Source organism: Gaetbulibacter jejuensis, from assembly GCF_039524015.1.
Classification (GTDB): domain Bacteria; phylum Bacteroidota; class Bacteroidia; order Flavobacteriales; family Flavobacteriaceae; genus Gaetbulibacter_B; species Gaetbulibacter_B jejuensis.
Genome location: NZ_BAAAGF010000001.1, coordinates 865,071 through 908,742, shown reverse-complemented (window position 1 = coordinate 908,742; position 43,672 = coordinate 865,071). Strand labels below are relative to the sequence as shown.

Annotated in this window: 44 protein-coding genes and 1 pseudogene (1 of these 45 running past the window's edge); 17 read left to right on the top strand and 28 right to left on the bottom strand. The window is 31.1% G+C overall.

The window, feature by feature from the left end; all coding sequences use genetic code 11:
- On the bottom strand, window positions 1-1,379 hold a 1,379-nt coding region (locus ABD011_RS04025), incomplete at its 3' end, for an autotransporter outer membrane beta-barrel domain-containing protein (RefSeq protein WP_486323395.1).
- A 380-nt stretch (window positions 1,380-1,759) separates the two neighbouring features.
- Window positions 1,760-2,554, bottom strand: coding sequence for a hypothetical protein (locus ABD011_RS04020; RefSeq protein ID WP_343795981.1), 795 nt, complete (start codon window positions 2,552-2,554; stop codon window positions 1,760-1,762).
- Window positions 2,555-3,070: 516 nt separating this feature from the next.
- Here ABD011_RS04020 and ABD011_RS15745 point away from each other — a divergent pair.
- Window positions 3,071-3,151: pseudogene (locus ABD011_RS15745) on the top strand (hypothetical protein); the annotation flags it as partial.
- Window positions 3,152-3,754: 603 nt separating this feature from the next.
- On the opposite strand, the gene ABD011_RS04015 reads toward ABD011_RS15745, so the two are convergent.
- From ABD011_RS04015 to ABD011_RS03990, 6 genes are all read right to left on the bottom strand, one after another.
- Window positions 3,755-4,165, bottom strand: a complete 411-nt coding sequence (locus tag ABD011_RS04015) for a hypothetical protein (protein WP_343795979.1) — start codon at window positions 4,163-4,165, stop codon at window positions 3,755-3,757.
- A gap of 15 nt (window positions 4,166-4,180) precedes the next feature.
- A complete protein-coding gene (locus tag ABD011_RS04010; RefSeq protein WP_343795977.1) occupies window positions 4,181-4,393 on the bottom strand; it encodes a hypothetical protein in 213 nt (70 codons plus the stop codon).
- A 342-nt stretch (window positions 4,394-4,735) separates the two neighbouring features.
- Window positions 4,736-5,011 (bottom strand): hypothetical protein, encoded by a 276-nt coding sequence (locus tag ABD011_RS04005; RefSeq protein ID WP_343795975.1) that lies wholly within the window; start codon window positions 5,009-5,011, stop codon window positions 4,736-4,738.
- A gap of 89 nt (window positions 5,012-5,100) precedes the next feature.
- Window positions 5,101-5,244, bottom strand: coding sequence for a hypothetical protein (locus ABD011_RS04000; RefSeq protein WP_343795973.1), 144 nt, complete (start codon window positions 5,242-5,244; stop codon window positions 5,101-5,103).
- Between the two features lie 243 nt (window positions 5,245-5,487).
- Window positions 5,488-6,252 (bottom strand): LytR/AlgR family response regulator transcription factor, encoded by a 765-nt coding sequence (locus ABD011_RS03995; RefSeq protein WP_343795971.1) that lies wholly within the window; start codon window positions 6,250-6,252, stop codon window positions 5,488-5,490.
- On the bottom strand, window positions 6,239-9,379 hold the full coding sequence (locus ABD011_RS03990; protein WP_343795969.1) for a sensor histidine kinase: 3,141 nt from the start codon (window positions 9,377-9,379) through the stop codon (window positions 6,239-6,241). The genes ABD011_RS03995 and ABD011_RS03990 overlap by 14 nt, the downstream gene beginning before the upstream one ends.
- 704 nt (window positions 9,380-10,083) lie before the next feature.
- On the opposite strand from ABD011_RS03990, the gene ABD011_RS03985 reads away from it, so the two are divergent.
- The 13 genes from ABD011_RS03985 (at window position 10,084) to ABD011_RS03925 (ending at window position 20,795) form a co-directional block, all read left to right on the top strand.
- Window positions 10,084-10,593, top strand: a complete 510-nt coding sequence (locus tag ABD011_RS03985; RefSeq protein WP_343795967.1) for a MepB family protein — start codon at window positions 10,084-10,086, stop codon at window positions 10,591-10,593.
- 1,378 nt (window positions 10,594-11,971) lie between these two features.
- Complete coding sequence (locus tag ABD011_RS03980; protein WP_343795965.1) at window positions 11,972-12,166, top strand: hypothetical protein; 195 nt, start codon at window positions 11,972-11,974, stop codon at window positions 12,164-12,166.
- Between the two features lie 60 nt (window positions 12,167-12,226).
- The gene (locus tag ABD011_RS03975) at window positions 12,227-12,433 is read left to right on the top strand and encodes a hypothetical protein (RefSeq protein WP_343795963.1); all 207 of its coding nucleotides are present in this window, start codon (window positions 12,227-12,229) and stop codon (window positions 12,431-12,433) included.
- 380 nt (window positions 12,434-12,813) lie between these two features.
- On the top strand, window positions 12,814-13,125 hold the full coding sequence (locus tag ABD011_RS03970) for a hypothetical protein (protein ID WP_343795961.1): 312 nt from the start codon (window positions 12,814-12,816) through the stop codon (window positions 13,123-13,125).
- A gap of 1,045 nt (window positions 13,126-14,170) precedes the next feature.
- The gene (locus ABD011_RS03965) at window positions 14,171-14,914 is read left to right on the top strand and encodes an ABC transporter ATP-binding protein (protein WP_343795959.1); all 744 of its coding nucleotides are present in this window, start codon (window positions 14,171-14,173) and stop codon (window positions 14,912-14,914) included.
- 2 nt (window positions 14,915-14,916) lie between these two features.
- Entirely contained in the window at window positions 14,917-15,243 is a 327-nt protein-coding gene (locus tag ABD011_RS03960; protein ID WP_343795957.1) for a hypothetical protein, read from the top strand.
- Window positions 15,240-15,464: a hypothetical protein gene (locus ABD011_RS03955; RefSeq protein WP_343795955.1), complete on the top strand. Its 225-nt coding sequence runs from the start codon at window positions 15,240-15,242 to the stop codon at window positions 15,462-15,464. The genes ABD011_RS03960 and ABD011_RS03955 overlap by 4 nt, the downstream gene beginning before the upstream one ends.
- Before the next feature lie 717 nt (window positions 15,465-16,181).
- Window positions 16,182-16,391 (top strand): hypothetical protein, encoded by a 210-nt coding sequence (locus ABD011_RS03950; protein WP_343795953.1) that lies wholly within the window; start codon window positions 16,182-16,184, stop codon window positions 16,389-16,391.
- 29 nt (window positions 16,392-16,420) lie between these two features.
- Window positions 16,421-16,648, top strand: coding sequence for a hypothetical protein (locus ABD011_RS03945; RefSeq protein ID WP_343795951.1), 228 nt, complete (start codon window positions 16,421-16,423; stop codon window positions 16,646-16,648).
- Window positions 16,649-16,874: 226 nt separating this feature from the next.
- The gene (locus ABD011_RS03940; protein WP_343795949.1) at window positions 16,875-17,501 is read left to right on the top strand and encodes a hypothetical protein; all 627 of its coding nucleotides are present in this window, start codon (window positions 16,875-16,877) and stop codon (window positions 17,499-17,501) included.
- Window positions 17,502-17,646: 145 nt separating this feature from the next.
- Window positions 17,647-18,075, top strand: a complete 429-nt coding sequence (locus ABD011_RS03935; protein WP_343795947.1) for a hypothetical protein — start codon at window positions 17,647-17,649, stop codon at window positions 18,073-18,075.
- Complete coding sequence (locus ABD011_RS03930; protein ID WP_343795945.1) at window positions 18,072-18,590, top strand: peroxiredoxin family protein; 519 nt, start codon at window positions 18,072-18,074, stop codon at window positions 18,588-18,590. The genes ABD011_RS03935 and ABD011_RS03930 overlap by 4 nt, the downstream gene beginning before the upstream one ends.
- Window positions 18,591-18,626: 36 nt before the next feature.
- Window positions 18,627-20,795: a peptidase domain-containing ABC transporter gene (locus ABD011_RS03925; protein WP_343795943.1), complete on the top strand. Its 2,169-nt coding sequence runs from the start codon at window positions 18,627-18,629 to the stop codon at window positions 20,793-20,795.
- Between the two features lie 70 nt (window positions 20,796-20,865).
- Here the strand turns inward: ABD011_RS03925 and ABD011_RS03920 are convergent, their stop codons facing one another.
- Together ABD011_RS03920 and ABD011_RS03915 are read right to left on the bottom strand one after the other, a co-directional pair.
- Window positions 20,866-21,405, bottom strand: coding sequence for a hypothetical protein (locus tag ABD011_RS03920; protein ID WP_343795941.1), 540 nt, complete (start codon window positions 21,403-21,405; stop codon window positions 20,866-20,868).
- 426 nt (window positions 21,406-21,831) lie between these two features.
- Entirely contained in the window at window positions 21,832-22,434 is a 603-nt protein-coding gene (locus tag ABD011_RS03915) for a peroxiredoxin-like family protein (protein WP_131506068.1), read from the bottom strand.
- A 192-nt stretch (window positions 22,435-22,626) separates the two neighbouring features.
- On the opposite strand from ABD011_RS03915, the gene ABD011_RS03910 reads away from it, so the two are divergent.
- The gene (locus ABD011_RS03910; RefSeq protein ID WP_129759353.1) at window positions 22,627-23,439 is read left to right on the top strand and encodes a purine-nucleoside phosphorylase; all 813 of its coding nucleotides are present in this window, start codon (window positions 22,627-22,629) and stop codon (window positions 23,437-23,439) included.
- Window positions 23,440-23,441: 2 nt separating this feature from the next.
- Here ABD011_RS03910 and ABD011_RS03905 read toward each other — a convergent pair whose 3' ends face one another.
- The 14 genes from ABD011_RS03905 to ABD011_RS03840 all read right to left on the bottom strand — a co-directional run bounded on the left by ABD011_RS03905 (window position 23,442) and on the right by ABD011_RS03840 (window position 35,893).
- Complete coding sequence (locus tag ABD011_RS03905; protein WP_129759354.1) at window positions 23,442-24,221, bottom strand: RMD1 family protein; 780 nt, start codon at window positions 24,219-24,221, stop codon at window positions 23,442-23,444.
- A complete protein-coding gene (locus tag ABD011_RS03900) occupies window positions 24,221-24,634 on the bottom strand; it encodes a VOC family protein (RefSeq protein ID WP_129759355.1) in 414 nt (137 codons plus the stop codon). Before ABD011_RS03900 ends, ABD011_RS03905 begins: the two co-directional genes overlap by 1 nt.
- 194 nt (window positions 24,635-24,828) lie before the next feature.
- Window positions 24,829-25,149 (bottom strand): hypothetical protein, encoded by a 321-nt coding sequence (locus tag ABD011_RS03895; protein WP_129759356.1) that lies wholly within the window; start codon window positions 25,147-25,149, stop codon window positions 24,829-24,831.
- A 2-nt stretch (window positions 25,150-25,151) separates the two neighbouring features.
- Window positions 25,152-26,126, bottom strand: coding sequence for a deoxyhypusine synthase family protein (locus ABD011_RS03890; protein WP_129759357.1), 975 nt, complete (start codon window positions 26,124-26,126; stop codon window positions 25,152-25,154).
- Window positions 26,116-27,057, bottom strand: coding sequence for an agmatinase (gene speB / locus ABD011_RS03885; RefSeq protein WP_129759358.1), 942 nt, complete (start codon window positions 27,055-27,057; stop codon window positions 26,116-26,118). Before speB ends, ABD011_RS03890 begins: the two co-directional genes overlap by 11 nt.
- Window positions 27,047-28,447 (bottom strand): arginine decarboxylase, encoded by a 1,401-nt coding sequence (locus tag ABD011_RS03880; RefSeq protein ID WP_129759359.1) that lies wholly within the window; start codon window positions 28,445-28,447, stop codon window positions 27,047-27,049. Before ABD011_RS03880 ends, speB begins: the two co-directional genes overlap by 11 nt.
- 396 nt (window positions 28,448-28,843) lie before the next feature.
- Window positions 28,844-29,713 (bottom strand): pseudouridine synthase, encoded by an 870-nt coding sequence (locus tag ABD011_RS03875; protein WP_131506071.1) that lies wholly within the window; start codon window positions 29,711-29,713, stop codon window positions 28,844-28,846.
- Window positions 29,714-29,788: 75 nt separating this feature from the next.
- Entirely contained in the window at window positions 29,789-30,703 is a 915-nt protein-coding gene (locus ABD011_RS03870) for a geranylgeranylglycerol-phosphate geranylgeranyltransferase (RefSeq protein WP_129759361.1), read from the bottom strand.
- Window positions 30,704-30,761: 58 nt separating this feature from the next.
- On the bottom strand, window positions 30,762-31,691 hold the full coding sequence (locus tag ABD011_RS03865) for a mevalonate kinase family protein (RefSeq protein WP_134198582.1): 930 nt from the start codon (window positions 31,689-31,691) through the stop codon (window positions 30,762-30,764).
- Window positions 31,692-31,729: 38 nt separating this feature from the next.
- Complete coding sequence (locus ABD011_RS03860; protein WP_343795930.1) at window positions 31,730-32,812, bottom strand: diphosphomevalonate decarboxylase; 1,083 nt, start codon at window positions 32,810-32,812, stop codon at window positions 31,730-31,732.
- A 9-nt stretch (window positions 32,813-32,821) separates the two neighbouring features.
- The gene (locus ABD011_RS03855; protein ID WP_343795928.1) at window positions 32,822-33,346 is read right to left on the bottom strand and encodes a DUF1697 domain-containing protein; all 525 of its coding nucleotides are present in this window, start codon (window positions 33,344-33,346) and stop codon (window positions 32,822-32,824) included.
- Between the two features lie 14 nt (window positions 33,347-33,360).
- A complete protein-coding gene (locus ABD011_RS03850; protein ID WP_343795926.1) occupies window positions 33,361-33,756 on the bottom strand; it encodes an endonuclease domain-containing protein in 396 nt (131 codons plus the stop codon).
- A gap of 41 nt (window positions 33,757-33,797) precedes the next feature.
- A complete protein-coding gene (locus tag ABD011_RS03845) occupies window positions 33,798-35,027 on the bottom strand; it encodes a BaiN/RdsA family NAD(P)/FAD-dependent oxidoreductase (RefSeq protein ID WP_343795924.1) in 1,230 nt (409 codons plus the stop codon).
- Window positions 35,027-35,893 carry an acyl-CoA thioesterase gene (locus ABD011_RS03840; protein WP_343795922.1) on the bottom strand — a complete coding sequence of 289 codons (867 nt, stop codon included), beginning with the start codon at window positions 35,891-35,893 and terminating at the stop codon, window positions 35,027-35,029. Before ABD011_RS03840 ends, ABD011_RS03845 begins: the two co-directional genes overlap by 1 nt.
- Before the next feature lie 119 nt (window positions 35,894-36,012).
- Between ABD011_RS03840 and ABD011_RS03835 the strand changes: the two genes are divergently transcribed.
- Window positions 36,013-36,831: a hypothetical protein gene (locus ABD011_RS03835; protein WP_238155758.1), complete on the top strand. Its 819-nt coding sequence runs from the start codon at window positions 36,013-36,015 to the stop codon at window positions 36,829-36,831.
- Here ABD011_RS03835 and ABD011_RS03830 read toward each other — a convergent pair.
- The 4 genes from ABD011_RS03830 to msrB are packed head-to-tail and all read right to left on the bottom strand — an operon-like array spanning window position 36,828 to window position 43,111.
- Window positions 36,828-40,535, bottom strand: a complete 3,708-nt coding sequence (locus ABD011_RS03830; protein ID WP_343795919.1) for a metallophosphoesterase — start codon at window positions 40,533-40,535, stop codon at window positions 36,828-36,830. The genes ABD011_RS03835 and ABD011_RS03830 overlap by 4 nt on opposite strands.
- Window positions 40,536-40,563: 28 nt before the next feature.
- Window positions 40,564-42,120: a protein adenylyltransferase SelO gene (locus ABD011_RS03825; protein ID WP_343796780.1), complete on the bottom strand. Its 1,557-nt coding sequence runs from the start codon at window positions 42,118-42,120 to the stop codon at window positions 40,564-40,566.
- Complete coding sequence (gene msrA, locus ABD011_RS03820; protein ID WP_134198577.1) at window positions 42,120-42,656, bottom strand: peptide-methionine (S)-S-oxide reductase MsrA; 537 nt, start codon at window positions 42,654-42,656, stop codon at window positions 42,120-42,122. The genes ABD011_RS03825 and msrA overlap by 1 nt, the downstream gene beginning before the upstream one ends.
- A 5-nt stretch (window positions 42,657-42,661) precedes the next feature.
- On the bottom strand, window positions 42,662-43,111 hold the full coding sequence (gene msrB / locus ABD011_RS03815; protein WP_343795917.1) for a peptide-methionine (R)-S-oxide reductase MsrB: 450 nt from the start codon (window positions 43,109-43,111) through the stop codon (window positions 42,662-42,664).
- A 153-nt stretch (window positions 43,112-43,264) separates the two neighbouring features.
- On the opposite strand from msrB, the gene ABD011_RS03810 reads away from it, so the two are divergent.
- Window positions 43,265-43,672, top strand: the beginning of a protein-coding gene (locus ABD011_RS03810) for a Pycsar system effector family protein (protein WP_134198575.1). 876 nt of this gene lie beyond the right edge of the window; the window shows 408 of its 1,284 coding nt (coding positions 1-408); its start codon is at window positions 43,265-43,267; its stop codon lies beyond the right edge, outside the window.

The window sequence follows — 43,672 nt, the reverse complement described above, 5'->3', positions numbered from 1 at the left end:
TCTACTAATGTAGTTAATGTTTCTTGGGCATCAATTATTGATGCTACGTCTATTGTTTGCGCTGTACCATCCTCGTTTGTGTACGTAACTGTACCATCGCCATTGTCTACCAAGTTGGTAACCGTTTCGTTAGCTCCTATGATAGTAGCCATGTTGATTACTGTTGCTACACCGTCTTCATCGGTATACGTGATAGTACCATCACCGTTATCTACTAATGTAGTTAAGGTCTCATTTTGTGCTATTAACGCTGCAATATCCAACACTGTAGATACTCCATCCTCATCTACATATGTAATAGTACCTGCTGTAACATCTTGTGAGATACTTGTTAAGGTCTCAAAATTAGAGATCATTGCGGATAAATCCATATTGGTAGCAACGCCATCCTCGTCGTTGTACGTTAAGATACCCGTAGCTGGATCAAAACTAGCCGATGTTAATGTCTCATTAGCAGTTATCATTGCTGCTATATTTACCGTTTGTGCGGTTCCGTCTTCATTAGTGTACGTAATGGTACCGTCTCCATTGTCTACCAAGTTGGTAACCGTTTCGTTAGCTCCTATGATAGTAGCCATGTTGATTACTGTTGCTACACCGTCTTCATCAGTATACGTGATAGTACCATCTCCATTATCTACCAAAGTAGTCAAGGTCTCATTTTGTGCAATCAGCGCTGCAATATCCAACACTGTAGATACTCCATCCTCATCTACATATGTAATAGTACCTGCTGCAACATCTTGTGAGATACTTGTTAAGGTCTCAAAATTAGAGATCATTGCGGATAAATCCATATTGGTAGCAACGCCATCCTCGTCGTTGTACGTTAAGATACCCGTAGCTGGATCAAAACTAGCCGATGTTAATGTCTCATTAGCAGTTACCATTGCTGCTATATTTACCGTTTGTGCGGTTCCATCCTCATTAGTATAAGTAATAGTACCGTCTCCATTGTCTACCAAGTTGGTAACCGTTTCGTTGTTTTCAATATCAATTACTGTAATGGTACCATCTTCACTAGTATAGGTATATGTACCATCGCCGTTGTCTACTAAACTTGTTACTGTTTCACCACTGCCAAGTTCGTCACTAATAGCCAAACGCACCCATTTAGCACCATCCCAGTAATGGTATCCAGGGACAATATCGGCAACTGTAGCCGTATTGTACACCAACAGGCTTTCAATATTACCATTGGTAATGGTTGTAGCATCTGTGCTACTAGAAAGTGCTACTCTAGGAATGAGCACACCTTTGTCGCTTGCAACTACATCTAATTGAGATGAAGCATTAGGCAGCGGAGTCCCTACGCCAACTTGAGACCATGCTGTTAATCCTGCAAACGAAAACAAAAAAATAGTTAATATTTTTTTCATAATAGTTCAATTTTAATAATTAGTAATTTGTTGATAACTCGATTGTTTTTCATAATAAAAGTTGTTTTAATAGCAAAAAGATTTATTTTAAACCCCCTGCACATTAAAAAAGAAAGACTTTGCTCAACCTAAAAGTTGCTATTAATCAATTAAAAACGCTATTAACATAATTATGAAGTCCATTTATTAAATGATAATTTAGGATTGAGACAAAGCCTCTCAATACATTAATGTTATAGGAAGGGTTATGTTTACTTTACAAATGAATGAAGTTTATTAATCATGGGGGTTGATACCCTATCATGTTTGGGATATTTATTAGTTAAATTGTTTGTTTTTATCGCTGAACCGAAACCAACACTCAAAAAAGATTATGGTAATCAGGTTTTTAACTCAGAATTACAGAAACATTTTTTATAATAGTTAATGGCTTCGTTCACCGAATTAAACTGTTTGTCAAAGAAATCGCTCAACACAGAAGTGATTCTAATATTAAACTTTAATATGCTACTGTAAGATGCACCTAAAGCCTTTGCAATTTCTCTAGAATTTTTATTATCTATCATAAGCTTAAAAACTTTTAATTGCTTTCTTGTAAGTATTTGATCTACATATATTTCATTGTTTTTAATTTTTAAAGATTGTGTGCTTTTTACATCTCTTTTCATATCAATAAAAAGGTTGAAAGAAATTGGCTCTCCTTCATATTCTTTAAGAGGTATTGCTACGAAATAAAAATCTTCATACAAAATAGAGTTACCACTATGCATATGAGTAGGCACAACAGGACTAATGTATAACGCTACATAAGAGTGGTCTCTACCATAATCTACTATTAATGGCAAAAAAACCTGAAGACATTGATTGTGTCTGTTTGGGTTTTTTACATCGTTTACTTGCTTCATAAAATCTAAAACCAGGTCTATGAAATATTGAGAAAAACAATTTTTTATAGAGCTAACAAACATTTCAAAAGACATTGATTTTGGCCTATCATAGCTATGATAGGCACTTAACAATGTGAATTTTTCTTCTACAGCCTCAAACTTCCAAACTAAAATATTCAACCAAACTTGATTAATAATTTTAGACACTCGTGGATTATAAAGAATAGTCTTTTCGGCTTTAAAATCATTTTCTAATCTCATACCCTTATCTATGAATGAACTCTTCATATATTTAAGGTCTTGGAAATAAGATTGAATTTTATTAAGTGTTCTATTAGCCATTTTTCATCAAAAAATAATTTCAATACAAATAACTTTTGAAATTACTTAAAGACAAACTGAAAAGTAATAAGTGGTTGATTTGGCGAATAAGTGGTTGATTTGATGTAATAAGTGGTAAAAAAGCTGTAATAAGTGGTAAAAAGCTGCAATACGCGTTAAAATTGGATAGCACAATGTGCAACGTGCTTAATATGAGTAAATTGCGGATGTAAAAACTATTTTAACATTAACAAATTAGATAACCCATCATTTCTTCTTCGAGAAATAGGTAGCATAATGCCATTAATCATTGGGCACTACAATTTACCACATCTTGTAGCATGACATTTTCCTGAAAACATGTTCTATGACTAAGTGCACAGGGAGCCTTTTATAAACTCTACCATAGCGAAACAATATTTTCAAGTAACTAACACAAGTAGTTGAGTCTACTAGTTTTGTTAATTACAATATAGATTCAAATTACATTTGTTTATTAATAGCCATGGTGAAATCCTGAAATTTACTATTACACCACGCAACGTGAACAATATGAATTATTAAAGAAAGAAAAGGTCCTTAAGCGATTTATAATACTACATGAATTTGCTTAGGCTAACCATTGCACAGGCTCTCTGAATACTTAGGCCTTGTTCAGCTGCAATTGCTTGAGCAAAACCCTTACCCTCACAGGGCTTTAGAGCTTTTTAAGTTGACGCGCATCCATGCGGCCATATTTACTTTTCAACTGTAAAAAGTGGCTGTGGTGATTTTGTCTCGGTATATATACGAGACTTTCATTTCTGAATCATACTGGTGAAGCATAGATATTATCTGTGACTCTGTAAATCTGCTTTTCTTCATGATTTAAAATTAATTGATTTTTAAACTGTATGAGAAACAGGGAAGCCTTCAAAGCAATTAAGCTAATGAGATGTAATAAGTCGTTGATTTAGCGAATAAGTGGTAGTAGGATTGATGTTTTGATTAAAAGAAATAATGGCAGTATAATATAGCTAAACAACACCCACTTTTTGACCCTAATATTCCTTCTATTTGTTCCAGAGTTAATTGTTTGGCTAATGAATTATTATTAATTTGTATTTAGGGATTAAAAGAGCAAGATGGAAACATTTACACCGTACTCTTTTTTAGAAATATCATATTTCAACGCAAGGTCAATCTTAAATATCTTTTGCGACCAAAAGTAATCATCCATAATGGATAGAGAATTAAAACTAAAGGTGTAATTGCAAATATAGATTGCTTGAAGATAAAATAGAGTACTGTAGAAAGAATACAACCAAAAATGATTATTAAAAATGCATAATTTGGAATTGAACTACTCGTTTCAAATACTTTTACATTATCTTGCCCTTTTTTGAATTCAACTTTTTGTGTGTTAGAAGAGCACCAATCAACACTAATTTTTAATTTTCCGTGAAATGAATCTACTTCAAAATCTTTATATTCTACACCATCTTCAAGTTTTCCAATATATTGGTCGTTAAAAAAGACCTTAAAGCTTCTGTTTTTATTGTTCAATTCTTTTTTTCTAAAAATTTTTAACTTATTCATATCTTTAACTATTAATTAATCACTACAAGAGGCAGCTGCTATAGCAAAACTAGCAGCAGCAAGCCCTAAAAATGCCCATCCTATTGGACCTGTTGCTAACCCAGCATATAATGCGGCTCCTGATAAAATTGTCCCAGACCCAGCAGTTCCTAGCCCTAGAGTCTCAAGAGCGCCTTCGCACTGACCTCCTTGTACGTTTTCCATTTGATTTAATTCTAAAGTTTTCATAAAAATAGTTTTTAAATTAAAAAATATACGCAGAACACTTCTGGTAGGTTAAATATAATTTAACATGAAGCAATTAAGCTAATGAGATGTAATAAGTGGTTGATTTAGCGAATAAGTGGTAGTAGGATTGATGTTTTGATTAAAAGAAATAATGGCAGTATAATATAGCTAAACAACACCCACTTTTTGACCCTAATATTCCTTCTATTTGTTCCAGAGTTAATTGTTTGACTAATGAATTCATTATTAGTTTTTTAACTTGCATTATCTCTTTAGGAAAAATTCCGAATAAAACCGTTATAAAACTTCAGATTATAACTAATATTAAACTTTGTTTACGCATTAATTATAGTATGTTTGAGTAATTGAGATTTTGCTTTTTTTTGAGTAATCTATTATAGCTTCAAATAATTCGAGCATATTCTCGTATTGTTTACGAAAAACTATATTTAATAAACCATATTTCCAAAAATGAGTCATTTCAAAAGTTCCATTTCTTTCTTTTAATTTGAAACAGTAGTAATTATTTTTAATAATCAACTTATCACCCTTATTGGTGAGTTTAAGGTTAAATTTTTCTTTAAATTCTAATTCTATATAAAAAAAAAGTTTTTCCATAGGTTTATTTTTTGTTTAAAAATAGCTACCCAATATTATATTTTAAAACATTGGGCAGTTAAAACTTAAAATCATTGTTAGCTGTATAACTACCACCACCCTAGACAATTTGGACCAGTAGCAGCAGAAATCATTCCAAGCCAAGGTAAACCAATCATACTACCTACCATTCCACCTGCTACTATAGCTACCCCACAAGATGCCAATTCATCACCAGCATTGATAACTTCCATTTGATTTAATTCTAAAGTTTTCATAAAAATAGTTTTTAAATTAAAAAAATACCCAGAACACTTCTGGTAGGTTAAATATAATTTAACATGAAGCAAATAAGCTAATGAGATGTAATAAGTGGTTGATTTAGCAAATAAGTGGTAGGGTTGATGTAATAAGTGGTAAAAAAGCTGCAATACGCGTTAAAATTGGATAGCACAATGTACAACGTGCTTAATATGAGCAAATTGCGGATGTAAAAACTATTTTAACATTAACAAATTAGATAACCCATCATTTCTTCTTCGAGAAATAGGTAGCATAATGCCATTAATCATTTCGCAGTAACTTCCTTCAGATTTATTAATTTTAACTATTTTAGTTATATTGACCAAATAGGAATGATGTATCCTATAAAAGGTTTTACTTGGCAATATGGCTTCATACTCGCCAATGTTTCTTGATGCTACAACCTTTGAGCTATCAATTTTATGAAAAATTGTATATCTCTCATGTGATTCTAAGTAAGATATACTATCTAGATTTACAACATCTATTTGGTTTAAAGACGGTACAGCAATAACCTCTAATTTTTCATTTAAATTATTTAAAGATTGTGAGAACAATTTCATTTGTATTTGCGAAGTATAAAGGCTTCTTTCAATATCTATTAATATTTTATTTACAGCATTAACCAAATCATCTATATTAATAGGTTTTAAAATATAATCTACTGCATTATATTTAAAGGCTTTTATGGCATACTCATTATAAGCCGTAACAAAAATAGCCTTATAACTTGTATAGTTAACTTTATCTAAAATATCAAAAGCAGTGTTATTGTTATTCAATTCAATATCTAAGAATAATAATTGCGGTTTTTGTAAGCTTATAATATTAATACCTTCTTCTACCGTATTACCTTTTCCTACTACAGTTATTGTTGGGCAATATGTTTTTAAAAAATGTTCTAGCAATTCAACATTATCATTTTCATCATCAATAATTACTGCTTTAATTATTTCCATAGTTTTGTAGATTAAAATTAATTTTATCCTGCAGTATCAAAGGAATAGATATTACAACTCTTGTTCCGGATGTGTTTTCTAAAGTTTTCCTATCTAGTAAAGAAAACTGTATTTTATCCTTGTTTAAAGTATTAAAAATTTCTATCCTCTCTTTTAAAATAACTGTTGCCCAAGATTTTTTATTATGCTGAAGTCTCTTTTTTTTCTTTTTGGAAGCTTCAATACCAATGCCATTGTCCAAAACAGTTCCAACAACACTGGTTTGTGTAATTTGAAAAGTTATCTCCAATGATTTTTCCCCTTTTTTAGGCATTAGCCCATGAATAATAGCATTTTCTACAATGGGTTGAAATAACATACAAGGAATTAATATTTGTGATTCTATATCATTTTTCACATTAAAATTGACTATAATATCATCATTTAATTTAATCTTTGTAAGTTCAACATAAGATTTAAGATAGTCTATTTCATCTATTAGTGATATAAATTCAAGATTACTAATATTTAAAGTATGCCTTAGTATTTTTGAAAAATGATTAATGTAATTATTTGCTTCTTTTTCGCCTTTTGAAATTATAGCGTTTTGTATACCATTAAGTGAATTGAACAAAAAATGCGGGTTCATTTGAGACCTGAAGGCTTTTGACTTTAATTCCATCATCTTTATCTTTTGATGAAAATCCTTTTTCAACCTTTGTCTAGACTTTTTATTAATATAATAAAAGTAAGAAACTATTAAGAAAAAGATACTAATTATAAAAAAGGGTGACTTATAGAATATTTCTTTTGAAACGATTGTATAACTTAAGGTGTTTGTATAATCTCCTAAAGATGATATTCCTCTAACCTCCAAGATGTACTTTCCTGGTTTTAATCCTTGAAATTGTATTTTCCCCGAAGACCCAATATCAATCCAATTTTGATTATTATTTACTAATCTGTATTGGTAGGTGTTACCACTTATATTAGAAATATCGTTTATCGAAAAATCTAAAGAAAGGTAGTTGTAATTATAGGGTAAAGTAAAAGAGTTTATTTCGGATACATTTAAATAATGGTTGTCAATTTTTTGACTATCTTTATTATACACCTTGTACTGATTCAAAAATAGTTTAAATGAATTTCTTCTTTTTAAAATTTCATAAGGGTAAAATCCATTTAACCCATCAATTCCACCAAAAAAAACTTCTCCACTACTTGATTTAAGGTATGAATTAAAGTTAAATTCGTTATTAGTTAAACCGTTCTCTTTAAAAAACACCTGAAAAACTTTATGAGTAGTATTAAACTTAACTAAACCATTAAAAGTACTTATCCATAAATTGTTGTTATCTTCAATTATTCCAGTAACCTTATTCCCTTTAAAAGGGGTGTTTTCAGAAAAAACTTGTGAGGTATTATTATTAACATCAATTTTTTGTAACCCGTTATCAGTTCCAAGCCATATGTTTTTTTTTTTATCTTCGAAAATAACATTTACTTCATTACTTACCAATTGAATGGGTTTTGTATTTTTATGAAAATGGTAAGCTTGTTGAGTTTTTAAATTTTTTTTATATACCCCATTTACAGACCCAATCCATAGATTTTCATTTTTTGAATCAATAAACAATTCTTTTAATTCAATTCCTTCAATATTTATATCTTTACTTAATTGATTTAAGTCATTAAACTTAAATGAATCCATGTTTATACTGTATAAGCCTTTAGCATTAAGTAAAAATAAATCCCTATTTAATACAATTGCATCCCTAAATGTGGTTGTTTGCGATAAAGTATCTACTTTTAACTTAAAAGATTTAAACGTTTTTTTATTAATATTGATTCTGCTCACAAAATGAGAATAACCAAACCCCCAAATTATAGAGTCATTTTCCATGTAAAAACCATGAAATGAACTAATAAGACTAGGTGGCAACCCAACGATCTTTTTAAAATACCCCGTATTATCTGCTCTTCTAAAGAACCCATTATAAGTATAAATAAGTATATCTCTATTTGAAGTTTCAACTATATTTCTACAACTAATGCCTTTAATTTTTGTTGAACTACTATATAAATACTTTTTAAACATTGATACTTTTCTTTTCAAAAAACAAATTTTGCCTTCTTGAGTATTAGTCAAAATAATTCCCGATTTACTTACATGTGTATTTAATATTGGATAGTCAAATTTAAATTCATTATTTTTTAATAATAAAACACCTTCCTTTTTTGATAAAAATGAATACAGAATAAGTGATCTGTCATTTGTTTTAACAAAATAAACCTTACCTTCTTCATTCATTTGTAATAACTCGCTTCCAAAAGGGACTTCTACATAAAACTTATCTAACTCATCAATATAAGAGTATGTATAAGTGTTTTTTTGAAACTGATAATATCCTAAAGATGTAAAACAAAGAAAGTCTAATGCACTCTTATCCACTAAAAGCCAATCTTTATGCGTTCGCACTTTACTTTGCTTATTAATATCAACTATTTTTCTTTGCTCTAAAGTAAGAACATTGATTTCAGACAAAACTCCCATTTGGCTTATTACAAGACACTCTTTATCATTATGTCCTAAAAACTTAATTCTAGGATTAATAAAGGTATTTATAGGGGTTCTATCTCCATAAACCATATTTTTAAAAAACAGGTTATCGATAAGCTTAACAGGAAGTACTTCTCCTTCAATTGAAACTTTAAATACAAATTCTATTTCTGTACCTAGCCATATATTTCCTATGTTATCTTCAAAAATTGAATACACATCGATAACTTTAGAATGTTCAGGTATTTTAGTCTCTACCCACGTACCTTTGCCTGTACTTAAATTTAAAGAATAAGCACCATGTGAAGTCGCTATCCATAAAAAATTGCTTTTTGATTTGAAAATTTGATTTACCTGCGGTGGATCGATAAACCCTATAGGGTTTGAAATGTTAAAAAATATAGAGTTTGTGCCATGTTCTTTAACCACTCCCCCTTTTGTTGAATACCATAAAAATCCATCATCATCTATATAAAGTGCTTTTTTATTCACAGCACTACCTCCATTATGATTAGCATCAATTTTTTTTATTGTAAACTCTTGTGCATAAATAGAACAACCTAAAAGTAGTTGTAAAAAAAATATCACAAACAAAACCACCCTCATAACCAGCTATTTAATTTAAAATAACACTAAAAAATAGTTATTCATAAGTATTTAAACAAATTAAGTTATTATCATTTTTAACTTTAAGGCACATGATACCCTACAACCCTATTGACCCAGCATTACTTATTTAGTCACTTACAAAGATGTTTTTAACCTTTTTAAGCTACTTAAAATATCCTATTTACTTATAGAACTTGAGGTTAGATCAAGCAAAATATTCTTTAAAACTGAAAGCTATTTCTAAAGCTCTCTCAAAACCAATGTGACTTTACACAAAGTATGTGTCTCATATACAACTAAATAAGTTTTAACAACCACTTAAACCTTTAATCTAAATGTCATTCGCAACAGTTATAATTATTATTTTATTTGAGCTACTTATGCTCCCTATACTTATATATTTATATTTAAAATACAGGTTTACATATAAAGACATAAAACAAAAGCACACTAAAACAGTAACTAAAGAGCTAGGTGAGAAAAAATAAAGAAATTTCTAGTGCCATTTACAATTTCTAATTTAATTATAAAAAACATTAAAACTGAACAAAATAAAACCTAATAAAATACTACAATCCAAAATAATCTGTCTAATAATTTGTAAGACATAGAGTAATTGTATTGTAGTTTTTTTCCTCAATCAAGCAGCTCTAGCTCTTAATAAGCTATTGATATAAAGAGAAATGAAATTGAATAAAGATTTTAATCAAATTAAAGCAGAAGTCTATGATAAATGCTTACTAGAGATTTCGGACTTTAAAATAGAATCCGAAAGTAAAGAGTATAACGCTTGTACATTTAAACTTAACGAGCTAAATATTATAAGTAGGACCTCTAAAATAACACCAAAAAAAGTTGGTCAGTTTGTAACATTTTGGAAACGAAACAAAAAAGGACAAATTGAACCTTTTGACGAAAATGATCAAATAGATTTTTTTGTAGTAAACGTAAGAGCTAAAAATAAATTTGGACAGTTTGTGTTTCCTAAATCTGTGCTCATAAAACATGGTATTATTTCAACCCTGAATAAAGAAGGGAAAAGAGCTTTTAGAATTTATACAACTTGGGATACTATTAAAAATAAACAAGCCAAAGAAACTCAAAAATGGCAGATGAATTATTTTTATCACATAAATTGCTTTACTGACATAAAAAAAGTAAATATATTATATAATAAAAAACATACTGCATAATAACTATTTTAACACACTTTTGACTATATATTTAAAAGCTTAAAGGTAAAATATTAGAGCTAATACTTTACTTAAGCTAAAGTATAATGCATCATAAAAACAACTATCTCTTGTTTTTATATACTATGAAACAAGCTATTTTATGTCTACACTTCTACACACTTTTTCAATTTAGAGCAATCTAACTTATATCTCCTCAAGTACAATGATTTCCTTTTTAACAGGCTGAAAGCATATTAATAAGTTAATAATAGCGGTACTATATTTGTTTTTAAAAATACGTAAACAATACATTATACTTTTACGTTGTTAATACTAGCTTGTATACCTACCATATCTTGTTCACTTATGTTAACTATTTTTTAGAAAAGGTGACTTTATAAAAAAACGAGTGTCTTAACTATAAGGTTATAGTAAAAAAAGCTCCAAAATCTTAATATAACTATGTCACAAGCAACACTTATAATGATTATCATTTTTCAGTTAATCATACTTCCTATACTTATATATTTCTATTTAAAAATAAGACATCTACACAAAAAATTAAAACAAAATCTCAGCAAAAAACCAAATAAAGATTAGAAGTTAATAACGCCATTCACAATTTCTAAACCTTATTTTTTATGAAAACATTAGAAGACGGAAATGAAGCATTTTGTAACGGAGTATATATTGCGGGTGCAATTTACACTAACTATCGGTGCAGCTACAAATTTCTGTAAACCAGCGGGTGGGTTTCTATTGCTTTTCTTGCTATGTCAGCTGCCTGTAAATTTGGATGATTAACTTTTTAACAAGAGTTAATTCTTTCTTTTGAGTTAGCTCTTCAACCTTATATTATGAAAAAAAGCACATTTATTATAATTTTTATGCTGGTTTCGTCAGTATTATTAATTTTAAAAGTTATGGATATATATAAAAGTTGGTTTGCTGATTATGTCATTTATTTTCTCTATAGTTTTGCTTTGATACTTCTATTTTTCATTAAAAAAAATACTGATGAAAAAATATAAAAACACTATTTATTACGGTGTTTTAAATTTATCAACTATTGTTTTAGCTATTGTTTCAAAACACATTATTAATAGTGAAGCACTAGTTATTTTATCTTTTTACGCAACATCAATCATAGCTTTACCATTTTAGACGTAAGGTGTTTCTTTTTTGGTAAAGAAATAAAATACAAAAAACCCAACGCTGTCATAGTAAAACTATAAATACTTTCTATTTTTAAAACCACTTATTACATCAATCCTACCACTTATTCGCTAAATCAACCACTTATTACATCTCATTAGCTTAATTGCTTCATGTTAAATTATATTTACTCACCCAGAAGTGTTCTGGGTTTATTTTTTTAATTTAAAAACTATTTTTTATGAAAACTTTAGAATTAAATCAAATGGAAAATGTAGAAGGTGGAATTAGTCTTGGTTGTGGTTTTGCAATTCTTGGTGCAGGTATAGCTTTAGGCTCACTAATCGTTGCATCAGGTGGTACCGCTGCAGTTGTTTTAGCTGCTGCAGGTTGGTCTATTGCGCCTTCTGCCGTAGCACTTTCTTGTATGGAATAAGTATATAAAGCGGAAGATTATAATCTTTCGCTTAAAGTAATAATTTAAAAGAAAACTCAAATGAAACCTTTTTTAAACAAAGACTTACCAAGCATCATTTTTGTACTAAGTATAACTATTTTTGGAGCTTTTCTAGCCTTGATTTTATTAGGAGAGCAAAGTGAAAAGGAAAGATTAGGTTCTTACATAGGTATGATGAGTATGTTTCTAGTGGCATTAAGTTCTTTCATAACAATTTCTAAAAAGAATAGAACTTTGAATGGATAACAAATTATCTTTAACTATCCTAATTGTAGGTCAATTAACTCTCTCATTTGCCACAAAAGATATATTGAGAAGCGATGAATTGGTAATTAATTCCTTTTCAAAACAAATAACTATTGGTAGTCTAGCAGTTATTTGTGCTAGCAACTTTCTACATAATGCAGCACAATAATTATTGATTAGCAAACTAGGAAGTAACCTCTTCCTAGTTTTTCTTAAAATAATCATTATGAAAATATTATATATTTTATTGGCAGTATGTGCCAGTATAATAGTGTCTTTAGATACACTTAAAGTTTTTGAATTTAACAAGGTTTTAGTTTTATTCTCTTTTATTTATATATGTCTATTTGTTGCATATACTATACATTCTAAAAGGAAAAATGAAAAAATTTGAAAATTTTAGCATCTTTATTTTAATTGTATTTCTAACTTTAATCATTGGCTCACTATCCAATTTCTTTCTAGATACTGAACAGTTATTATACAATTCTCTTCTTGAACAACTAACTCAGGAGCAAATAGAAGACATATTAGGGCTCAAAAAAAAGCAGTTATTGGTTAGCTATTTTATACTGCCATTATTTCTTTTAATCAAAACCTCTATAATTGCAGCTATCCTAAATACAGGCTACTTTCTTTTTGGTAAAGAAATAAAATACAAAAAACCCTACGCTATCATAGTAAAACTATAAATACTTTCTATTTTTAAAACCACTTATTACATCAATCCTACCACTTATTCGCTAAATCAACCACTTATTACATCTCATTAGCTTAATTGCTTCATGTTAAATTATATTTACTCACCCAGAAGTGTTCTGGGTTTATTTTTTTAATGAAGAGAAGTTAATTTTATCTGTTTACGGATATTTTATTTTGGATATTTCAATGATGTTTGTGGTATCGTTGATTACAGAAAAACATTTTAGTTACCTATACAAGAACAAACAGACCTACTCCATATTTCCTATTACTGCAAGAAAATTCTTGATTGAATCATTTAAGAACTTTTTAATAACTAAAGAAGTCATCTACTATCTATTGACATCCTCAATTCTTTTTTTAATTTTTCTGATAAATAAGATAGCAATTTATAATGCAATATTTATTTTTATTACTTCAACTTCGTTAAAATTATTTTATACTTGGATAACTCTTTTCATAAAATTTAAGGCTAAAAACACAAGAAATTTTGCCAATGTAATTTTCGGATTGATAACATTAATGGTTTTTATGTTTAACTCGATTCAAATTCCAAATGTGAAAAACTATATCATATATTTAATTCCCTATTCATTAGTCTCTCCATTTGTTGAAAGTGTTAATTTGTTTTGGCTAATAGTGATTAATGGATTGATAATTATATTCACTTGTTTAATGTTTTATAAACATTCAAAATATTGGTTTTAATGAAGTATTTAACATTATTTCATTTATTATTAAAATTTCTTATTGTAAAAAGATTTATACACCTATTTGCTTTAATTCTATTTTTATATGTATTTATTATTAGCCTTTTGGGGTTAAACAGATTAAGTGTAGTTTTTTATGTCACTAATTCAGCAATAACTCTTTTCATTTTTTACTCTCAATTATTAATAAGGTATAAAAATTATAGAATTTTTTATAAAATAAATAATATATCCATATATGAATTTGGAGTAGTGAAATTCTGTCTTCTTATTTTACTTTTGTTTGTACATGCAATAGGTAATTTTATAATATTATTATTTAACTATGGTAGAATTTAAAAATATCACAAAATCATATAGGAATAAAATAGCTTTAGACAATTTTTCTTTTAAGGTAAACCAAAATGAATCAATAGGGATAATTGGCAACAATGGAAGTGGCAAAACCACATTAATAAACATATTAGGAAATTTGATTAAATATGAAAAAGGCGAGATTTTTATTTTTAATGATAAATTAGACCCCAAAACAAATGAATACAAAAAAAACACAGGCTTTATATTTAGTTATCCTTATTATATTGAAGAGTTTAATGTTATTAACTACTTATATTTTGTGGCTAGATTTCATTCACAAGAATTAGAAACAAAATCGTTAAAAAAAAGAATAAATGATTTAATTGAATTGTTAGGAATTGAAGAAAAAGAAAAACCAATATCAACTTTTTCAGAAGGAAATAAACGTAAAGTCACTATTGCTGCATCTTTAATTCATAACCCTAAATTGTTGGTTTATGATGAACCTTTTGTCAATTTAGATATTTCAACTTTGGAAGTTTTAAAAAAACTCTTAATTAATTTAAGCAATAGTAAGACACTTATTATTACTTCTCATCATATAGATTTAGTGATTGATATATGTGACAAATATTTGATTATTGATAATGGAAAATTGATAAAGACTATCAATAAAAGTTCTTATAAATCTATGGAAGAACTAAAAAATGATTTAAAAGGAGAGGTTTCTAAAAGTAATAATGAAAATAGTAATTTAAATTGGCTAATATAAAAATGGGAGTAGATAAATATTCTGAAAATATAATAATACCTGAATCGACTAACAAAGTATTTGAAATCTGTATAAATATCATAAAAAAAATGTTTTATAATGTTCAATATATTAATGAGGAAAAAACATTTTTAGTCGCCAAAAATGTAAGTGCAAATTTTGGCCCAGCAGGAGTAATTATAATTATTGATGCTGAAAACGAAGATCCAGATAAAACTAAATTAATAATAACTTCAACAAATTTAACAGATGTAACCGTAAACTTTAATAGAAATGTCAAGACCGTCAATAAGTTGATTAAAAAATTAAATAAAGAGTTTACTATATGATGAGTTACTTATTTCTTATATTAATCTTAATCACTGTGTTTTTAGGTTATCTATCTAAAGAATTAGAGAATATTTCTAGTGGCGATGCTTCAGATATCGTAACTGGAGTTTGTATTGCCGTTGGGGGGGGGGGTGCAAGTATTGGAGTTAGATTAGGTTTACTCGCAATAGGTGGACCAATATCTTCTAGTATTTTTACTGCTTTACAAATGGGTGTGTAGGATGGACGGCTTATAACACTTTTGACTAAATTTAAATTGAACTGATTAAATAATTAGCCCTTTAAAACTCAAAACAATGAAAAATAAACAAAAAACAATTACCGGTATAGTCGGTGTATTAATAACAGTTTTATTATACTTTTCTTTCGATGAAAACATATTCAAAAATCTAATGGTAATATTATTAACCTTATCACTTTTATATGCTATGATTTTAATTGGTAAAATTTCGAACTAAATTTAATTATTCTGAAAAACAACTATTTAATATTTTTAATATTAAGCTTATACACCTTAAGCTTTATACATATTTCCAAGTATGTTATAAATTTAGATGAATTAATTTATGAAATCTTAATGTAAGAGCTTACTCTTTCACAAGTAGAAAACATCTTAAATTTTCAAAATAAGTGGGAATGGTTGTCAGATTTACTTTTACCTTTAATTTTGTTATTAAAAGTATCGATTATAGCTGCAATATTAAATATTGGCTGTTTCTTTTTTGGTAAAGCAATAAAATACAAAAAACCCCCACGCTATCATAATAAAACTATAAATACTTTCTATTTTTAAAACCACTTATTACATCAATCCTACCACTTATTCGCTAAATCAACCACTTATTACATCTCATTATCTTAATTGCTTTATGTTAAATTATATTTACCCACCCAGAAGTGTTCTGGGTTTATTTTTTTAATTTAAAAACTATTTTTTATGAAAACATTAGAATTAAATCAAATGGAAAAATTAAATGGTGGAACAGATTGCGGCACTGGATTAGGCGCTGTTGTTGGTTCAGCAGTAATGTTAGGCGTCATTGCAGGAGCAACTGGTGGAGTAGGTCTTGCCATTGTAGCTATCGGATGGATGTGGGGAGGAGGTCTTGTGGCGATTGATAATTGTCAAGATAATAATTGGAATTAATTGAGTATAAACTTTAAATAATAAATATTATGAAAACATTAGAATTAAACGAATTAGAAAATGTTAAAGGAGGAGATTTTGTAGGTGGTTTTTGTGCAGGTGTAGCTACTGTTGGGGGTGGTTATGCTATTGGAGGTAATCTAGCTGCGATTACCGCAGGTGCAGTATCTAATTTATGGAATCCCGTTGGTTGGGTTCTTGGAGCTGCTGCTGTAGTTGCTGTAGGTTGTGCTGCGAATTATATAGCAAATAACTAGTTTCAATAATAGCAGCTGCTTTGTCAAATAAGCAGCTGCTTTAATTAAAAGTAAGATATTATGATTAAAAGAATAATAATAGTATTTATGATTATAGCCTTGATTTCTATAATTTTAGATTTTGTAGATGTATTAGTATTAAACAATTATGTTAAAGCTTTTTGCTATATTATATTAGCTTTAGCTTTTATATTTATAGGTTTTTATAAAGAAAAATCAATAGTTAATGAGTAATAAATATTATTTAATGTTTCTGATAGCATTGACTCTGTTGATAGGTTTTTTTTCCGAATTAATTTTGAATACAGAAATTTTATTTTTAAACTCTTTGACAGAAAGTTTGACTTATGACCAACTACAAGAAGTTATAGAATTTAAAGATAAATGGAAGTACACCGGTTATATAGTAGTTCCAATTTTATTGTTGATTAAAACTTCAATCATAGCAGCAATTTTAGATGCGGGCTGCTTCTTTTTTGGTAAAGAAATCAAATACAAAAAGCTTTTTAACATCGTTGTTAAAGCAGAGTTTGTCTTTTTATTAGTCATCGTATTTAAAACCGCTTGGTTTTACTTTTTTCAAACCAACTATACTTTAGAAGATCTGCAATATTTCTACCCGTTATCAGCCATTAATATTATAGGTTACGAGGGCTTACAACCTTGGTTTATATACCCTTTTCAAGTTCTTAATTTATTCGAATTCGCCTATTGGTTTATATTAGCCTATCTTCTTGGAAAAGAGCTAAAGGAAACAACTGACAAAGGATTGTCTATTGTTGCAAGTAGTTATGGTGTTAGTCTTTTAATTTGGGTTGTTGGTGTTATGTTTTTTACCTTAAATATGAGTTAGGTTTTGAAGCATTTTATATTAATCGGTTTATTAATTCTGATACCATTAGTGCCCTTGGGTACTTCCTATTGTCCATTAATGGTATCTCGCAAAAGGATATCGATAAAATCATCACTTTATTTAATGAGCATAATGTTTCAAAAAAATGAGAAAGAAATTTGATTTAAAAATAAGATATAATCGTTCAAGATTGAGGTTAAATTTTGCTATGGGAATATTGTGGAGTTTATTGGGTGTTGGTTATATCCTTTCCTCAAACACAACTTTTTTTTCATATACCTATATGGTATTGGGAGTACTTTATTTCATAAGTTTTTATTGTGATAAACGCTATGGGTACACTACTATTTCTAATGGTGTTATTAAAAAAAGGGATAACCCATTTTTCAATAATAGTCTTGAGATAAAAAACATAGAAAACATTGTTAAAACCTCCGAAATCTATTTCTTGAAGACTAAAACCGCAAGAATGAGTATTCATACTACTTTGGTTTCTAAAGAATCAATGCAAAAACTAAATGAAGTAATAGATGCTATTAATGAAAGAATTAAAGCCCAAAATTTAACGCAATGAAAAAAGCTATTAAGGTTATATTAATTGTTTGCGTCTTGGGTATTGTTTCCTTTTTAGGCTATAAGGTCACTATAGGTACACAAGAAAAAAATGAAATAGCCAAACAATTACAAACCATCCCAGAGTTTGAGTTTTTAACTTTAGACCAACAGCCATTTACCAAAGCAAACCTAAAACCAAACCTAAATATCATTTTTATCTACTTTAATAGTGAGTGCGATTTTTGCCAGTACGAAGCACAAGGCATTAGCGATAATTTAGAAAGCTTTAAAGATGTCCAATTCATTTTTGTATCTATAGAACCTGTAGATACAATAAAACAATTTGCAGAACAATACAATTTAAACAATCAACAAAAAATTACATTCATACATGATAACCTTAATACTTTTTCTAGTCGATTTGATGCTAACAGTATTCCTTACATCTTAATTTACGATACTGACCAAAAGCTTATAAAAAAACACAAAGGGCAACTCAATACCAAAGCCATTTTAAAAGTTTTAAATAAATAAAATGTTACTTCGGGCGCAGTCGAGAAGTCATTACTTATGATACGCAAACATCAAATTTCCCAAAAACTCTTACAACAAACATTTACACAACAGCACGACCAATCAGATTGTGGTGTAGCATGTTTATTATCACTTATTCAATACTATGGTGGTTCAAACCATATAGAAAAATTACGTGAATTAAGCGGCACTACAAAACAAGGCACAACCCTTTTGGGTTTATATCAAGCAGCCAACACATTAGGTTTTACTGCCCAAGGTAACGAAGCAGATATACAAGCAGTTATAGATCATAAAAAACCTTTAATATTACACGTAGTTATTGAGGAACGTTTACAGCATTATGTGGTGTGCTATGGCTATGAGAATAACAAATTTATCATTGGCGACCCTGCAAAAGGCATTACTTCTTACACAAAAGAAGAGTTAGAAAACATTTGGCAGTCTAAAACATGTTTGACCCTTACACCAAATAATAATTTTATAAAATCAGAAACCAAAGCAAAAGATAAAAAGCAATGGTTTTTGAGCCTCTTAAAAGAAGATTACAGGCTTATTAGCTTTAGTATTTTGTTAGGTTTAGGCATTGCTATTTTGGGCATGGCTATGGCGTTATTTTCGCAAAAATTAATTGATGATATTTTACCCTCAAAAGATTTTACCAAGCTCTTAACAGGAATTATATTAGTTGCTTTTCTATTGTTGGTTAGAGTTTTGCTTACAGCTTTACGAGATTATTTTTTAATACGTCAAACCAAAGACTTTAATAACCGTATAATCGATAGTTTTTATTCGTCTTTACTTTATTTACCCAAACCTTTTTTCGATACTCGTAAAATTGGCGAACTCGTGGCTCGATTGAATGACACCCAACGTGTGCAACGTGTTATAAAAACAATCGTTGGTAATGTTGTTATTAACGCTTTAGTAACTGTTGTTTCTTTAGGCTTCTTATTTTATTATTCCTGGCAAACAGGCTTAATAGCTTTTGTAAGTTTGCCCTTTTATTTTGTGCTCATTTATAGTTTTAATAAACGGATTATTAAATCACAAAAAGAGGTTATGCAAGGTTATGCTTTAAGCGAAAGCAATTACATTACCTCTATGCAAGGTATTGCTACTATAAAAAATAATAACAGACAAAACATTTTTCAAAAAATTAACTCCCTTATCTATGATAATTTTCAAGAAAAAGCTTTTAACCTTGGTAAAATAAATGTACGTTTATCGATTTTTTCTGGTGTGTTTAGTGTATTGTTTTTAATAGGCATATTGGTTTACACATCAATACAGGTTTATAATGAAACAATGCTTTTAGGAGAGCTAATGGCTGTTTTAGGTGTTGCAGGAAGTTTATTGCCATCCGTTGCAAGTTTGGCTTTAATAACGATTCCAATTAATGAAGCCAAAGTAGCGTTTGACCGCATGTATGAGTTTGCATCAATGGATAAAGAGCAAAAAGGAACAACAGAAATTTCAGATTTTAGTTCTCTTGAAATTAAAAACCTTTCTTTCCGTTTTGCTGGTAGAAGTCAATTATTAAAAGACATAAATATTAGTATATCTAAAAATGAGTGCATTGCCATAGTTGGCGAAAGCGGTAGCGGAAAAAGTACTTTAGGACAAATACTTCAAAAATTCTATCCTATTGAAAATGGGTCTATAATGGTCAATAATCAAACTAATCTTCCAGATTTAGAAACTGAAAGTTGGCGTAATATTTTAGGTGTTGTACCACAAGAGGTTACCATTTTTGGAGGAAATATTGTAGCCAACATTCTTTTAGGAAAAGAGGATGCACCCGAAAATATTGTGAAATTCTGTCAAGATTACGGTTTTGAAACATTTATAAATACTTTACCTCAAAGTTATGCTACCATTCTTGGAGAAGAAGGTATTAATCTTTCAGGTGGGCAAAAACAAGTGATTGCATTAATGCGTGCTTTATACAAAAAACCAAAAGTTTTATTATTAGATGAATTCACCTCTGCAATGGACAGAAAAACGGAACAGTTTGTTTTAGATTTATTAAACAAACTAAAATCTGAATTGACTATTGTATTTATTTCACACAGATTACATTCTCTACCAAAAATTGCTGACCAAATTTATGTGTTGGAAAATGGAGTTATAACTGACTTTGGAAATCATAATCAATTAATGGAAACCAAAAATTTTTATAGCGAATTTTGGAAAGAACTGTGAAATAGAAATTAAATTACGTTATACTTCTATTTATCAAAACAGAAAAACACTATTACAATGATGTTAAAATTTAATAATCCCTACCCTTTAAGACCTTTTTACGCTCATTTGACTGCTCAGAGTTATATTTATCAATTTTATCTCTGAGCTCTAAAGGTAGTTCTATGGATCCATTCAAAAGAACATAAAGTCTCTTCTGTAATCTAAAATAATACCTTTTAAGTGTAGAGGAGTTATATGTTTTCCAATCTGTATAAGTTCCATCGAAATTTTTATATCTTTTTTCTTGCCTAACTTGAAATGACACCCTATATGAAGATTCATTCCCCCTAATTTCAATAGTCATTTCTTCTTTAAAGGTGTCACTTTCTTGTAATGCTTCAATATAACCTCGAGATTCAGATTCTCTTCTTATTGTATTGTATTCTTCTGTAGCTATTATATAAATAGCGTCCCAAACTTCCTGATAATCATTATTAAAAGAAGCATTGCTCACAATACCTTTTTCATATGACTGAATTTCTTTTATCAAGTCTTTTTTTCTTTGACAAAATACTACTGTGGTATACAGTAATACCATAATTATTAAGTTTTTTTTAATTAGGTTCATTATAAAAATATTTTAAAACACCAAACCCCTAAGCGAAGATTAAAAAATAAATAAGCGTGGGGTTTCTAACCTTATCTATTTCGAGGTACCGCCAGATACCTTACCACAAACAAGTACTAACCCACGCCATAAGCATGAGCATTAGTATTTGTTACTCTTGTGGTTTTAAAAACTGGCGGTTTTCGAAATAAGAATAACAGCTAACGCTTATTTTAATTTTTTTTTTACATATTATATATAAACTAGATACTACGAATTTAATAATATAGTTCGATAATTTAAAATATTCTTTTATTCATTATAATTCTGACCTATTTGAGCGAGATCCCCTTCAAAATAGTTCGACTTTTGTCCCTTATGCTCCACCACAAAAAAACCCTGACACAAGTGTCAGGGTTTTTCGGTTTTAAAGGGTATGAAACCTAATTACATATCAGCTTTTAAAGCTTTTAAAGAAGCTACTAGCAACTCCTTACTTAATCTTGTTTTATAATTAGGATTGATGTATTCAAATAAAATATCACCAGATGTATTTAAGATCATAACCGTTGGAACTGGTAAAATCTCAGTTGCTTCCATCTTTGTTTTCTTTTCAATATACGACACTGCCATTCCTGGAGTTTTAAAACCAATTCCTGTTGCTTGAATAAGTTTTGCTTCAGGGTCAGCATAAAGGCTATAACCTACTTTGTTAGTTTCTCCTGTTGGTGCTAAATTTTTGTAGTTATCAGGACTTACTGCTACTATTTGGTAACCCAATTCTAAGATTTCTGATTCAGATTCAGCTAAAGAAGCTAATTGTGTGTTACAATAAGGACACCATCCTCCACGATAAAACACCAAAACAGTTGGTTTTTCTTTAATGATTTTTTTCAGAGCAATTTCTTCACCATTCTTATCAATTAAGTTAGCATTTGGGATTGTTTCCCCTACCAATAAAGGACTTACGTCTTCTGCTTTTTCTGGTACTTGTGCACTAAGGCTAAATGTTGTTAATACAGTTAACAAAACTAAAAGTGTGTTTTTCATTTGTTTTTTTATTTATGTGTTTTACAATGGTGAAATAAAATACCCTAATCCCATTTTGGTTGATTAGTAACCTAATTGTTATGGATATTTCATTATCATTAAGTTTTGCATCTTGGTCTAACGCAATTAATAATCCTTACAATTTTTAAATACATTTCACTTATTTTTGTGTTAACGATTTAAAAACCAATTATGATAAACTATATAAACGAGACCGTTGACTACTTAAAAGATAAAGGATTTATTAATCCTGAAATAGGAATTATACTAGGTACTGGCTTAGGTATGCTTTTAGATGAAATTACTATTCTTAAAGAAGTAAGCTATAATCACATTCCTAATTTTCCAACAGCAACAGTTGAGTTTCATAAAGGCAAATTAATTTTTGGCGAGCTTGAAGGTAAAAAAGTTATTGTTATGCAAGGTCGTTTTCACTTGTACGAAGGCTACACGTTACAAGACGTAACTTATCCAGTTCGTGTTATGGAAAAGTTAGGCATCACCACTTTACTAGTTTCTAATGCTTCTGGTGCTATTAATCTCAATTTCAAAAAAGGTGAATTAATGCTTATTGACGATCATATTAATCTTCAAGGTAGCTCTCCTCTAGCCTTTAAAGGCGTGTCGCTTTTGGGCGAACGATTCGCTGATATGAGTGCACCTTATGACGCAACCATAAACAATACTTTTAAATCTATAGCTAAAACCAACAACATTACGTTACACGAAGGTGTTTATGCAAGCGTTGTTGGCCCTCAGTTAGAAACAAGAGCTGAATACAGAATGCTAAAAATTATTGGTGCTGATGCAGTAGGTATGAGTACTGTACCAGAAGTAATAGTTGCTAATCACCTCAACCTTAAAGTTGCAGCAATTTCTGTACTGACTGACGAATGTGATCCTGACAATTTAGAAGCTGTAGCCATTGATGACATTATAGCTACAGCTGCAATAGCTGAACCAAATATGATTACACTTTTTAAAGGGTTAATACAATCGCTTTAGATTTAAAAAAACAGTTTTGCAATAAACATATCAACCACCTCAACAAGAATAAGGATAATAATAATCCATTCTAGTTTACTACTTTCTTTGTGATCCATTATGTCTTTAAAAAGCTCTAGATTTTCTTTGATAATCTCTATTCTATCATGGATTAATCTATATCTGTCTTTTAAGTCGAAAGATTGCTTTAAATCGTGATTTAACTTGTTTAATTGCTCGTTTTCTAAAGTTATTTCTGGTGAATCGAAAATATACAGGTTTTCTGAAATTTTATTTTTTATGTTGAGTACTTTACCAATAAAGCGCTTTAGCTTGTTTCCAGAAATATCCAACTTCCCTTTATTTTCAAGATAAAGAGTATGTTGGTTGGTTTCAATTAAAAGTTCTTCGGTAATTTCAGAATAGTTATCCAACGCTACAGACTGTGATGCATTCAACATCACCAATCGCACCATTTCCTCATCAATTTCAGGTAAAATGACTTTTTCAAACTCCACTTTTAATGTATTGGGTTGAATTGAGATTTGTACATCTTCAGAAATTTTGTCGGAAAAGAAGTCTTTACAAAACGGTTTTATTTCATCTAATGCTGCATTAATTTCGTTGGTAGTCATATTAAAAAAACTCACCATTCCATATTGAAAAATATAGATGAATTTTTCTTTTGAATAGCTATAAAAAAGCTCATCACTATCAGAAAAAAGCAACTCCCATTTAAAGTTATTTTTTCCTTCTCTAACTTGTATTAAGCTAGACACTTGGTAAGCAAAAACGGTATACATTAATATTTAAAAATCTCGCTTGGGTTAGTAAACGATTTAAACTCTACAGTATAATCGTTTGGGTCTTTTAGAAAAAACGAATGATGTTCTCCTACTTTCTCAATTAAAAAATCAACTTCAGATTGAACAGGAACATTTCTAAACTTTAAGGTGTTTAAAAGCGTTTTCCATTTTTGCTGCTCTAAAATAATTCCGAAATGAAAGGATGGTAAAATTTCACCTCCAAAAGAATAGCTTTGACAATCAAAATTAAAAGGACCACTTTTAGTAAATGTAATTTGATTATTGTACAAATTAATATCAACCCAGTTTTGTGCTGATCGTCCTACCTGAGCACCAAGACTATCAACATAGAAAGCCTTTGTCTCACTGATACTTAAGCATGGTAATGCTAAATGAAAATGTGCCGACATAACATTATATTTTACATAAATTTAGTTTATTTTTCAATACGCTCAACTAAGTTTGAAGAAAATGAATTAAGCCTTTTGATAGATAATTTTGGTGAAGAATTTAAGAAGTCGCCAAAATATGGCGACTTCATTTTTAAGTATATGCTATTTTTCAGACTAGATCTGTTCTAAAACATCAAAACTGTAGTGTGTGACTAATCCTCGTCAGAGTCAGCCTCTTGGTCCATTTCAGGTTCTTGTACTGCTTCTGGATCATCATCGTCATAATCTTCATAATCATCTTCATCATAATTCTCCATTGTTACAGCTAATTTAGTACTTACTTTTACTAAATACTTAGTGTCTTCAGTACTTACTTCTACAGCTTCAACAATTTCGTTATTAGCATTTTTGAAAGATATAACGTGGTCATCATCATAACCATCAGGATATTTTTCAACTAACAATGCTAAAATTTCTGGTGTTAATTTTTTAAAATCAACAATTACGCGCTTAAGATTGTCTTTTTTGTTCATAATTACATATCTAGTAGGTAAGCAAATATAAGTGGCGCAACAATAGTAGCATCACTTTCTATAATAAATTTTGGTGTGTTAATATCTAATTTTCCCCAAGTGATTTTTTCATTTGGGACAGCTCCTGAGTACGACCCATAACTTGTTGTTGAATCGCTTATTTGACAAAAATAACTCCAGAAAGGTGTATCAGTACGTTCCATATCTTGGTATAGCATTGGCACCACACATATAGGGAAATCGCCAGCAATACCTCCTCCTATTTGGAAGAAACCAATTCCTTTTTCAGAATTATCAGTGTACCAATCGGCTAAAAACGTCATGTACTCAATACCTGATTTCATAGTACTTGCCTTAAGCTCTCCTTTTAATACATAACTCGCAAAAATGTTACCCATAGTACTGTCTTCCCAACCAGGAACAACTATTGGTAAATTCTTTTCTGCTGCTGCATACATCCAAGAGTCTTTTAAGTCTATCTCGTAGTATTCTTCAAGTACACCACTCAATAACATCTTGTACATAAATTCATGCGGAAAATAACGCTCTCCAGCTTCTTCGGCATCTTTCCAAATTTTAAAAATATGCTCTTGCAATCTTCTAAAAGCTTCCTCTTCAGGAATACATGTATCAGTTACTCGGTTTAAACCTCGCTCTAACAAATCCCACTCTTGTTGTGGTGTTAAATCGCGATAGTTTGGTACACGCTCGTAATGAGAGTGCGCAACCAAGTTCATGATGTCTTCTTCTAGATTGGCTCCTGTACAAGAAATAATATGTACTTTATCCTGACGAATCATTTCAGCAAAAATCTTCCCAAGCTCTGCTGTACTCATAGCTCCTGCAAGAGACACCAGCATTTTTGCTCCTGAGTTTAATTGGTCTTCGTAAGCCTTTGCTGCATCAACTAATGCTGCTGCATTAAAGTGCAAATAATACTTTTCAATAAATTGTGATATGTGTCCTTTAGTTGTCATCCTCGTCATTAAATTTAGAAAATTTATTTATTCCTGAGCTGTTATCGCTAAAATTATTGTCATAATCATCATCTACATCTTCATTTAAGAATTTATAGGTTAACATTTTATAATACAGCTTTGCAGCTAAAAAGTCTGATGATTTATCAATTTTATTTGGGCACAACTCAACGATATCAAAACCTACTACGTTTCTCTCAGCAAATACTTGCTTTAAGAATTCTAGTGTCTCGTACCAGAATAATCCTCCTGGTTCAGGTGTTCCTGTACTTGGCATAATTGATGGGTCAAAAGCATCTAAATCAAACGTGATAAATACGTTATCTGTCATTTGATCTATTGCAGAATCCATCCAGTTGTCATCTTCAGCCATTTCGTGAGCAAAATAGGTTTTGTCCTCATCCATAACTGTTTTCTCCATAACATCCATTGAGCGAATACCTACTTGAATTAAATTAGTAGTTTGACTTGCTTCATAAACTGCACATGCATGGTTACATTTTGAACCTTCATACTCTTTTCGCAAATCAGCATGTGCATCAATTTGCAATACTGTTAAGTTATCAAAACACTCGTTAAACGCACGAATACTTCCTATTGAAATAGAATGCTCTCCACCAAAAAGGGTTACAAACTTATTGCGTTTAATATACTTTTTAGTCATTTCATGTACAGCATCAACTACAGCTTCTGGTGATGCGCTTTCAGTAATTGCATCTGCTAAAAACACACCTTGCTTGTAAACCTCAGTATCGGTTTCAATGTCATAAAGCTCCATATTTTCAGAAGCATCTAAAAAGGCATCAGGACCTTTGTCGGCACCTTTTTGCCAAGTACTTGTACCATCGTAAGGCACAGGAATTAAAACAATTTTTGAACTGTCTAATTTGGAATATTCTTCTGAAATTCCAGCATACGTTTTATTGCTCATGGTAACCTAAAATTTTAAGTAAGTCTTCACTTTTTTGTTGTTCACTAAATAATTCTGTTGTGATGTTTCCATCGTTGTCTTTATCAATTAAAATATGTTTTGGCGACGGAATCAAGCAGTGTTGCAAACCTCCAAATCCACCAATGGTTTCTTGATATGCTCCTGTGTTAAAGAAGCCAATATACAAGGGTTTTTCTTTGTTATATTTTGGCAAGTAAATAGCATTCATATGCTGTTCACTATTGTAATAATCGTCACTATCACAAGTTAATCCTCCTAACAACACACGCTCATAACTATCGTTCCAACGGTTTACTGGAAGCATAATAAAGCGCTTGTTTATTGCCCAAGTATCAGGCAATGTTGTGATAAAAGAAGAGTTAATCATGTTCCACTTTTCACGGTCGTTTTGTTGCTTTTGGTACAACACCTCATAGATTGCTCCTCCACTTTCTCCTACAGTAAAGCTACCAAATTCGGTAAAAATATGTGGCACCTCAACATCTGCTTCATCACAAGCAATTTTAATTTGGTTGATGATTTCATCTACCATATACTCATAATCAAACTCAAATGCCAACGAATTTTTAATTGGAAATCCGCCTCCAATGTTTAAGCTATCCAAGGTTGGACATATCTTTTTTAAGCTAATGTAAACTTTTAAACATTTTAAAAGCTCGTTCCAGTAATACGCATTATCACGAATTCCTGTATTAATAAAAAAGTGAAGCATTTTCAGTTCTACCTTTTTATTATCCTGAATTTGACTTTTATAAAATGGCACAATGTTTTTATAACCAATCCCTAATCTTGAGGTATAAAACTCAAATTTAGGCTCTTCTTCTGATGCAATACGGATTCCTACTTTAAACTTGCCTTTAATTTCTTCTGAAAGTAAATCTAGCTCTTCATAGTTATCAATAATTGGAATACAGTTTTTATGACCATCGTTAATTAGTCTAGCAATATTGGTGACGTATTGAGAACGCTTAAACCCATTACTAATCACATAGGTTTTATCTGTAATTTTTCCAGCTTTCTTTAAGCTTTCAACGATATCAATATCAAAAGCCGAAGAGGTTTCGATATGAATATCATTTTTTAAAGCCTCGTTAAGCACATGCTTAAAGTGAGAACTTTTTGTACAGTAACAATAGTTATATGTTGCTGGATAATTATGTTTTTTTATCGCATTATCAAACCATGTTTTTGCACGATTGATGTTATTTGATATTTGCGGTAAATAGGTGAATTTTAAAGGAGCTCCATAAGTTTCGATTAATTGTTTTAAATCGATATCATGGAATTGTAAATGGTTATTTTCAAGTTTAAACTCCTCTTGAGGAAAATAAAAAGATTGATTGATTAAATCAATGTATTTAGTATTCATGTTTTTGTTTGTTTTTACTCTTTTGAGACAAGTTAATCAATAATGCCATATAAAATAGCAAAATCAATTGGTTACATTATGTTTTAAAATTTAAAAATGTGAATTATTCTGGAATTCAACATTAAGATAACAACAAATTAATGTATATCAAACTTGTATTTGAGGATGGGTTGTAGGAATGAAGCCATACAAATGTTGGCTCATAACGATGTAGTAAGCGGAAGTTAGCTCTAAAATTCGGTTACTTAACCTATAAGCAGTTTTTGAATATGACTTCCTGATGTTCAAAAACCCGAACGTAAAAACAGATTTCAATTTGTTCAGCTAAATGCACTGCAAATGAAATACATTTTTTTTATAAAAAAAGTTTTTTTTTATTTTTTTTAAACTTTTTAACTACAACATCTTTAAGGTGTTGATTTCCTGAATTGTAAGGTGCTTCCAGTGACCGCGAGGAATGTCTTTTTTGGTAAGATGTGCAATCGCTACACAATCAATTTTAATGATATTATATTTTAAATGATCAAAGATGGTTCTTATTACTGTGTTTCCTGTATTTTTAATTTTTAACCCTATTTGATTTTTTGATTCACCTTCAATATAGCTAACTTCTTCAACATATATTTCTTTTCCGTCAACCTTTAAACCATCTTGAATAGCTTTTAAGTCTTCAAATTTTAAGTTTTTATCTAGTTCTATTTGAAATAAGCGTGTTACACCATTTTTAGAATTGGTGAATTTTTTAACCACAGTTTCATCATTGGTAAACAACAATAATCCTGTTGAGTTTCTACCTAAACGTCCAATAGGTTTAATACGTGCGCTAGTTGCATTTGCTACCAAATCCATTACTGTACGTCCTTTGCCTTCGCTTGTGGTTGTAGCAAAACCCTTAGGTTTATTAAGTAAAACATATGTTTTTTTCTCAGGTGTTATGCGTGCTCCATCATAACGCACATCGTCATCAAGTTGCACTTTATAACCCATTTCGGTAACTACTTTTCCATTTACAGTTACCAAACCAATTGCAATATGCTCATCAGCTTCACGACGAGAACACATCCCTGAATTGGCAATGTATTTATTTAAGCGTATTTCATCTGCTGACGCCTTTGTGGTGTTTTTCTTTTTCATAGGAGCATTTCCTCTTGCATAGCTTTTTCCTCCAGAGTTGTTTCCTCCTCTTCCAGATCGAGTTCCTTGGTTGTGTCTTTGTCCTCTACCTGATGGTCTTTTGCTTCCTCCTGTACCTTGCTTTCTGCTCATATCTTTATTCCGTTAAAACGGAAATTGTATTAATTAAACTAAATTTTGCTGCAAAGATATACGATAAATTATTGCTTATCGAATAAAAGTGATTTTATTAAGTACTAAGCCAATATCAATCAAAGGAATACTAATGACTCCTAAAACTATAATAAGCTTTAAAATATTATGAAGAATTAAGTATTGTGATTTTGAATTTGATTTCCATAGCATTACAACAAACACTAAAAGCAACACAATACTTACATAAAAGTAATAACTCATTTTTCCTACTTGATACTGAAAAATTAGCAGCAGCGTAGGTACTAATGTCAAAACACTTAAAACAGTGAGCATTAATTTTGAAGCTTTTTCGCCATACACCACAGGAATAGTATGATAGTCTTGAGCCATATCTCCCTGAAGATTTTCTAAATCTTTTGTAAGCTCGCGCATAGAAATCACTAAAAACAAAAACATAGCATGCACAAAAACTACGTGCTCAAAGTTTTTATAGTATACAAAAATGACAAAGAAAGGTGTAATGGTTAAAATAGCAGAAACCAAGTTACCAATAAACGGTAACTTTTTTAATTTATGAGAGTAAAACCAAATTGCAAAAATATACACCGAAAAGAATACTACCGCTCTAAATGACACGTAACTAGCCATAATAACAGCAATGAAATTAAGCACAAAATAGAATGATAGCTTCGTGTTTTGACTCACTAATCTGTCTAACATTGTTTTTCTTGGCCTATTGATTAAATCCTTTTCAGAATCGTAGAAATTGTTAATAATATAACCTCCAGCAATAGCAGCTGCCGATGCAAGTACAAGCATTAATAAATTAAGGTCTAAAACGACTTCCTTTACTGGTTTATCATGTGCTAAAATGTAAATGGATGCTAAATACTGCGCAATTACTACAACCAAAATGTTATAGCCTCTAATCACAGAAAACATACTGAAAAACTTAAGTAGTATATGTTTTTGTTTTCTGGTTAGCATAAGAATAAAGGATTATTTTGAAGTTACTCCAATAGATGCATGGAGCTACAAAAAAGACCTAAAAATTATAAACCACTTCTAGTTTATAACCTTCTAACGCTTTTTTGGCTTTATTAATATCTTCAGTGAAACCTAAAATATAGCCTCCACCACCAGAACCGCAAAGCTTTAAGTAGTAATCGTTGGTTTCTAAACCTTTCTTCCATAGTTCATGAAATTGCTTTGGAATCATAGGTTTAAAATGATTTAAAACCACTTTAGACAATTGCTTGGTATTATTAAACAATGATTTAATATCACCTTTTAAGAAGTCTTCAACACAAGCATCAGTATGTTTTATAAATTGGTCTTTAAGCATATTACGGAAACCTTCTTGCTTCATGTTTTCCATAAAAATACTTACCATAGGAGCTGTTTCACCTACAACACCACTATCTAATAAAAAGACAGCACCTTTACCGTCTACTTTTTGCGAAGGTATACCTGTTGCTTCAATATTATCTTTTGAATTGATAAGAATTGGCAAACTCAAATAACTGTTTAATGGATCTAATCCAGAAGATTTTCCATGGAAAAAGGATTCCATTTCAGAGAAAATAGCTTTAAGCTGCAATAACTTTTCACGTGTTAAATTCTCTAAAACGGTTATTTTATCATGAGCATATTTATCGTAAATCGCTGCAACAAGTGCACCACTACTTCCTACACCATAACCTTGTGGAATAGACGAGTCAAAATACATTCCGTTGGCAATATCTTGCTTTAATGCTTCAATATCAAAAGTCACTAATTCAGCATCAACTTGTTCTAAATAATCAGCAAATCGTTTTAAAGCATCATTGGATGCTTTTGCTTCATTGGTAAGTTCTGACGCTACTTTTAAAGCTCCATTGTAAAAATTATACGGAATAGATAATCCTTTGGAATCTTTAATGATTCCATATTCTCCAAAAAGTAGGATTTTTGAGTAAAAAAGTGGTCCTTTCATAGTTTCAATAGCAATCTACTATGTAAATATACGATTAATTATTCTATTTGGTTCGCTCCAAAACCAATTTGGTCGCAAATATATTCGCCATTTTTACAATATGCAACTAATTCGTTTTCAATAAAGTTAAGAATTTCTACTTTTTCAGATTCTGGATATAATATATGAACATTAGCACCTGCATCTAACGTAAAACCAATATGAAAACCTGTATCTTCTCTAAACTTCCAAATATGATTAATTACTTCCAAAGTGTTTGGTTTCATTAAAATGTAATACGGATTGCTAGTCATCATCATCGCGTGCAAGGTTAACGCTTCGCTTTCTATTAGATTGATAAATCCCTTTAAATCACCAGCTTCTAGAATTGGTTTTAGCTTTTCAAGATTATCGTGAGCTTGCTGAAAACGACTTGCTGCATACGGATGATTATGCATTAAATTATGACCAACTGTACTACTTACTTGTTTTTCGCCTTTATCAATCAACAAGATGGTATCTTGATAGTTTTTAAAATGGTCGTGAACTGCATAAGGATATTTCACTCCAAACAAATCACTGCTTTCAGCTACGTGTTTTGTGTGTCCCCAAACAATTAAATCACCTTCCACACTTCTGCATGCCGAACCAGAACCTAAACGTGCCAAAAACGATGCTTTTTGATTAAAAAACGCATTTGACATGTCGGTATTAAACAGTTTTTCAACACTCATTAAACACAATGCCAAAGCACTCATTCCTGAAGCAGATGATGCAATTCCTGAACTATGCGGAAACGTGTTTTTTGTTTCAATAGTAAAATGAAAACCCTTTAAAAACGGCACATATTGCTCAACACGCTTAAAGAATGTTTCAATTTTTGGTTTAAAAGCATCTTTTTTTTCACCATCTAAAAACACATCAAACGAAAAATCGCTAGTCACCTCCTTTTGCTTGTATGATAGTGTTGTTATGGTTTTGCATTGACTTAACGTAAAACTTATAGATGGATTCTCTGGAATTTGCGGATCGCGTTTTCCCCAATATTTCACCAAGGCTATGTTACTAGGCGATTCCCAAGTGACTTTTCCTTGTTTTAAAGTGTTTGTATATGGCTTTGGAATAAAATCTTGTTCGGTCATTATCTCTAATTATTCCGACAAAGATAACAACTTTAGCATTGTTTTATAGTTTCTAGCCGTTGCTGTGACATTTAATTTCTTTTCGAAGAAATTATTGTTGTATTTGGTTTTCCCATAACCTGTGGAACAGTAAAAATAAATACAGTTTTTGGTTATTGAAACTTCTTCGTTAGGGTATTTTATTTCAGCAACAACATCAATCAATTCTTGCTTTGGCGCATCATACAATAATGAGAAGTAGCTGTTTTGCTTTTTTTCTTCGGAAAAAGGGCAATCATCAAAAATTTGTCGCAGTACTTTAGGCGTTATTACCAAAACAGGCACATCAAAGCCAAAATGTTTTTTTACAGCAACTTCTATTTGATTTTTAAGTATTTCAGCAGATGCAGCCGCATCAAAAATGACGTTACCTGTCTGAATATAAGTTTGCACATTTTCTAAACCAGAACCTGTTAATAGTGTACGTAATTCTGCCATCGGGATTTTCTTGTGTCCCGATACATTAATACCACGAAGTAGTGCTATATATTTCATAATTTATTTCCCTCCTAGAAAGGAGGGATTAAGGGAGGTGTATTATTTTCTTCAAATTTAAGAATATAATCTTCAATTGCTCTAATAACATTATCAATATCATTCATGATTTGAAAATCAGAAAAACGCAAAACATAAACCCCTAAATCATTCAATCGTTTTGTCTTTTTCACATCCTTTTCATAAACCTTTAATATTTCATGAGAATAGCCATCACACTCAATAGCTAATTGTAATTTATTACAAAAGAAATCAACGATGTATTCATCAATAGGCTTTTGTCTATGAAAATCGTATCCATACATCTGGCTTCTGCGTAAATAAGTCCAAAGTTTAATTTCTGACTTTGTAGCGTTATTCCGAAGTTGCCTTGCTAATTCTTTAAGTTTTGGATTGTAATAAATTTTCATTCGAAACTAATTTATATGAACACACCCCTAATCCCCTCTTTTTAGAGGGGACTTTTTTTGGCTATCGTCTTTGCAGCAATAAAAGCTCCTGTCCACGCATTTTGGAAGTTAAAGCCGCCTGTAATGGCATCTATATTGAGTACTTCGCCAGCAAAATATAAATTAGGAACGCGCTTACTTTCAAACGTTTTAAAATTAACTTCTTTTAAATCGATACCACCTGCAGTAACAAATTCGTCTTTAAACGTACTTTTTCCATTGACATCAAAAACAGCTTGTGTTAACTGTTCTGTAAGACTGTCTAATTCTTGCTTGTTTACATCTGCCCAACGTGTATCTTGAGTCATACCAGACGCTAAAACCAATTGCTGCCATAAGCGTTTAGGCAATTCAAACTGTGGTAATTTATAAACTAGTTTTTTACCAAAATCGTGTTTGATAGCTTTGAGATGATCTAAACAACTCTCAAAATCTTGCTTTATAAAATTAATTTCAATTTGAAATTTGTAATCCATTTTTGCTAATTCCACAGCGCCAAAAGCCGATAATTTTAAAATCGCAGGTGCGCTCATTCCCCAATGGGTAATAAGCAAAGGTCCTTGCGATGATAAATCGGTTTTTAATATGTTTACTTCTACATCTTGAGCAACAACTCCTGGAATGTTTTTGATACGTTTATCATTAATATTAAACGTAAATAACGACGGAACAGGTTGCACAATCGTATGTCCTAATTGTGATATTAATTTCCAAAATTTCATGCTACTTCCTGTGGCTACAAGTAGCTTTTCGCATTGAAAATTGGTGTCTTTTGTTTTAATTTGAAATACCTCTTGCGCTTCTAAAATTTCAATATCCTGAACATTTTGACTGTACAAAACGTCTATTTGAAGTTTTTTTGCTTCGTTTAAAAAACAGTCTATAATAGTTTGTGACGAATCGGTTACTGGAAACATACGTCCATCTTCTTCTATCTTTAATGCCACACCACGTTTATCAAACCACTCAATGGTATCACCAGTCATAAACTGATGAAAAGGTCCTAACAACTCCTTTGCGCCTCTTGGATAATTATTTACTAATTCCTGCGGCATAAACTCTGCATGCGTCACATTGCAGCGACCACCTCCAGAAATTTTCACCTTTTGTAAGCCTTCTTTATTTTTTTCTAGAATGCAGATATTGAGCTTTGGGTTTTGCTCCGCACAATTAATAGCCGCAAAAAAACCTGCTGCACCACCTCCAATTATTATAACGTCGTAATGTTTCATTAGCTATTTAATGGACGCATTAATCCTTCTTGAGCCACTGAAGCTACAAGTTTTCCGTCGCGCGTAAAAATGTTTCCTTTGGCAAATCCGCGAGCATTTGATGTATTAGGCGATTCAATAGAATACAGCAACCAATCGTCAAAATCAAAATCTCTAAAATACCACATAGAGTGATCTAAACTAGCAGTTTGCGTATTTCCCCAATGTGCTTTACTAGCATGACGGTTCATTGCAGCCGCAAGAATATTATAATCTGAAACATACGTTAGAATTTGCTGCTTTGATGCTAAATCCAAATTACTTGTATCGCCTTTTAATTTAAACCACACGTTTGTAAAAGGTGGCAAATCTTCTTTATTAAACGGATTTACAACCTCAACAGGTTTAAACTCAATTGGGCGTTCAATTTCAATAAATCCTTTAGTTTTTTTAGGAATCGCATCGCCAAATTGCTCTAGCATATCAGTCCAACTCATTAGTTCTTCTGGTTGCTTCACCTTGGTATTTATATCAATTTGATGATTATAGCCATCTTCCTTTTTATGAAACGATGCCGAAAGAATAAAAATGGTTTTTCCGTTTTGATCTGCAGTGACACGACGTACCGAAAAACTTCCGCCATCTCTCACCAAAGCCACATTATAAATTATAGGAAGTTCTAAATTTCCTGCTTCTAAAAAATACGCATGCATAGAGTGTAAAACTCTATTATTAGTTATGGTTTGCGAAGCTGCATTAATGGCCTGCGCCAAAACCTGACCACCAAACACATTTGGGCTTCCTACGGTTTTATTATACCCTTGAAACACATTAACATCAACGGATTTTAAATTGAGAAGTTCGAGTAAATCTTCAACTTTTGTCATAATCATAAAGGCTTTTCAGTTTCAAAATTATTAAAAATGAGCAAGCAATAGCTCATATTTTATAAATACTTTAAGGTTAATAATTTTAGTTTGGTTAACAATCTCAATATCTTGTCAGCATGAAGATTTTTATAATGATTAAAGCCCAAATTTTATTTTTCGCCTTTATTTTAACCGCTTGTCAAACAGGAAAACTTGATGTAGTTTGCAATATACCTGAACATCTCACTGAGGTTTCAGCTATTGAAACTATTGATAACAATGACTTGTTTTGGGTTATTGAAGATAAGGGAAATGCTAACAACCTTTACGCAATTGATGTTAACGGAACTTTAAGTAGAGATATAGACATTGATAATGCAGATAATATTGATTGGGAAGAATTGACTTCGGACACTGAAGGCAATATTTACATTGGAGATTTTGGGAACAATTCAGGTAAACGCGATGATTTTTTTATTTATAAAGTAGCGCATTCAAATTTGAATGATGACGACGTTAATGCTGAAAAAATTGAGTTTTCGTTACCAAAAGGTATTAAAAAGAAGGATTTTGAAGCTTTTTTCCTGTTTAATGACCATTTTTATCTTTTTAGTAAAGAAACCAAAAAATGTGTATTGCTTAAGGTGAAAAATGAAATAGGAAAGCAAACCGCAAAACTTGTTACTGAATTTAATCTTGACGGAAAAGACAATAAAATCACCTCTGCTGATATTAGTAACGATGGTAAAACTGTAGTGCTTTTAAACCATGACAAGCTATGGAAAATCACAGGCTTTAGTTCAGATAACTTTTTTAAAGGTAATGTAGAAGCTCAATATTTTGACCATAACTCTCAAAAAGAAGGCATTTGCTTTAAAGACCAAAACACAGTTTACATTTCTGAGGAGCGCAATGGCGATTTAGGCAGTAACATTTACAGCTTTAAGCTTCATTAAAAGTTTAAACCAAAGCCAAACGAGAATCGCCAACCTTCGACACTATTAAAAAAGTTGAAAGTTCCTGAAAGACTTTCGGCAGCAGTTATCCAAGTACCAAAACCGTAGTCGTTGTGCCACTTTTCGGAATCTTCATATTTTGCCCAAACTCGACCTACATCAAAACCTCCAAAAACACCTATTTGAAATGGTAATGTTTTTGTTTTAAAAGATGGAAAGCTGTATCGTAAATCGGCACTTGTAACCAAGGAACTTTTTCCTGTAAATCGGTCTGTTCTAAAACCTCTTAGTCCATTATGTCCACCAATAATTGCACCTTGATAAAACAAGAAGTCATCACCAAATCTTAGCTGAGTTCTGATATCTGTTTTAAGCACAAGCTCTCGCATACCAAGAGCATTGTAAAACCCTAAATTTGAGTTTACAAAAGCAAATATGTTTTTAAACTTTTCTAATTCGGTTTTTGCTCCTGCATTAAACATAAACGTCATTCCTTTGCTTGGATTGATTTTATTATCAAAACTTTCATATTCATAAGTTGCATCAACTGATGAAAAATAACGTCTTTCATAAAACTCTTCATCTGAACCAACAGGAACCAAATCGGTAATTATTCTATTTGGTGAGTCTTGTAACTCTACACCTTCAAAAGCAAGTTTAAACCCATAATCACTACCAAATCCTGATTTTTTCACAATTCCAATAGATGCTCCATAAACACTGGTTTTTACCCTATTGTAATCTAACCCTAAATCGTCATCATTATTTACGGTTTCATTACCATATCCAAAGTAATTATTTGCAAAATTCTCACTAGTAAGTACTCCGCTTAAATGCAAGTTCCATTCACCAAAAATATTTGCAAATTCACCTTCGTACCTTAAATCAAAACCGCTTGTTGCAAAATAATATCCTGTTTTAAACCTATGTTCTTGTGAAAACGGATTACGTTGAAATCCTTTTACTGAGTAATGAATTGAACCACCAATTAAGAATCCATCATCTGGGTTGAACCCCAAATTTGGTGTAATTACAGTATTTCTAGTAATATTTTTCTTGAAATCAAAAAGGTTTAGGTTGTAAACATCTGTCAATTTTATCTGCGCGCCTTTATTTTCTTGAATTGTGTTCTTTTTACTTTTATGGTCGTAGATTTTAACGCGTCGTCCTTTTTTTATAATATAAGTGTCGTTTTCTTGACCTCCAATTAATCTTGTAAAAATTAAGTTGTTAGCTTTGCCTGTAACTTCAAAAACATCTTTATCATCTAAACCATAAATCCATAGCTCCTTTGTGATGTCTTTATCAAAAACTCTATCAACCAACACATCGGCTTTTTCTCCATCTTTAATTCTTGAGATTGTAACCTTAGTTTTGTTGTCTCCAATACGCTTTACTTCAATATAATCGTCTTTATCAGTTGCTGAAAGAATTACTAATTCGTTTAAATAATTGTAATACCTTTTGGCAATGTCTTGTAGATTACCTCTACGTCCTTTTAGCTTTTGTTTGATTTCTTCAAAAGTTTCGTCTTGGACTTCTTTAGGTGTTTTTGAAAAAGCGTGCTCAATAACATCATCTGTAACGTTTTCTTGTAAAAACTGTGCTTGTGCTAACCATACATCAAGTTCGGATTGCTGAATTAAAACTCGGTCTAGTTTAACTCCAGCACTATTCATCCATTTGACGTCTTTCAGTTCTTCATCATATACTTGTAACTGATTTGTAGACCCTGAAATTACTCTCATAACATCTAACAACGCACCATCAAAATTTGAAAATACTTGGTCTCTATCTCTTGGTATTGGTTTGTAGAGTTTATCTCCATTTTCTTGGTCAAATTGTGCCCAACGCCATTGATCTTGATGTCTGTCCCAATCTCCAATTAGCATATCAAACAAACGTGCACGAATGTATGCTTCTTCGTCTATTTTATACTCTTCGTCTTTACGTACTTTTTCAATGATATCGTGTGTGCTTTCAATATCATCAGCATAACCAAAAGTTCTTTCATCAGTATAATTGTCTTCTGGTCGCTCTTCAATCATATACAACTCATCACCATATTCAGTATTAAAATCACCTAAGTGTTTATGCTTTGGAATATAGTACAGCTTTGGGTTGGTATGATATACATCTGCAGCATCAGACAAATCAGGAACTACCATAAACGCATAAGGATGGGCTGCTGTATAGAAATCGAGAATTAAACTTTCAACTTCGGTTTGTTCAAACTGATCTTCAATATAATTTTCTTTAAACAAAACCGCTTGTAAGTACTGCGTTGCACTTTTTCGTAATGCTCTCATGTTGAGTTCACGACCATCTTTTGTCTTTAATCTTAGAGATCTTGTTTGGTGTCCTCCACCTTTTCTAACTACTTCTAAACCTCCATAGAGGGTATCTAACGTAGCTACTTTAGCTTTAATTTTTGTACTATAAACTTTTCGGTAGTGATCTCCCCAAACCGATTTAAAAAACATAGATTTATCTGTTTCTTCTTCATCGTAAACAGAAACCTCAACTTCATTAGGAAACGTATCAGGAAGCGATGATGTATCAAAATGCTTGTTTGGTTCATAAACCTCTTTTTGAAACAGTACTTTAGGTGTATTACCTTCGGCATCATAATATCTCACCCAAGAACTTCCGTCTTTAAAAACGGTAAGTTCAGCAAACCCTTGCTTTCCATACGAAAACAATCCATCATGTGATAATGCTGCATAAGACTCTTTAGCTCCTGATCCTGAAACTATTTGTTTTATACCTTCGTGCTCAATGTACTGCAAGGTATGTTCATGACCTGAAACAAAAACGATGTTTCCACTTTCCTTCGCTAAAGTTTCTATTCTGTTAACGAGTTTATGGTATCTTTCGTTGTATCTATCTTGTATTGAAATTCCTCCTTGAGTTCTAATTTGTGTAATTACCGAACCTAAAATTGGCATTGGAATTTTTTGCTGCAATGGAAATAGATGCTTTATTGCTGCATATTGTCCTCCATGTGTACCATTAGTGTACATAGGATGATGCATAGCCAAAACAATGGTCTTGTTCTGCGCTTTTTTAATTTCTCCTTCGAGCTCTAGAATAAATCTATCTCTTGTTTTTATTTCGCACTCATCATTTATAGTTGGGTTATGATTCCAGTTTTCGAGATACCACTGACTATCTATAATGATTAATTGAACTGTTTCATTTACATCTATACTCTCTAAAGGACAACCGTTTTCAGGCAAAAAAGTGTTTTTCCCTAAAGCATCCTCCACATATTTCTCTTGCGCTTTAACACCTTTTACACCATTGGCATACCACTCATGATTGCCAGGAATAAAAATGATTTCACCTTTAAAATCTTTAACCGATTTAAATTGAGCATCAAGATTGTTTTCATCACTTGCTCTCAATTTATGGTTTTTACCATGAAGTCCTGAAGGGTATACATTATCTCCTAAAAAAAGAACATAATCGTCTTTTGTTTTCTTTCCTTGCAAATGTTGATTTAAAGCCGTTAAACCTTTTGACATTCCATTTTCTGGAGATAAACCTGCATCTCCAATAAGATAAAATGTTTTATCAATTTCTTTATCAGGAAATGAAGGTTGCGACCACTCTTCACTACTATATTGAGGTTTGTAAGTAGCGCAACCAATGGTTAAAAAAGTAATGACGCTTAAAAACAAAAGCTTTTTTGCGGATATCATATGTAAAATTTTATTATAAAAATACTAATTAAGAACTGCATGACAGCATTGAACACCCTATTTTATGTCTTGCCCATTCTGGTCGTTTTGCAAACCACTTTCCATTTTCTGGTTGTTCGTCGTAGGGCTTTTTTAACAATTCAAACAACTCTTCAACCAAGCTATAATCTCCTTCTTCGGCTTTATCTATTGCTAATTGTGCCATGTAATTTCGCAATACATATTTTGGGTTTACAGCATTCATTTTTTTAGAACGTTCAGTGCTACTCAACGTTTCCTTTTTTAATCTTAACGCATACTTATCAAACCAAAGCAGCCACTTTTCTTTTATTTCATTAGATATTTCAGAATAAAAAGCAGGCTTTATGAGTTCTAAACTTCTTTTTGGATTATCTACTGAAAACTTAGAAAGCAACCTAAAAAACAGTGTCATATCTGTTTCAGATAATAATAACGTTTCTTCTAACTCATGAATAAGTTGTACATCTGAAGCCTCTTTAAATTCTAAACCAAGTTTTGAACGCATCATTTCTAATGATTGTTTATCAAAATTGTTCTTGTAGGTTTCTAATGCTGTTTCAAAAGGTGTGGCATCTTCAACCAGAGCATACAACGCGTTTGCCAGTTGGTATAAATTCCAAAGTCCAATATTGGGTTGATTTCCAAATCTGTATCGCTTATGTTGAGCGTCTGTTGTGTTTGGTGTCCAACCATAATCAAAACCTTCTAGCCAACCATAAGGTCCATAGTCTATGGTTAAACCAAGAATTGACATATTATCAGTATTCATTACACCATGTACAAAACCTACTCGTTGCCAATGGATAATCATCTCTAATGTGCGTTGACAAACTTCATCAAAAAACTTAATATAAGTCTCTTTTGATGGCTTTCCTAGGTGAGGAAAAAACTGATTAATTGTATAATCGGTTAATTGAGTAAGCGTTTTTAAATCTTGTCGTGCTGCGAAAATTTCAAAATTCCCAAAACGAATAAAAGTTGGTGACACTCTACAAACTATTGCTCCTTTTTCATAAGCTGAGTTACCATCGTACATCACATCTCTAAGTACTTTTTCTCCTGTTGACAACAATGCCAAAGCTCTAGTAGTTGGCACTCCTAAATGATGCATTGCTTCGCTACATAAATACTCTCTAATTGATGAGCGCAATACTGCCAAACCATCACCTTGTCTTGAGTATGGAGTTTCTCCTGCACCTTTAAGCTGTAAAGTCCATTGCTTGTTGTTTTGCTGAATTTCAAAAAGGTTTATAGCACGACCATCACCTAATTGTCCAGCCCAATTACCAAATTGATGTCCACCATAGTTCATAGCATAGGGTTTTGTGTTTGGATACACACTGTTACCAGACATTATTTGCAAAAAATCATTTGATTTAAGGTCTTGCGCTGTTAAACCTAAGTTTTTAGCTAAGTCCACTGAACTATGAATCAACTCAGGGTTTTGAGCCAACTTAGGATTAACATAAGAAAAACACGCCTGTTCAACTTGTCTTCTGGTGTTTTCTAAAACTACATCAGAAGGCAAGTTCTCAGAAAATGTGTTATTGATATTGAATGTTATCATATTAATTTATCGGCATGCAGTTGACGTAGTTTAGCTAATTTTGGAGTAATTACAAAATTACAATAGCCATAATCAGGATTATTCTTATAAAAATCTTGATGTTCAACTTCGGCATCATAAAACACATCTAGTTCACTAAGCTCTGTAACTATAGGGCTTTCAAAATATACATTAAGCTCATTTAAAACCTGTTCAGCTACTTTTTTCTGATTGTCATTATGATAAAAAATAACTGAACGATACTGTGTTCCAACATCAGCTCCTTGCCTATTTAAAGTTGTTGGATCATGCGTTGTCATAAAAATTGTAATGATATCCTTATATGAAATTATATTAGGATTAAACTCTATTTGAACTACTTCGGCATGACCTGTGAGCCCTGAACAAATTTCTCGATAGGTTGGTTTACCAGGAACTGTTCCTCCAGAATATCCTGAGGTTACCTTAACAACGCCTTTAACCTGTTGAAAAACGGCTTCGGTACACCAAAAGCATCCACCACCTACTGTTGCTAATTCATGTGTTGCATTCATAATGTTTAACCTTCCTTTTGCAACGTTAATGACTCCGAATTTACACAATACCTTAATCCACTTGGTTCTGGTCCATCGGGAAAAACATGACCTAAATGCGCATCACAAACGTTACACATAATTTCCACGCGAATCATACCAAACGAAGAGTCCTTTTCATATTTAATAGCGTTTTCCTTTATAGGCTGTGTAAAACTAGGCCAACCAGTGCCTGAGTTAAACTTTATGGTAGAATCAAACATTGGTGTATTACAGCAAACACAATTGTATTTACCTGCTTCGTGTGTTGAACAAAAGGCTCCTGTTCCTGCCATTTCAGTACCTTTTTTTCTTGTAATTCGATATTGATCGGTAGTGAGTAGCGCCTTCCATTCTTCTTCTGTTTTTTCAACTCTTTTATCTGGCGTTGGATTACCATTAACTGAAAAATCGATAATATTTTTCCAAGTAAGCATATGTTGTCCTTTCTTTTATTAATTAAAACTGAAAAAAATGTGTTCAAAATTAGTCGACATGCTTCTATTTTACTTACAATCAAAGCGTAAAAGCAGTCTGCTGTTTTTCGTTTTTTTTTAGTACTTTGTATTCTATAAATTTAAACAAGATTTATGTCTAAACTAGTTGAAAATGCTGAAAAGTTTGTTTTTGATCTTTTTAAAAATGACCTTGACCAAACGTTTCTTTACCATAATTATACACATACCGAACGTGTACTAAGAAGCTTAAGAGAGATTCTTGAAAACTCTGAAGTTAACAAAGAAGATTCTGAAATTTTAGAACTTGCTGTTTTATTTCATGATACAGGTTACACCAAGCTTAGAGAGGGTCATGAAGAAGAGAGTGTAAAAATAGCTTCAAAATTTCTAAAAGATAATGATGCAAGTGATGACTTGATAGCTTCGGTTAGTGAGTGCATTATGGCTACAAAGTTTAAAGACACTCCTAAAACTAAACTAGGCAAAATTATAAGGGATGCTGATGCTTCGCATTTTGGTAAAAAATATTTTAATGAAGCC

What these genes read in the sequence shown, in the direction of transcription:
- ABD011_RS03960 (WP_343795957.1), top strand. Translation starts at nt 14,917, where the DNA reads ATGGGAGTAGATAAATATTCTGAAAATATAATAATACCTGAATCGACT.
- ABD011_RS03845 (WP_343795924.1), bottom strand. Translation starts at nt 35,027, where the DNA reads ATGAAACATTACGACGTTATAATAATTGGAGGTGGTGCAGCAGGTTTT.
- msrB (WP_343795917.1), bottom strand. Translation starts at nt 43,111, where the DNA reads ATGCTTACTTGGAAAAATATTATCGATTTTTCAGTTAATGGTAATCCA.
- ABD011_RS03900 (WP_129759355.1), bottom strand. Translation starts at nt 24,634, where the DNA reads ATGTCGGCACATTTTCATTTAGCATTACCATGCTTAAGTATCAGTGAG.
- ABD011_RS03995 (WP_343795971.1), bottom strand. Translation starts at nt 6,252, where the DNA reads ATGGAAATAATTAAAGCAGTAATTATTGATGATGAAAATGATAATGTT.
- ABD011_RS03865 (WP_134198582.1), bottom strand. Translation starts at nt 31,691, where the DNA reads ATGAAAGGACCACTTTTTTACTCAAAAATCCTACTTTTTGGAGAATAT.
- ABD011_RS04005 (WP_343795975.1), bottom strand. Translation starts at nt 5,011, where the DNA reads ATGGAAAAACTTTTTTTTTATATAGAATTAGAATTTAAAGAAAAATTT.
- speB (WP_129759358.1), bottom strand. Translation starts at nt 27,057, where the DNA reads ATGAGCAATAAAACGTATGCTGGAATTTCAGAAGAATATTCCAAATTA.
- ABD011_RS03855 (WP_343795928.1), bottom strand. Translation starts at nt 33,346, where the DNA reads ATGAAATATATAGCACTACTTCGTGGTATTAATGTATCGGGACACAAG.
- ABD011_RS03880 (WP_129759359.1), bottom strand. Translation starts at nt 28,447, where the DNA reads ATGAATACTAAATACATTGATTTAATCAATCAATCTTTTTATTTTCCT.
- ABD011_RS03830 (WP_343795919.1), bottom strand. Translation starts at nt 40,535, where the DNA reads ATGATATCCGCAAAAAAGCTTTTGTTTTTAAGCGTCATTACTTTTTTA.
- msrA (WP_134198577.1), bottom strand. Translation starts at nt 42,656, where the DNA reads ATGAATGCAACACATGAATTAGCAACAGTAGGTGGTGGATGCTTTTGG.
- ABD011_RS03975 (WP_343795963.1), top strand. Translation starts at nt 12,227, where the DNA reads ATGAAACCTTTTTTAAACAAAGACTTACCAAGCATCATTTTTGTACTA.
- ABD011_RS03955 (WP_343795955.1), top strand. Translation starts at nt 15,240, where the DNA reads ATGATGAGTTACTTATTTCTTATATTAATCTTAATCACTGTGTTTTTA.
- ABD011_RS04015 (WP_343795979.1), bottom strand. Translation starts at nt 4,165, where the DNA reads ATGAATAAGTTAAAAATTTTTAGAAAAAAAGAATTGAACAATAAAAAC.
- ABD011_RS04010 (WP_343795977.1), bottom strand. Translation starts at nt 4,393, where the DNA reads ATGAAAACTTTAGAATTAAATCAAATGGAAAACGTACAAGGAGGTCAG.
- ABD011_RS03985 (WP_343795967.1), top strand. Translation starts at nt 10,084, where the DNA reads ATGAAATTGAATAAAGATTTTAATCAAATTAAAGCAGAAGTCTATGAT.
- ABD011_RS03905 (WP_129759354.1), bottom strand. Translation starts at nt 24,221, where the DNA reads ATGTATACCGTTTTTGCTTACCAAGTGTCTAGCTTAATACAAGTTAGA.
- ABD011_RS03925 (WP_343795943.1), top strand. Translation starts at nt 18,627, where the DNA reads ATGATACGCAAACATCAAATTTCCCAAAAACTCTTACAACAAACATTT.
- ABD011_RS03930 (WP_343795945.1), top strand. Translation starts at nt 18,072, where the DNA reads ATGAAAAAAGCTATTAAGGTTATATTAATTGTTTGCGTCTTGGGTATT.
- ABD011_RS03840 (WP_343795922.1), bottom strand. Translation starts at nt 35,893, where the DNA reads ATGACAAAAGTTGAAGATTTACTCGAACTTCTCAATTTAAAATCCGTT.
- ABD011_RS04020 (WP_343795981.1), bottom strand. Translation starts at nt 2,554, where the DNA reads ATGAAGAGTTCATTCATAGATAAGGGTATGAGATTAGAAAATGATTTT.
- ABD011_RS03980 (WP_343795965.1), top strand. Translation starts at nt 11,972, where the DNA reads ATGAAAACTTTAGAATTAAATCAAATGGAAAATGTAGAAGGTGGAATT.
- ABD011_RS04000 (WP_343795973.1), bottom strand. Translation starts at nt 5,244, where the DNA reads ATGGAAGTTATCAATGCTGGTGATGAATTGGCATCTTGTGGGGTAGCT.
- ABD011_RS03920 (WP_343795941.1), bottom strand. Translation starts at nt 21,405, where the DNA reads ATGAACCTAATTAAAAAAAACTTAATAATTATGGTATTACTGTATACC.
- ABD011_RS03965 (WP_343795959.1), top strand. Translation starts at nt 14,171, where the DNA reads ATGGTAGAATTTAAAAATATCACAAAATCATATAGGAATAAAATAGCT.
- ABD011_RS03935 (WP_343795947.1), top strand. Translation starts at nt 17,647, where the DNA reads ATGAGAAAGAAATTTGATTTAAAAATAAGATATAATCGTTCAAGATTG.
- ABD011_RS03870 (WP_129759361.1), bottom strand. Translation starts at nt 30,703, where the DNA reads ATGCTAACCAGAAAACAAAAACATATACTACTTAAGTTTTTCAGTATG.
- ABD011_RS03945 (WP_343795951.1), top strand. Translation starts at nt 16,421, where the DNA reads ATGAAAACATTAGAATTAAACGAATTAGAAAATGTTAAAGGAGGAGAT.
- ABD011_RS03890 (WP_129759357.1), bottom strand. Translation starts at nt 26,126, where the DNA reads ATGACAACTAAAGGACACATATCACAATTTATTGAAAAGTATTATTTG.
- ABD011_RS03910 (WP_129759353.1), top strand. Translation starts at nt 22,627, where the DNA reads ATGATAAACTATATAAACGAGACCGTTGACTACTTAAAAGATAAAGGA.
- ABD011_RS03970 (WP_343795961.1), top strand. Translation starts at nt 12,814, where the DNA reads ATGAAAAAATTTGAAAATTTTAGCATCTTTATTTTAATTGTATTTCTA.
- ABD011_RS03860 (WP_343795930.1), bottom strand. Translation starts at nt 32,812, where the DNA reads ATGACCGAACAAGATTTTATTCCAAAGCCATATACAAACACTTTAAAA.
- ABD011_RS03915 (WP_131506068.1), bottom strand. Translation starts at nt 22,434, where the DNA reads ATGAAAAACACACTTTTAGTTTTGTTAACTGTATTAACAACATTTAGC.
- ABD011_RS03895 (WP_129759356.1), bottom strand. Translation starts at nt 25,149, where the DNA reads ATGAACAAAAAAGACAATCTTAAGCGCGTAATTGTTGATTTTAAAAAA.
- ABD011_RS03875 (WP_131506071.1), bottom strand. Translation starts at nt 29,713, where the DNA reads ATGAGCAGAAAGCAAGGTACAGGAGGAAGCAAAAGACCATCAGGTAGA.
- ABD011_RS03850 (WP_343795926.1), bottom strand. Translation starts at nt 33,756, where the DNA reads ATGAAAATTTATTACAATCCAAAACTTAAAGAATTAGCAAGGCAACTT.
- ABD011_RS03835 (WP_238155758.1), top strand. Translation starts at nt 36,013, where the DNA reads ATGAAGATTTTTATAATGATTAAAGCCCAAATTTTATTTTTCGCCTTT.
- ABD011_RS03940 (WP_343795949.1), top strand. Translation starts at nt 16,875, where the DNA reads ATGAGTAATAAATATTATTTAATGTTTCTGATAGCATTGACTCTGTTG.
- ABD011_RS03950 (WP_343795953.1), top strand. Translation starts at nt 16,182, where the DNA reads ATGAAAACATTAGAATTAAATCAAATGGAAAAATTAAATGGTGGAACA.